The organism is Teichococcus vastitatis (assembly GCF_003604215.1).
Taxonomy (GTDB): Bacteria; Pseudomonadota; Alphaproteobacteria; order Acetobacterales; family Acetobacteraceae; genus Pseudoroseomonas; species Pseudoroseomonas vastitatis.
This window is the reverse complement of record NZ_QXGS01000006.1, coordinates 55,157-111,874: the sequence shown is the minus strand read 5'-3', so window position 1 is coordinate 111,874 and position 56,718 is coordinate 55,157. Positions and strand designations below refer to the sequence as shown.

The 56,718-nt window shown below is 72.2% G+C and carries 47 protein-coding genes (2 of these 47 only partly in view); 26 read left to right on the top strand and 21 right to left on the bottom strand.

The window, feature by feature from the left end; all coding sequences use genetic code 11:
- On the bottom strand, positions 1-496 hold the 5' portion of the coding sequence (locus tag D2K64_RS11150; RefSeq protein WP_120008425.1) for a 4-(cytidine 5'-diphospho)-2-C-methyl-D-erythritol kinase. 401 nt of this gene lie to the left of the window's left edge; the window shows 496 of its 897 coding nt (coding positions 1-496); it begins with the start codon at positions 494-496; the stop codon falls past the left edge of the window.
- Positions 493-2,184 carry a tetratricopeptide repeat protein gene (locus D2K64_RS11145; protein ID WP_120008424.1) on the bottom strand — a complete coding sequence of 564 codons (1,692 nt, stop codon included), beginning with the start codon at positions 2,182-2,184 and terminating at the stop codon, positions 493-495. The genes D2K64_RS11150 and D2K64_RS11145 overlap by 4 nt, the downstream gene beginning before the upstream one ends.
- A 409-nt stretch (positions 2,185-2,593) precedes the next feature.
- Here D2K64_RS11145 and D2K64_RS11140 point away from each other — a divergent pair, with 409 nt between their 5' ends.
- Positions 2,594-3,511 carry a dihydrodipicolinate synthase family protein gene (locus tag D2K64_RS11140; RefSeq protein ID WP_120008423.1) on the top strand — a complete coding sequence of 306 codons (918 nt, stop codon included), beginning with the start codon at positions 2,594-2,596 and terminating at the stop codon, positions 3,509-3,511.
- 489 nt (positions 3,512-4,000) lie between these two features.
- Here D2K64_RS11140 and D2K64_RS11135 read toward each other — a convergent pair whose 3' ends face one another.
- Positions 4,001-5,377, bottom strand: a complete 1,377-nt coding sequence (locus D2K64_RS11135; protein ID WP_157985810.1) for a replication initiation protein — start codon at positions 5,375-5,377, stop codon at positions 4,001-4,003.
- A 299-nt stretch (positions 5,378-5,676) separates the two neighbouring features.
- The gene (locus D2K64_RS11130) at positions 5,677-7,284 is read right to left on the bottom strand and encodes an electron transfer flavoprotein-ubiquinone oxidoreductase (protein WP_120008421.1); all 1,608 of its coding nucleotides are present in this window, start codon (positions 7,282-7,284) and stop codon (positions 5,677-5,679) included.
- Positions 7,285-7,414: 130 nt separating this feature from the next.
- Between D2K64_RS11130 and D2K64_RS11125 the strand changes: the two genes are divergently transcribed.
- The 6 genes from D2K64_RS11125 (at position 7,415) to moaB (ending at position 15,533) form a co-directional block, all read left to right on the top strand.
- Entirely contained in the window at positions 7,415-8,317 is a 903-nt protein-coding gene (locus D2K64_RS11125) for a uracil-DNA glycosylase (RefSeq protein ID WP_202910633.1), read from the top strand.
- A 353-nt stretch (positions 8,318-8,670) separates the two neighbouring features.
- Entirely contained in the window at positions 8,671-10,299 is a 1,629-nt protein-coding gene (locus D2K64_RS11120; protein ID WP_238384140.1) for a lytic transglycosylase domain-containing protein, read from the top strand.
- Positions 10,300-10,468: 169 nt separating this feature from the next.
- Positions 10,469-12,955: an ATP-binding response regulator gene (locus tag D2K64_RS11115; RefSeq protein WP_120008420.1), complete on the top strand. Its 2,487-nt coding sequence runs from the start codon at positions 10,469-10,471 to the stop codon at positions 12,953-12,955.
- A complete protein-coding gene (locus D2K64_RS11110) occupies positions 12,952-13,341 on the top strand; it encodes a response regulator (protein ID WP_120008419.1) in 390 nt (129 codons plus the stop codon). The genes D2K64_RS11115 and D2K64_RS11110 overlap by 4 nt, the downstream gene beginning before the upstream one ends.
- Positions 13,334-14,962 (top strand): diguanylate cyclase, encoded by a 1,629-nt coding sequence (locus tag D2K64_RS11105; RefSeq protein ID WP_120008418.1) that lies wholly within the window; start codon positions 13,334-13,336, stop codon positions 14,960-14,962. The genes D2K64_RS11110 and D2K64_RS11105 overlap by 8 nt, the downstream gene beginning before the upstream one ends.
- A gap of 31 nt (positions 14,963-14,993) precedes the next feature.
- Positions 14,994-15,533 carry a molybdenum cofactor biosynthesis protein B gene (gene moaB, locus D2K64_RS11100; RefSeq protein ID WP_120008417.1) on the top strand — a complete coding sequence of 180 codons (540 nt, stop codon included), beginning with the start codon at positions 14,994-14,996 and terminating at the stop codon, positions 15,531-15,533.
- A gap of 10 nt (positions 15,534-15,543) precedes the next feature.
- On the opposite strand, the gene D2K64_RS11095 is transcribed toward moaB, so the two are convergent.
- From D2K64_RS11095 to D2K64_RS11065, 7 genes are all read right to left on the bottom strand, one after another.
- The gene (locus tag D2K64_RS11095; protein WP_120008416.1) at positions 15,544-17,457 is read right to left on the bottom strand and encodes an AsmA family protein; all 1,914 of its coding nucleotides are present in this window, start codon (positions 17,455-17,457) and stop codon (positions 15,544-15,546) included.
- A gap of 102 nt (positions 17,458-17,559) precedes the next feature.
- The gene (locus D2K64_RS11090) at positions 17,560-18,186 is read right to left on the bottom strand and encodes an ankyrin repeat domain-containing protein (protein WP_120008415.1); all 627 of its coding nucleotides are present in this window, start codon (positions 18,184-18,186) and stop codon (positions 17,560-17,562) included.
- A 53-nt stretch (positions 18,187-18,239) separates the two neighbouring features.
- A complete protein-coding gene (locus D2K64_RS11085; RefSeq protein WP_120008414.1) occupies positions 18,240-18,584 on the bottom strand; it encodes a hypothetical protein in 345 nt (114 codons plus the stop codon).
- Between the two features lie 63 nt (positions 18,585-18,647).
- Positions 18,648-20,744 (bottom strand): hypothetical protein, encoded by a 2,097-nt coding sequence (locus tag D2K64_RS11080; RefSeq protein WP_120008413.1) that lies wholly within the window; start codon positions 20,742-20,744, stop codon positions 18,648-18,650.
- A gap of 41 nt (positions 20,745-20,785) precedes the next feature.
- A complete protein-coding gene (locus tag D2K64_RS11075) occupies positions 20,786-23,536 on the bottom strand; it encodes a DUF4159 domain-containing protein (RefSeq protein WP_202910632.1) in 2,751 nt (916 codons plus the stop codon).
- A 54-nt stretch (positions 23,537-23,590) separates the two neighbouring features.
- Entirely contained in the window at positions 23,591-24,481 is an 891-nt protein-coding gene (locus D2K64_RS11070; RefSeq protein WP_238384139.1) for a DUF58 domain-containing protein, read from the bottom strand.
- The gene (locus D2K64_RS11065) at positions 24,474-25,490 is read right to left on the bottom strand and encodes an AAA family ATPase (RefSeq protein WP_120008412.1); all 1,017 of its coding nucleotides are present in this window, start codon (positions 25,488-25,490) and stop codon (positions 24,474-24,476) included. Before D2K64_RS11065 ends, D2K64_RS11070 begins: the two co-directional genes overlap by 8 nt.
- 98 nt (positions 25,491-25,588) lie before the next feature.
- On the opposite strand from D2K64_RS11065, the gene D2K64_RS11060 reads away from it, so the two are divergent.
- From D2K64_RS11060 to D2K64_RS11050, 3 genes are all read left to right on the top strand, one after another.
- Positions 25,589-26,233 carry a DUF1285 domain-containing protein gene (locus D2K64_RS11060; RefSeq protein WP_238384138.1) on the top strand — a complete coding sequence of 215 codons (645 nt, stop codon included), beginning with the start codon at positions 25,589-25,591 and terminating at the stop codon, positions 26,231-26,233.
- Positions 26,230-26,826, top strand: a complete 597-nt coding sequence (locus D2K64_RS11055; protein ID WP_202910631.1) for an NUDIX hydrolase — start codon at positions 26,230-26,232, stop codon at positions 26,824-26,826. Before D2K64_RS11060 ends, D2K64_RS11055 begins: the two co-directional genes overlap by 4 nt.
- An 87-nt stretch (positions 26,827-26,913) precedes the next feature.
- On the top strand, positions 26,914-27,534 hold the full coding sequence (locus D2K64_RS11050; RefSeq protein ID WP_120008411.1) for a pyridoxamine 5'-phosphate oxidase family protein: 621 nt from the start codon (positions 26,914-26,916) through the stop codon (positions 27,532-27,534).
- 158 nt (positions 27,535-27,692) lie between these two features.
- Here D2K64_RS11050 and D2K64_RS25080 read toward each other — a convergent pair whose 3' ends face one another.
- Positions 27,693-27,842 carry a hypothetical protein gene (locus D2K64_RS25080; protein ID WP_202910630.1) on the bottom strand — a complete coding sequence of 50 codons (150 nt, stop codon included), beginning with the start codon at positions 27,840-27,842 and terminating at the stop codon, positions 27,693-27,695.
- Between the two features lie 88 nt (positions 27,843-27,930).
- Positions 27,931-30,129: a TonB-dependent siderophore receptor gene (locus D2K64_RS11045; RefSeq protein WP_120008410.1), complete on the bottom strand. Its 2,199-nt coding sequence runs from the start codon at positions 30,127-30,129 to the stop codon at positions 27,931-27,933.
- Between the two features lie 102 nt (positions 30,130-30,231).
- Here D2K64_RS11045 and addB point away from each other — a divergent pair, with 102 nt between their 5' ends.
- Together addB and addA are read left to right on the top strand one after the other, a co-directional pair.
- A complete protein-coding gene (gene addB, locus D2K64_RS11040; protein ID WP_238384137.1) occupies positions 30,232-33,309 on the top strand; it encodes a double-strand break repair protein AddB in 3,078 nt (1,025 codons plus the stop codon).
- The gene (gene addA / locus D2K64_RS11035; protein WP_238384136.1) at positions 33,306-36,770 is read left to right on the top strand and encodes a double-strand break repair helicase AddA; all 3,465 of its coding nucleotides are present in this window, start codon (positions 33,306-33,308) and stop codon (positions 36,768-36,770) included. Before addB ends, addA begins: the two co-directional genes overlap by 4 nt.
- A gap of 24 nt (positions 36,771-36,794) precedes the next feature.
- On the opposite strand, the gene D2K64_RS11030 is transcribed toward addA, so the two are convergent.
- Both D2K64_RS11030 and D2K64_RS11025 read right to left on the bottom strand, forming a co-directional pair.
- On the bottom strand, positions 36,795-37,721 hold the full coding sequence (locus D2K64_RS11030) for a class I SAM-dependent methyltransferase (RefSeq protein WP_202910629.1): 927 nt from the start codon (positions 37,719-37,721) through the stop codon (positions 36,795-36,797).
- 241 nt (positions 37,722-37,962) lie between these two features.
- Positions 37,963-38,826, bottom strand: a complete 864-nt coding sequence (locus D2K64_RS11025; protein WP_202910628.1) for a UdgX family uracil-DNA binding protein — start codon at positions 38,824-38,826, stop codon at positions 37,963-37,965.
- Between the two features lie 198 nt (positions 38,827-39,024).
- On the opposite strand from D2K64_RS11025, the gene dnaN reads away from it, so the two are divergent.
- From dnaN to D2K64_RS11005, 4 genes are all read left to right on the top strand, one after another.
- Positions 39,025-40,152, top strand: coding sequence for a DNA polymerase III subunit beta (gene dnaN, locus D2K64_RS11020; protein ID WP_120008408.1), 1,128 nt, complete (start codon positions 39,025-39,027; stop codon positions 40,150-40,152).
- Positions 40,153-40,485, top strand: a complete 333-nt coding sequence (locus D2K64_RS11015; RefSeq protein ID WP_120008407.1) for a hypothetical protein — start codon at positions 40,153-40,155, stop codon at positions 40,483-40,485.
- Entirely contained in the window at positions 40,478-41,095 is a 618-nt protein-coding gene (locus D2K64_RS11010) for a YitT family protein (RefSeq protein WP_120008406.1), read from the top strand. The genes D2K64_RS11015 and D2K64_RS11010 overlap by 8 nt, the downstream gene beginning before the upstream one ends.
- A 75-nt stretch (positions 41,096-41,170) precedes the next feature.
- Entirely contained in the window at positions 41,171-41,653 is a 483-nt protein-coding gene (locus tag D2K64_RS11005) for a DUF1203 domain-containing protein (RefSeq protein ID WP_120008405.1), read from the top strand.
- A gap of 33 nt (positions 41,654-41,686) precedes the next feature.
- Here the strand turns inward: D2K64_RS11005 and D2K64_RS11000 are convergent, their stop codons facing one another.
- From D2K64_RS11000 to D2K64_RS10975, 6 genes are all read right to left on the bottom strand, one after another.
- Positions 41,687-42,223, bottom strand: a complete 537-nt coding sequence (locus D2K64_RS11000) for a dihydrofolate reductase family protein (RefSeq protein ID WP_120008404.1) — start codon at positions 42,221-42,223, stop codon at positions 41,687-41,689.
- A 70-nt stretch (positions 42,224-42,293) separates the two neighbouring features.
- A complete protein-coding gene (mtgA, locus tag D2K64_RS10995) occupies positions 42,294-42,968 on the bottom strand; it encodes a monofunctional biosynthetic peptidoglycan transglycosylase (RefSeq protein ID WP_120008403.1) in 675 nt (224 codons plus the stop codon).
- Complete coding sequence (locus D2K64_RS10990) at positions 42,968-43,579, bottom strand: thermonuclease family protein (protein ID WP_120008402.1); 612 nt, start codon at positions 43,577-43,579, stop codon at positions 42,968-42,970. Before D2K64_RS10990 ends, mtgA begins: the two co-directional genes overlap by 1 nt.
- Entirely contained in the window at positions 43,576-44,499 is a 924-nt protein-coding gene (locus D2K64_RS10985; protein ID WP_120008401.1) for an SAM-dependent methyltransferase, read from the bottom strand. The genes D2K64_RS10990 and D2K64_RS10985 overlap by 4 nt, the downstream gene beginning before the upstream one ends.
- Positions 44,496-44,891 carry a DUF423 domain-containing protein gene (locus D2K64_RS10980; protein WP_238384135.1) on the bottom strand — a complete coding sequence of 132 codons (396 nt, stop codon included), beginning with the start codon at positions 44,889-44,891 and terminating at the stop codon, positions 44,496-44,498. Before D2K64_RS10980 ends, D2K64_RS10985 begins: the two co-directional genes overlap by 4 nt.
- Before the next feature lie 82 nt (positions 44,892-44,973).
- Positions 44,974-45,654 (bottom strand): phosphoribosyltransferase, encoded by a 681-nt coding sequence (locus D2K64_RS10975; protein WP_120008490.1) that lies wholly within the window; start codon positions 45,652-45,654, stop codon positions 44,974-44,976.
- 173 nt (positions 45,655-45,827) lie between these two features.
- On the opposite strand from D2K64_RS10975, the gene D2K64_RS10970 reads away from it, so the two are divergent.
- The 10 genes from D2K64_RS10970 to D2K64_RS10925 all read left to right on the top strand — a co-directional run.
- Positions 45,828-47,435 carry an ABC transporter substrate-binding protein gene (locus D2K64_RS10970; protein WP_120008400.1) on the top strand — a complete coding sequence of 536 codons (1,608 nt, stop codon included), beginning with the start codon at positions 45,828-45,830 and terminating at the stop codon, positions 47,433-47,435.
- A complete protein-coding gene (locus D2K64_RS10965; RefSeq protein ID WP_120008399.1) occupies positions 47,432-48,535 on the top strand; it encodes an ABC transporter permease in 1,104 nt (367 codons plus the stop codon). The genes D2K64_RS10970 and D2K64_RS10965 overlap by 4 nt, the downstream gene beginning before the upstream one ends.
- A 14-nt stretch (positions 48,536-48,549) precedes the next feature.
- Entirely contained in the window at positions 48,550-49,452 is a 903-nt protein-coding gene (locus D2K64_RS10960; RefSeq protein ID WP_120008398.1) for an ABC transporter permease, read from the top strand.
- Entirely contained in the window at positions 49,449-50,321 is an 873-nt protein-coding gene (locus D2K64_RS10955) for an ABC transporter ATP-binding protein (protein ID WP_238384134.1), read from the top strand. The genes D2K64_RS10960 and D2K64_RS10955 overlap by 4 nt, the downstream gene beginning before the upstream one ends.
- Positions 50,318-51,067 carry an ABC transporter ATP-binding protein gene (locus D2K64_RS10950; RefSeq protein ID WP_456316372.1) on the top strand — a complete coding sequence of 250 codons (750 nt, stop codon included), beginning with the start codon at positions 50,318-50,320 and terminating at the stop codon, positions 51,065-51,067. Before D2K64_RS10955 ends, D2K64_RS10950 begins: the two co-directional genes overlap by 4 nt.
- Entirely contained in the window at positions 51,064-51,843 is a 780-nt protein-coding gene (locus tag D2K64_RS10945) for a class I SAM-dependent methyltransferase (protein WP_120008397.1), read from the top strand. The genes D2K64_RS10950 and D2K64_RS10945 overlap by 4 nt, the downstream gene beginning before the upstream one ends.
- A gap of 189 nt (positions 51,844-52,032) precedes the next feature.
- Positions 52,033-53,058, top strand: a complete 1,026-nt coding sequence (locus D2K64_RS10940; protein WP_120008396.1) for a sugar ABC transporter substrate-binding protein — start codon at positions 52,033-52,035, stop codon at positions 53,056-53,058.
- A gap of 17 nt (positions 53,059-53,075) precedes the next feature.
- Positions 53,076-54,581: a sugar ABC transporter ATP-binding protein gene (locus D2K64_RS10935; RefSeq protein ID WP_120008395.1), complete on the top strand. Its 1,506-nt coding sequence runs from the start codon at positions 53,076-53,078 to the stop codon at positions 54,579-54,581.
- Between the two features lie 14 nt (positions 54,582-54,595).
- On the top strand, positions 54,596-55,624 hold the full coding sequence (locus tag D2K64_RS10930) for an ABC transporter permease (RefSeq protein WP_120008394.1): 1,029 nt from the start codon (positions 54,596-54,598) through the stop codon (positions 55,622-55,624).
- A gap of 93 nt (positions 55,625-55,717) precedes the next feature.
- Positions 55,718-56,718: the 5' portion of a DmpA family aminopeptidase gene (locus D2K64_RS10925; RefSeq protein ID WP_202910627.1), read on the top strand. Its footprint extends 70 nt past the window's final position; only the first 1,001 of its 1,071 coding nucleotides appear in the window; the start codon lies at positions 55,718-55,720; the stop codon falls past the right edge of the window.

The following is a 56,718-nucleotide window of genomic DNA, read 5'->3' as shown; positions in this document are numbered from 1 at the left end:
CCGACGGCAGAACCGGCGCCGGCGCCAGCACCTCGCCGATGCCGCTCATGCGGGCCGCGCGGCCGGACAGGCAGACCGGCACGTCCGCGCCCAGTTGTGCCGCCAGCGGCAGCAGCCGCTCCTCCGGCCAGCGGAGGCCCCAGCAGCGGTTCAGCAATCGCAGCGCCGCGGCCGCGTCGGCCGAACCGCCGCCGATGCCCGACGCCACCGGCAGGTGCTTCTCCAGCCGCAGCGCGCCACGCGCCGGCACCCCGGCGGCTCCGGCCAGCAGGCGGGCGGCGCGCAGCACCAGATTGTCGGGCTCCGCCGCCAGGGCCTCCGCTTCCCCGCCGCACAGCGCCAGGCTGAGGTCAGGCGCTGCCGTGTGATGCAGCACGTCGCCCGCGCCGGCGAACACCACCAGGCTGTCCAGCTCGTGATAGCCATCCGGGCGGCGGCCGGTGACGTGCAGGTAGAGGTTGACCTTGGCGGGCGCCCGTTCCGAGGCCGGGCTCATGGCGCGGCGGGGGCGGCCGGGCTGCCGACCTGCCGCTCGCGCAGCTTAGCGGAGATCCGCGGCGCCTCGTCCGGCTCGGGATCCAGCGCCAAGGCCCGGCGCCACTGGAACTCCGCCTCGCGCCGGCGGCCCATCGCCCAATAGGCATCGCCCAGATGGTCGTTGATGACGCTGTTGCGCGATTCCAGTTCCACCGCCTTTTCCAGCCAGCGGATCGCGTCCGGCAGGTCGTTCAGCTTGAACAGCGCCCAGCCCAGGCTGTCGGCGATGTTGCCGTCCTGCGGCCGCAGCTCGGCGGCGCGCTCCAGCATGCGGCGCGCCTCGACGAGGTTGGCGCCGCGCTCCACCCAGCTATAGCCCAGATAGTTCAGCACATAGGGCTGCTCGGGCGAGAGCTGCAGGGCGCGGTTGAAATCGGCCTCGGCGGCCTGCCACTGGCCGCTGCGCTCCAGCGCGATGCCGCGGGCGTAGAACAATGGCCAATATTGCGGCGCCGGCTCGCCGACGCGGCCCAGCGCGTCCGAATAGGCTTGTGCCGCTTCGGGAAACCGTTCCCGCGCCCGCAGCAGGTCGCCCAGCCGGGCGGCGGGCTGGATGGCCTCGGGGCGCTCCCGCGCCAGCGTCCGCAGCGTGGCGATCGCCTCGTCGGGCCGGTCCAGGCGGTCCAGCAGCGCGGCCCGGCGCAGCACCACAATGGGGCCCAGCGGGTCGTCGGCCGGCACCCCCCGCAGCAGCGCCAGCGCGCTGTCCGGGTGTTTCTCGTCGGCCAGCGAATCCGCCGCGATCAACAGGGCCGGGGTGAAGTTCGGCCGCAGCCGCAGCGACAGCCGGGCCAGCAGCAAGGTCAGCTCCGGCGCACCCTGGCCGCGCAGCGCCCCGGCCATGGCCAGCTCCGCCTCCGCCATGCCTTCCACCGCGGAGGCCACCGCGCGGTCGCGCAGCATGCGCTGCCGCGTGCCGGGCGTGTTCAGCAGCGCCATGTCGTCGCCACCCAGCGCGATGGCATCGATCAGCTTGTTGGCGTCCTCCGTCTTGCCGGCCCGGCTCAGGATGCCGGCGATCACCTGCAGCATGCGCAGGTTGCCCTCGGGGCTTTCCGCCAGGGCGAGCCGCGCCAGCCGTTCCGCTTCCTGCGGGCGGCCGCCCAGATCGGCGATCATGGCGGCGTGCAGGGCGGCGAGGCCGCGCAGCCGGCTGCCCTCGATCTGCGGCTTCAGCGTGGCGAGCGCCGCCTCGGTGCGTCCGGCACCGGCCTGGGCCCAGGCCAGCAGCAGCGGCTGCAGCACCTGCGCGGCGCCGGCCCGCGGCAGGGTGCGCAGCCGCGCCTCGGCGCGGTCCCAGCGCCCGGACATCGCCTCGGAGCCGGCCAGCAGCATGTTGGCCAGCTCGCTTTGCGGCAGGCGGCGCGCCAGCCGCACCGCCTCCGCGCGGCCATCCATCACGCTCGCCAGAAAGGCGCGCGTCAGGATCTCGGGCTCGTCGGGGGAGAGCCGCAGCGCTTCCAGCATCTGGTCGGCGGCGGCGGCGGTGTCGGTCTCGGCGGCGGCGAAGCGGCCGGCCAGATAGGCGCCGGAGGCGGTGGCGCGCGGCGCCGGTCCGCTGGTGCCGGGTGCTCCGCCGGCCGCGCAGCCGGCCAGCAGGGCCGCGGCCAGGAGGGCGAGACGACGCGGTTGGGCGAAGGTGACCATGGGGTGGAGCCTAAGCCCATTTCGCCTCTGCGGGAAACGCTTCCGCGCGCCGATTCCGCATCGTTCCGGGAAGCATTCGGAACGGCGGGAAGCCGCGGGCGGAGGCCAGCCACCGATGCCGCCGCCCGGCTCCACCCTTCAGGCCATCCGCCCTCCCCTCGCGACGCCGGCGATCTCCGGGAATCCGCGCTGCCGGGCCGCATCGTCGCGACTTCGGGGCCGGCAACGGCTCCTGCCTGACCAGCGTTTCGCGCGAAGGGGAGCTGAACCGGGAGTTCACCTGCTCCTCCGCGGCGCAGGGGCCGGACCGCCGGCTGCGCATCGCCGACACTGTCCACCGCCGGGTCATCAAACACGTCACCGTTCCCGAGAGCCGGGTTTCCGGCGCCTCGGTCCAGGAGCACGCCGCATGAGCCTCGCCGCCGAACAATCTGCTACGCCGTTCAAGGGCCCAACCGGCGTATTCAGCGCCGCGCTGACGCCGCTCACCTCCGAGCTGCTGCCCGACCATGTCGAATTCGCCGAGCATGCGAGATGGCTGCTGGCGGAAGGTTGCGACGGCATCGCCATGCTCGGCACCACGGGGGAGGCCAATTCCTTCTCGGTCGACGAGCGCAAGCGGCTGCTGGAGGACACCGTGGCCGCCGGCATCCCGCCGGACACGCTGCTGCCCGGCACCGGTGTCGCCGCCTTCAGCGAAACGGTGGCGCTGACGAGGCACGCCCTGTCCTGCGGCGTGTCCACCGTCGTCATGCTGCCGCCCTTCTATTACAAGGGCGTTTCCGATGACGGGGTGTTCGCCGCCTATTCCGAGATCCTGCAGCGCATCGGCGACGCCCGGCTGCGCGTCGTGCTGTACCACATCCCGCAGATGTCGGCGGTGCCGATCTCCCACGCGGTGATCGAACGGCTGATCGTGGCCTTTCCCGAGACGGTGGTCGGCATCAAGGATTCCTCCGGCGACCTCGCCAACATGGAAGCCATGGTGGCGCGGTTCCCGGGCTTCTCCGTGCTGGCCGGTGCCGATCCGGTGCTGCTGCCGCTGCGGCGCAGGGGCGGCGCCGGCTGCATCACCGCCACCGCCAACCTCGTGGCGCGCGACCTCGCCATCGTGTTCCGCCATGCGCTGGACGATGCGATGTCGGCCGAGGTGGATGCGGCGCAGGCGCGCATCGTCGCCGCGCGGGAAACAGCGTCCCGCTTTCCGCAGATCGCGTCGCTGAAGGCGATGACGGCGGCACGCACCGGCAAGCTGGGCTGGATGCGGCTGCGCCCGCCGCTGCTGCCGCTCAGCGAGGAGCAGGCGGCGGCGCTGGACTCGCGCTGAGGCGCTCCGGCGGAAGCAGAAAAGCCTGTTGCCACGCGGTTCTTCCCGCCGGCCGGAACGAAGGCGGATTCTAGGGGCGAACGGGCTCGGAGCCTCCGCGCTTCCCATTCATCCAGTGTGCTGCTGCATTCCGGCGGGATCGGGGAAACCTCGCGCAGCATCCCGTTCCTTGATCATCATCATCCGGGACATCAGCATCGGGGCACATCCCGTTGCGGAACGGTGCAGGATGCGGCGGCGCTCCGACCTGGCGCCGGAGATCCCGACGCTGATCGGGTGCGGTTGCCGAATTCCAGATTCTATTGCTGGCGCGGCGTCCCGGCGCCGAACGGCACGCTGGCCGCCATCTGCAACCAGCCCGACGCGGTGCTGACCGCGTTCCTGCGCGACGCCGGCGCGGTGAAGCGGCTATGCACCCTGTGGGTGAAGCCGGTGGCGCAAACCGCGCCAGGGACGCGCAGCGCCAATGTCCGGCTGGAACAGGCCGCCTCAGGCCATGCGCCAATTGGCGGCCGGAGTTTTGCGAACCCGGCCCGTCACCTCCTCGAAGGTGTCGAACTCGCCGTCCCAGAACTGATCGATCAGATCGCGGTTGGTGGCGACCCAGGCCGAGACCTGATCGAACTCGCGCTGGTTCAGGCCGCCGCTCACCTGCATCATCATCGGCTCCAGCATCAGCACGGTCAGCCGGTCCGTTTCCATGCGCGGGCCGGGCGTCACGCCGATCACCAGCGGCTCCTCTCCCGTGCCGCGTCGCAGCCACACCACCACCGGCAGGCCGGTGAGCGACTGGCGCAGGCTGACGCTGCTGCCCAGCCGGCGCGGACCGGCCGATGCCGCCGGCGCACCGGCCGCCGTTTCGGAGGCCGCCGCAGAAGCCGGCGCCGCCTCCACCGGAGGAGCCGCCGCAGGTGCCGCTGCCGCAGGTGCCGCTGCCGGGGGTGCCTCTGCCGGGGGTGCCTCTGGGGGAGCCACCGCTCGCGCTGCCGCGCGGGGGGTCCTTGCGCGCGGCGCCTCCTCCACCGGAGGCGCCGCCTCGGGCAGGGCCGGCTGGGGCGGGGCGACGTCTGGTGCCGGCGGCGGCGCCTCGGATCCGGCGGCCTCGCCCACCGTCACGCCTTCGTCATCTGCGGCAAGGGAGATCGAGAAATCCAGCGCGAACACCATCCGCAACGCGTCCTCGAAGGCGGCGCGGAAGGCTGGCAGGTCCTGGTTCGGCGCGCCGAAGCGGCGCAGCAGGCTGTTCCAGCCGGTGGTGATGGTGGTGCCGGCCGCCTGACCCTGGCGCAGGCTGCGGATCCAGCCATGCGCGTCGAGCGCCAGCGGTTCAGCCGCAAGCGCGGTGACGACGCGGCGATCCAGCGGCACCGCCTGGCGCAGCAGGCTGGCGAGAAAGCGGGAATTCAGACGAATGCGCGGCCGCCACGCCGCCGCCTTGCCACGGCCGCGCGCATCCAGCACACCGAGCGGCGCCTGTGCGTCCTCCGCCACCGTCAGCCGCGCCTGCAACAGGGCTTCGAGCTGTGTGCGCACCTCGTCGAGCACCGGCGTGGTAGCCGGCACGCCGAGCTGCGTCGCCAGGGCCGTGATATCGGCGCCCAGATCCACCGCGGCATCCTGCGAGCGCACGGCGCTGTCACAGAAATGCATCAACAGCAGGCGGAGACACCAGCCCGACGGCAGCGACTGCCCATCGGCGGCATCCAGGGCCACGCCGGTTCCCTCGGCCTCCCGCTGCCAGGCGCCCTGGGCCGGCAACAAGGGCAGGCCAAGACGACAGAAGGCGGGATGCAGCCACACTATGCCGGGATCGGAATGGGCTTGTTCCTGGTTCAACAGATCGGCGGGCGAAACAGAGATGTTCATGCGAAACAAAGCTCAGACTTCATCGAGGTGAAGATCGGCCCGCCGGATGGCGGCAGACCCGGCCATGGCGTGAGGCACGAGATGCGGCTGCCGCCAGAGTGGCGCCAGAACTCTTAGTTAGTCATGAAAACGCAGATACACAGGCATACGAGGTGGCCCACATGTCAGCGTGCCACATTTTTTCCGCTTTTCTGGCGCCGGAAGCAATGGCGCTGAGGCGGATTTGATGCCGGCACGCCATTTTTGTGCCGGCACCGCTGCTCGGGCCGCCGCTTTTGCGGCCCGCCACCTCGCTTGCGCTACATGCCGCCGATGTAGTTCGGTCCGCCGGCGCCCTCCGGCGTCTGCCAGTCGATGTTCTGCGACGGGTCCTTGATGTCGCAGGTTTTGCAATGAACGCAGTTCTGCGCGTTGATCACCAGGCGCGGCTGACCTTCCTCCACGCCCACGGCCTCGTACACCCCGGCCGGGCAGTAGCGGCTTTCCGGCGCCCGATAGACATCCCAGTTCACCGTCTTCCAGGCGGCGGGGTTCTTCAGCACCAGGTGCGGCGGCTGGTCTTCCTCGTGATTGGTGTTGGACAGAAACACCGAGGACAGCCGGTCGAAGGTCAACTTGCCATCCGGCTTCGGATACGGGATGCGGCGGCTGTTGTTAGCCGACCGGGTGGCGCTGTGGTCGGCGTGGTGCGCCATGGTCCAGGGCGCCTTGCCGCGGAACAGGTAGGTGTCGAGCGCCGCATTCACCATGCCGCCATAGAAGCCCCATTTGGCAAAGCCGGGCCGGATGTTGCGCACCGCGGTCAGCTCCTCCCACACCCAGCTGGCGCGCAGCGCCTCGGGGTAGGCCGAGAGCACGGGCGGCGGCGCGGCCTGCGCCAGGGCGGCGGCGGCAGCCTCGGCGGCCAGCATGCCGGACTTCATGGCGGTGTGGGTGCCCTTGATCTTGGGCACGTTCAGGAACCCCGCCCCGTCGCCGATCAGCACGCCGCCCGGGAAGGCCAGACGGGGGATGGATTGCAGCCCGCCCTCGTTCAGCGCCCGCGCGCCATAGGCGATGCGCTTGCCGCCCTCCAGCATCTTGCGCACTTCCGGATGGGTCTTGAAGCGCTGCATCTCGTCAAATGGCGACAACCAGGTGTTCGGGTAGTCGAGACCCACCACAAAGCCGATCGAGAGCAGGTTCTCGCCCAGCATGTAGACCCAGGCGCCGCCATAGGTGTCGGAGCTCAGCGGCCAGCCCACCGAATGCCACACCTTGCCCGGCGTGTGCCGCTCCTTGGGAATCTCCCACAGCTCCTTGATGCCGAGCGCATAGGTCTGCGGCTGCACCCCCTCCCGCAGGCCGTACAGCGCTTCCAGCTTCTTGGTCAGGGAGCCGCGGCAGCCCTCGCCGAACAGCGTGTAGCGGGCGCGCAGCTCCATGCCGGCCTGGTAGTTCGGCCCCTGCTCGCCTTCCCGGGTGATGCCCATCACCCCGGCGACGATGCCCTTCACCACGCCGTCCTCGATGATCGTCTCGGACGCGGCGAAGCCGGGATAGATCTCGACCCCCAGCGCCTCGGCCCGGGCGCCGAGCCAGCGGCACACATTGCCGAGAGACACCACGTAATTGCCGTGGTTGTTCATCTGCCGCGGCGTCGGCAGCTTGAAGGCCCTGGTCTCGGTCAGGAACATGAAGCTGTCATCGGCGGCCGGCGTGGTCAGCCCGGGCGGATCGTCGCGCCAGTCGGGAATCAGCTCATCCAGCGCGCGCGGCTCGATCACGGCGCCCGACAAAATATGTGCGCCGACCTCGGAGCCCTTCTCCACCACGCACACCGAAGTGTCGGGCGAGAGCTGCTTCAGCCGGATCGCCGCCGCCAGGCCGGCGGGGCCGGCACCGACCACCAGCACATCGAATTCCATGCTCTCGCGTTCACTCACGCCCTGTCCCTCTCCCTTGTTCGTGGCGCATCGCAGCCAACACTCCCTGGCCGGCCTTAGCGTGATCGGCGCTTGCGCGGAACCCTCCGCCCCGTCGATATCTGGGGCCGAGATGAGCCCCGCGCAGCCCCCATCCCCGCACTCCGATCCCGCCTCCGCCGCCCTTCTGGCGGCGCTGCGGCTGCAGCTGGAATGGGGCGCCGACGAGGCGCTGCTGGAGATGCCGGCCGATCGCCTGGCCGCCCGGCCGCAGCCCGCGGCGCCGGCGTCCGGAGCCGCCGCCCCGCCCGCCGACCCCATCCCCACTCTGGCACCGTCCCCGGCCCCGGCCCGAGCCCCGGCCCGTCGTGCCCCGCCCCCGGCGGCCACCCTGATCCCGGCGCTGCGCGACGCCGCCGCCCTGGCCGCGGCCGCCGACAGTCTGGATGCGCTGCGCGAGGCGGTGCGCGGCGTGGACACGCCGCTGCGCGACACCGCCACCAACCTGGTCTTCGCCGATGGCAACCCGCGGGCACCGGTGATGCTGGTGGGCGAGGCCCCCGGCGCGGACGAGGACCGGCTCGGTCGTCCCTTTGTCGGCGTGTCCGGGCAGTTGCTGGATCGCATGCTGGCCAGCATCGGGCTGGACCGCACGCAGGACGACCCGGCACGCGCCGTCTACATCACCAACATCCTGCCCTGGCGGCCACCCGGCAACCGCAACCCCACCGATGCCGAGGTCAACCTGTTCCTGCCGCTGGTGCTGCGCCACATCGCCCTGGTGCGGCCGCGCTTCGTGCTGATGCTGGGCGGCGTCTCGGCCAAGGCGTTGCTGCGGCGGCGGGAGGGCATCACCCGGCTGCGCGGCCGCTGGCACGAGGTCGCCGCCGATCCGGATCAGGGGCTGGAGATGACGCCGGCGCTGCCCAGCTGGCATCCGGCCTATCTGCTGCGCAACCCGGCCGCCAAGCGCGATTCCTGGACCGACCTGCTGCTGCTGCGCCGCAGCCTGGATGGCGAAGCTCTATCAACCTGAAGGTCATGACAACCTCGTGATACAACCTCGTATCGCAACATGTTGAATTAACGATATGCTGTCTTTTCTTCCGTGAATCGTCTCACGCTTTGAACTTGCTCTCTCCGAATGGCGCCGTTAACGCCTGGGTGACCATGAGAGCGATCTGCACCATGGCCCTTCGCACACCCGCCCTGATTCTCGGCCTGGGATGGGCGGCGTCGCTGTGTGTCGGGGCTCAGGTCCCGGCCCTGGCGCAACGGGCCGGAGAGACCGTCATCCCGGACCGAGCCAGCCGCCCCGCGGCCCGATCCGCGTCCCCGGGCGTCGTGAAACAGCGTCCGGCCGAACAGGCCCCTGCGAAACAGGCCTTGGTGGAACAGGCCCTGAGCGTGCCGCGTCCGGGGCTGGGCGACGGCGTTCCCGGCCTGCCGCAACCCCTCGCGCCGTCCGATGCGGCCCGGCTGCGGCAGATCTTCGCCCTGCAGCAGCAGGGCGACTTCGCCGGGGCCGAGGCGGAAACGCGGCGGCTGGAGGACCGGCGGCTGATCGGGCACGTGCTGGCCGATCGCTGGCAGCGCCCGGGCGCGCCGCAACCGGATCTGGATAGCCTGCAGGACTGGCTGCCCCGCCATTCGGATCTGCCCGACGCCGGTGCGGTGCACGCCCTGCTGCGGCGCCGCCTGCCGCAGAACGCGCCGCGGCCGCCCGCCCCCGTGGACGAATCGCTGCCCGCCGAGCTGGAGCTGGCGCCGGAGGACCGCGCCACCGCCCCGGCCAATGCCAGCCGCGATGCCGGCAGCGGCATCGACGCGGCGCTGGCCGCGTTCCAGGCCGGCCGTGACGAGGAGGCCTACCGCCTCGCCGCCGACCTAGCGCGCCGCAACCCGCAACTGGCCCAGCCCGCCTATATCGCCGGCCTCGCCGCCTGGGGCAGCGGTCGCATCGAGCTGGCGCTGGGCCAGTTCGAGGCCGCTGCCCGCGCCACCAGCACCACGCCCGCGCTGCGCGCTGCCGCCGCGTTCTGGACCGCCCGCGCCGCCATCCGCACCCGTCGACCGCAGCTTTATGTGCCGTGGATGCTGCAGGCGGCGCAGGAGCCGCGCAGCTTCTACGGGCTGATCGCCCGCCGCGTGCTGGGCCTCAGCCCCGGCTTCGCCTGGGAGCGGGACACCGCCGGCGCCGCCGAAGGGGCCGCCCTGGCCGAAACCGCCGCCGGCTGGCGCGCGCTCGCCCTGCTGCAGATCGGCCAGCGCGACCGGGCCGAGCGCGAGCTGCGCCGGCTCTGGCCGGTAGCCAAGGGCAATCCTTCGCTGCTGCGCGCCGTGCTGGCGGTGGCCAGCCAGGCCGGGCTGACCGATCTGGCGGCGCAGGTCGCCGGGCTGGTGCAGACCACCGATGGCCGCCCGCGCGACTATGACCGTTTCCCGCTGCCGCCGCTGGAGCCGGCCGGCGGCTTCCGCGTCGACCCGGCGCTGCTGTATGGGCTGGCGCTGCAGGAATCCCGCTTCGATTCCAGGGCCGTCTCCCCCGCCGGTGCGCGCGGGCTGATGCAGATCATGCCGGCCACCGCCGCCTTCATCACCGGCGACAGCAGCCTGAATGGCAGCGGCATGCGCCGGCTGCACGACCCGGCCCTCTCGCTGGAACTGGCGCAGCGCTATCTGCACCACCTGACGGCGCGGGAAGTGGTGGATGGCAATCTGATCCGTCTGCTCGCCGCCTACAACAATGGTCCGGGCAATGTGGGCCGCTGGGCGCCCAATGTGCGGCACCAGGATGATCCATTCCTGTTCATCGAATCGATCCCGGTGGCGGAAACCCGGAACTTCGTGCAGCGCGTGCTGAGCTATTCCTGGATCTATGCCAGCCGGCTCGGCCTCCCTTCCCCCAGCCTGGACGACATGGCGCAGGGCGAGTTCCCGCGCTTCCGGCCGCCGGCCGGGGCGGTGGCGCAGCGGCCTGTTCCGCAGCGCGGCGCCGCGCGCACCGCCGCCCGCTAAACACGGGAAGGCGCCCGGCCTCCTCTCGTCAGGCGCGAAACCACGACACACAATGATCGTGGTTGCATTCATGGTCTCGGAAGTGTGAATTGCGTTCCGGCCCGTTTCCGGCCGGCAGGGCGAGTCGCGCCCTGTAGTCCGTTCCACCTTGCGAAGGTCCAGACGCATCATGGCAACCCCGCTCGGCCGCTCCGGTTATATCACCTTGGGCGCGGCGACCTTGCTGGCGGGGTTGTTCCTGGGTGGCGGCCATCTCGCGTTGAGGGTGATGGATGACGCCAGGGTGCAGCGGCTGGCCGTCACCCGAAGTCAACACGTGGTGGAGATGCTGCTTGACCTCCGGGGCATGCTGTTCGAGGCCGTGGCGGCGCGCAACCAGGTGCTGTTCGGAGATCCCGGGCCGTTCCGCCTGGTGTTCCGCCGCACGCAGGAGCGGCTGGACACCGGGCTGGCCCGCCTGCAGGAGGAAGTGAAGAATGTGCCGGAGCAGGCCGCCACCGCCCAGGCGCTGCGCGAGCGCACCGGCGTGATGATGGCGCGGCTGGAGCAGACCTTGCGCTTCAGCGGCGCCGATCGAGGCGTGGACGTGCTGATGCTGATCCGCGAGATCGGGGCCGAACGGCAGGCGCTGCTGCAACTGGCCGACCGCATCACCGCATGGGAACGCGACCACCTGGCGCAGTTCACCCGGGCTCACTCGAGGCGTGCGGAACAGGCCCGCATGATCATGGCGGGGTTGTTCGGCGTCAGCCTGCTGCTGGGAATCGGCGCGCTGTGGCTGCTGCACCATTACCGCCAGGGCATCAACAACCGCTACGCCGTTCTGGAAGCGTCCCAGCGCGCCACCGTGGCGGCCAATGCCAGCCTGTCAGCGAGCCGCGGCCGGCTGCAATCCATTCTCGACCACGCGCGCGACCCGATCCTGCTGCTGGACGGTGCCGACCGCATCCAGCTGGCCAATGACGCCGCCGCCGAGCAGTTCGGCCAGAACCTGGCGGCGCTGCTGGGCCAGCCGGTGCAGGCGCTGATCCCCACCTTCGGCCGGCGCCAGGGCGAGGTGCAGGCGCGCCGCGCCGACGGCTCCAGCTTTCCCGTTGAGCTGTCGGTCGGCCGCTACGAGCAGGAGGGCGAGGTCGGCAGCGTCTGCGTGCTGCGCGACGTCACCGAGCGGCGGCGGCTGGACGAGATGAAGAACGAGTTCATCTCCACCGTCAGCCATGAGCTGCGCACGCCGCTGACCTCGATCCGCGCCTCGCTTGGCCTGGTCACCGGCGGCGTCGCCGGCGCCGTGCCGGCCCAGGCGCGCGAGTTGCTCGACATCGCGCACAAGAATTCCGAGCGGCTGGTGCTGCTGGTCAACGATATCCTCGACATCGAGAAGATGGAGGCCGGCCGCCTGGAATTCCGCCGCGAGCGCGTCCTGGCGCGGGATCTGCTGGAGCAGGCGGTGGCCACCAACCGGGCCTATGGCGAGCAGTTCGGCGTGCGCTTCGCCTTCACCCCGCCGGCCGAGGACGCCGCCGTGTACGCGGATGTGCAGCGCATCCAGCAGGTGCTGGCCAATTTGCTGTCCAATGCCGCGAAGTTCTCGCCGGCCGGCGGTACGGTGGAGGTCGTCCTCGTGGTGGATGCCGGCAACGCCACCTTCCGCATCCGCGACCACGGCGCCGGCATCCCGCCCGAGTTCCGCCGCCGCATCTTCCAGCGCTTCGCCCAGGCGGATTCCTCCGATGTGCGCCAGAAGGGCGGCACCGGCCTCGGCCTGTCGATCAGCCGCGCCATCGTCGAGCACCATGGCGGCCAGATCGGCTTCGAGGACGCGCCGGGCGGCGGCACCTGCTTCTTCTTCTCGCTGCCCCGGCTGGTGGAGCGTGCCGCCCTGCCCCCCGCCGAGCCGGGCCGCCGCCGCCGCGCCCTGATCATCGAGGACGATGCCGACGTGGCGCAGCTGCTGCACATGCTGCTGGACCAGCATGGCTGGAGCGGCCGCATCGCCCGCAACGCCACCGAGGCCTTCGCTGCGCTGGACGAGGAAGCCTTCGACGCCCTGACCCTGGACCTGATGCTGCCGGACGAGGACGGCATTTCCCTGTTCCGCCGGCTGCGGCAGCGGCCGGATGGCAGCGTCCTGCCGGTGGTGGTGATCTCCGCCACCGCCGATGACGGGCGGCGCACCCTCAATGGCGATGCCGTCGGCGTGGTGGACTGGCTGGACAAGCCGATTGACCAGGGCCGGCTGCGCGCCGCCCTGTTGCAGGCGCTGCGCACCAGCGAGGGGCCGGCCGAGATCCTGCATGTCGAGGATGACGACGATATCCGCCGCGTGCTGGCTGCCGTGATGGGCGACGAGGCCCGCATGGCCCCGGCGCGCAGCCTGGCCGAGGCGCGCGCCGCGCTGGCCGGCGATACCCGCTTCGCCCTGGTGGTGATCGATCTGGGCCTGCCCGACGGCAACGGCCTCGACCTGCTGCCCGACATTCGCGCGCTGCAGCCGCCGCCGCCGGTGCTGATCTTCTCGGCCAGCGACACCGATGCGCAGACCGCCAGCAGCGTGGCCGCCGCGCTGGTCAAGAGCCGGACGGAGAACAACACCCTGCACGACACCATCCGCCACCTGATCGAGGCGCAGCCGGCCACCACGGACGGTGTAGCGTGAGCGCCGTGCTGGAGCGCATTCTCTATGTCGAGGATGACGACGACATCCGCACCCTGGCCGGCTTCGCGCTGAAGGCGGTGGGCGGCTTCACGGTGGAACCCTGCGCCTCCGGGCGGGAAGCGCTGGACAAGGCACTCGGCTTCGCGCCGCAATTGTTTCTGCTGGACGTGATGATGCCCGGCATGGACGGCCCGACCACCCTGGCTCGGCTGCGGGCCCTGCCCGGGCTGGAGGCCGTGCCCGCGATCTTCATGACCGCCAAGGTTCAGCCGCAGGAGGTGCAGCGCTACAAGGCGCTGGGCAGCCTGGACGTGATCTCGAAGCCGTTCGATCCGATGACCCTGTCGAGCGGCGTGCGCGCGATCTGGGAGCGCCGCCATGATTGAATCCGCCGCCATGGAAGCCGAGACGCGCGATGCGCTGCGGCGCATGCGGGCCGACGGCGTGCGCCGCCTGGGCGAGCGCGTGGCCGACCTGACTACGGCCTGGAAGACCCTGACGCTGCGCCCCTGGGACGCCGTCACCCGCACCGGCATCGGCGAGCTGGCCTCGGTGGCGCACCGGCTGGCGGGCGCCGGCGGCACCTTCGGCTTTCCCGCGCTATCGGCGGCGGCGGCACCGCTGGAACTGGTGCTGGCCGGCCTGGCCGACAGCAGCGCGCCGGATGCCGAGCGGGTCAACCAGGCGCACAAGCTGATCGCCAGCCTGGTGGCGGCGCTGGAATGCGGCGCCAGCGTACTGGACGAGCCGCCGGAGCCGCCCTCCGCCACCCCGGGCGAGGCCGCCGACCCCGTGCTGGTCTGCACCGCCGATGCCGCGCAATCGGGCCTGGCTGCGCTGGTCAGCAACCTGGGCTACGCCGTGCTGCGGGGGGCGGCGGCGCCGCCGCCGGCGCAGCGCATGGCCGCCGCCGTGGTCGACGCGGCCCTGCCGCAGGCGCTGGACACCTGCCGGGTGTTGTCGGCGCGCTGCCCGGTGATCCTGCTGGCCGATGACAGCAGCTTCGAGGCCCGGCTGGCGGCTGCCCGCGCCGGGGTCAGCGCCATCGTGCCGAAGCCGCTGGAAACCAACGAGCTGGCCGACTGGCTGGACCAGTTCGCCAGCCATCGCCGCGATGCCACTTTGTGCATCCTGGTGGTGGATGATGATTCGGTGCTGGCCGAGACCTATGCCATGGCGCTGCGCCAGGCCGGCATGGACGCCAGCGCCATCAGCGACCCCTCGCGCGTGCTGGACGCCATTGCCGGTGCCAGTCCCGATCTGGTGCTGATGGATTTGCAGATGCCGGGCATCGACGGCATCGAGCTGGCCCGGGTGATCCGCCAGACGCGGCGGCACATGTCGCTGCCGCTGCTGTTCCTGTCGGCCGAGCAGGACGCGGCGCGGCAGATCCAGGCGCGGCGCCTGGGGGGCGATGATTTCATCGCCAAGCCGGTGGATCTCGGCCGGCTCGCCACCCTGGTGCGGCTGCGCGCCGAGCGGGCGCGGTCACTGCGCGCCGTGATGGAAAGCGACAGCCTGACCGGCCTGCTGAACCATGGCCGCTTCAAGGAAAGGCTGAGCCTGGAGCTGCATCGCTGCCGGCGGGAAGGCGGCGTGGTCAGTCTGGCGCTGCTGGACCTCGACCACTTCAAGCAAGTCAACGACCAGCACGGGCATCTGGTGGGCGACCGGGTGATCCGCTCCCTGGCGCGCAGCCTGCAGAAGCGGCTGCGCCGCACCGACGTGATCGGCCGCTATGGCGGCGAAGAATTCGGCGTGCTGCTGATGGGCACCGAGGCGGAGGCGGCGCGCGCCGCCATCGATCAGGTGCGCCGCCGCTTCACCGCCCTGCCCTTCGAGACGGACCGCTCGCGCTTCACCGTGTCGTTCAGCGCGGGCGTCGCCAGCAATGCCGGCCCGGACGGCCCGGCGGAGGCGGAAGCGCTGATTGAAGCGGCGGACGCGGCGCTCTATGCCGCCAAGCGGGCCGGGCGCGACTGCACCCGGCTGGCCGGGGAGGGCTGAGGGCGCTTCGCCGCAGCGGAAAGGACACGCCATGCCGATCGACGAATCCCTGCCCTTTCTTCCGGTCTCGATCGCGGTGCTCACCGTGTCCGACACGCGCGACCTCGCCAGCGACACATCGGGACAGATCCTGGCCGGGCGGATCGCCGCCGCCGGCCACCGGCTGCACGCCCGGCAGCTGGTGCGCGACGACGCCGATGCCATCGAGGCGGTGCTGCGCGGCTGGATCGCCGACCCGGCGGTGGACGTGGCCATCACCACCGGCGGCACCGGCATCACCGGCCGCGACGTGACGCCGGAAGCCTTCGACCGCGTGCTGGAAAAGCGCATCGAGGGCTTCGGCGAGCTGTTCCGCATGCTGAGCTATGCCAAGATCGGCACCTCGACCATCCAGTCGCGCGCCATCGGCGGCGTGGCCGGCGGCACCTACCTGTTCGCGCTGCCGGGCTCCTCCGGCGCGGTGAAGGATGGCTGGGATGACATCCTGCGCTTCCAGCTCGACGCCCGGCACAAACCCTGCAACCTAGTGGAGCTGATGCCGCGGCTGCAGGAACATCTGCGCGGCGGCTGAGCTTCGTCCCTCAGCGCGCCCGCTTCACCAGCCCCTCGCACCGGTGGTCCTCGCCGATGCCGAACTGGATGGTGGGCAGGATGGCCAGCGGCAGGGCGATGATGCCGAGCCCCACCGCGGCACCGGCGCGGGCGCCCAGTTCCACCATTTCGGGCCGCACCGCGGGATTGCTGAAGGTGCCGCGCAGCAGGATGTCGGTGGGCAGCGAGCCCACGGTGAAGTTCTTGGCCTCGGTGCGCAGGGCGTAATCCAGCTTCTCCGCCTTCAGATCCACCTCGCCGCTGCCGGAGATCAGCGAGTCGTCGGTGTCGATCAGCAGCGTCTTGGTTTGCACCACGCCGCGGCGCAGGCCCATATCGGCCACGAAACACTGCACGCGGGTACGGCTGGGCAGGCCCAGGGCGGACAGAACGGCGTTGCCGATCTGCAGCCCGGACAGGTCCACCAGCAGCGCCGACAGGTCGCCCCCCGCCATGCCGAGCGTCAGCGCACCATTGCCGTTGGCCAGCATCTCCGCCACGCTGCGGCCGCGCGTCTGGATGTTGGCGCGGCCGCCGATGGCGCCCTGCCCCTCGCCCATCGGCGTGACGCCCATCAGGCGGGACAGGTCGACGCGCTGAAATTCCACCCGGCCATTGAGCGACAGCGTCTCGCCATCCGGCGCCAGATCGAAATTGCCGTCGATGCGCCCCTTGCCGACGCCGAAGCGCATCGGCTTCAGGGCGACCGCGCCATCGACGATGTCCAGCTTCACATGCATGTCGTCCAGCGGCATGACCTGACCGCGGATCTGGCCGGCATCATAGGTGAGATGCACGTCGGCGAAGCGCAGCCGCGGCACGCTGATCTTGGTATCGGGCAGCACCCGGCCACGGTTCTGCGCCGGCTTCGCCTTGCCCTCCGGCGTGCCGCCGATGAAGCCGGCGAGGTCGGTCAGGTCGACGCGGCGCGAGCGCAGCGCGGCGGTCACCTCGGGCCGCGGGCTCTTGGGCGCCACGGCGATGCTGCCGGCGATGTCGGTGTTGCCGAGCTTGCCGTCAATGTCGGAGAAGCGGAATGCGCCCTCGCCGTAATCCAGCTTGCCAGCCAGGCGATAGGCCGGGGTCGCCGGGATCGGCACGCCGGTCAGCGGCGTCAGCAGCGCCGCGTCGGGGCCGGAGAAATCGAGGCGGATATTGGCGCCGCCGAAGCGCAGCGGATCGCGCACGGTGCCCTCCAGCGCCACCTTGGTCGGGCCGTTGGCCAGGTTCAGGCGGATCGGCCAGGGGCTGTTCTCGTCCCGCAGCGACAGCACCGCGCCGCCCACCAGCTCACCGGTGATCGGCTGGCCGGCATAGCGGCCATCAGCGGTCACGTGCAGGCTGGACGGCTGGCCTTCCGGCTCGCGCGTCTCGATCTTCAGCTCCATGTCGGAACGCAGCGGGTCGAGCTTGGCATGCACCCGCCCCTCCCGCACCCGTAATGCGCCGATCTCCGGGATCACCGGAGGGGCGCTTTCCTCCGGCGTCTGGTTGTCGATGTCGGTCTGGCCGTTGCCGAAGGTGTAGTTGTTGTCACCCTCGGCACGCGCCAGCAGGCTCACCGCCGGCCGGTCCACCGTGATGTCCGGGATCACGATGCGGCGGCTGCGGATGTATTCCCAGACATCGATGCGCAGGGCGAGGCGCGGAACCGTCGCGAAGGGCGGATCCGTCGGATAGCCCTCCGGGTTATCGATGCGCAGGTCGCCCACCACCACTTCCGATACCCGGCCCAGATCCACGTCGAGGTCGCCGATGCTCACCGGGCGGCCCAGCGCGGCGGAGGCCTGCCGCTCGATCAAGGGAATGAACCAGCTCCAGGACCAGACGGCGACCAGCACCACGACGGCCAGCACCGGAAGGCCGGTCCAGAAAATGACGCGACGCAGCCTGGGCGAGGCCATGGGTGCTCCCTTCCCGCTTCGGCCACCTGCCCGCGCCGGGACGCGTGCGGCCATCAGGAGGAAAGTCGGGCAGCGCCGGAATGGTTGCGGCGGCGGACCGGCTCAGCCGCCGCCGGCGCGCCCCGCATCGAATCCGAGGAAGCCCTTGTCCGGCCGCGGCGCGCCGCCATCGGCGGAGCGGCCGGCGGCGGGCGGCGGGGCCGCCGGGCGCGGCGGCGCGGCGGCGGCGCGGCTGCGCATCAATTGCGGCGACGGGGCCGCCAGGGGTGCGTTGCGGGCGGCCGCGGCGCTGCCGGGCGGCGCCGGCGGCGGCGCGCCCACCACCATCGGGCGGTTGGACAACAGGAAGAAGGTGATCTCGCTGCGGTTCTGGTCCACCGAGGAATCCAGCGGCGTCAGTCCCAGCGCGTTGCGGGCATTCAGGTCGGCGCCGCGCGCCATGGCATCCCGCGCCGCCGCCAGGTCGCCACGGTCAATGGCGTCGAACAGCGCCTCGTTGGGGGCCAGGTTCTGGCCCGGCTCGGCCGGGATCGGCGCCGGGGTGGAGCGGCCGGCCAGGCCCGGCAGCGCCGGGGCGTCGCGCCGCGGCGCGGCCGTGGCGGGCGTGTCCGGCATGATCGGGCCGCGCATCCCGCGGTTCCCTTCCAGCGGCGACTGCGCCAGCGACGGCATGGCCAAGCCCAGGAGGCCGGCGGCGAGAAGAAGCGGTGCAGTGCAGGAACGGCGCATGGCGACCTTCTTAGAGCACAACCCGGCCGAAAGGGAACCGGGCGATGGCGGCGTCAGCGGCAGCCATCGCCGCGCGCGGCGTAGCTTTCCACCCGCCCGGCGCGCAGCGTGAAGGTGATGTCGCAGCGGACCTGGGCATAGGTGGAGGGCGTCGCCCAATGCCGCCGGTACCAGCCGCCGTAGTAGAGCGGGTCGCCGGGCACCATCACCGTGCTGTACTGCTCGAACTGCAGGAAGCGCCGGCCCTCGATCTCGTAGGTGCGCACCGGCACCCCCATGCGGGCCACCACGTCGCCCTCGCTCTGGCCGACAAAGGTGGAAAGCTGCTGGTCCAGGGTCGGGCCGACGGCGCAGGCGGCGAGCAGCACCACAGGCAGGGCGAGAATCAGGCGGCGCATTGCGATATTCCTCCGAGGATCCTCACATAGGCGCCGGACGATGGCGTCCAAGGGGCAGGCATATCAGCGCCCTTCGCGCCGCCAGGCCACCAGCGCCAGCCCCAGCACCAGCGGCAGCGCCAGCCAGGGCGGCAGCAGCGGCAGGGCGGCAATGCCGGTCACCAGATGGTCCTCGTTGCGGCGCAGCCCGATCCAGTTCGCGCCCGCGGCGTCGCGGCCCAGCGCGACGCGCCGCAGCTCCGGCACCGCCGGCCGCCCGACGCCGTCGCCGAAGGGGCCGAGCCAGTGCGCGCTGCCGCCGGTGGCGCGGGTGATCGGGCCGGCGCGCTCCGCATCGGCGCGCAGGTCGGCCATTTCCGGCGGGTTGGCGGCGGCGGCAGCAGCGAAGGCGCTGCGGCGGCCATCGCTGGCCTGCCACACCCCCGGCTGGTCGGCCGGCACGGACAGGGTGGCGCGGCCGCCCAGCCCGGCCTCGGCGCGGGCGCGGCGGGTGGTGCCGTCCGGCGCGGTGATGGTGATCTCAGGCGGCGGCGCCGCCTCCACGGACCGGCGGGTGACCAGCAGCGTGCCGTCCTCGATGCGGGCGGTCAGGTCCTCCTCCTCCAGCTCTGGCTCCTTCATCAGCCAATGGGCGGCGCGGCGCAGCAGCTCGGCCTGCGGCCCGCCGCCGTCATGGCCGCGCGACCACAGCCAGATCTGGTCCGACAGCAACAGGGCGACGCGGCCTTCCCCGACCCGGTCCAGCTGCAGCAGCGGCGTGCCGTCGGGGCTGTTCATCACCGTGGTGCCACTCTGCGGCTCGGCGCGCAGGTGGCGGTACCAATGACCCCAGGAGGCCTGGGCGGCACCCTGGTTGGCGCCGGCGAGCCCCTCCGTCACGGGATGGCGCGCGCCGGCCTCGGTGACGTGCGGGCGGAACGCACCCTCCGCCACCGCCGCCTGGCCGGAGAGCGGCCGCGCCGGCAGGATCTGGCCCAGCGGCGTGGCGGCTAGGCTGCTGGCGCCGATGAACTCCGGCCCCGCCGACATCAGCAGAGCCCCGCCCGAGCGCACGTAGTCCGCGATGTTGCGCAGGTAGAGGGGCGGCAGGATGCCGCGGTTGGAGAAGCGGTCGAACACGATCAGGTCGAATTCGCGCAGCTTCACCTGGAACAGCTCGCGCACCGGGAAGGCGATCAGCGCCAGCTCGTTCAGCGGCGTCAGGTCATCCTTCTCCGGCGGGCGCAGGATGGTGAAGTGAACCAGGTCCACATTCGGGTCGGCCTTCAGCAGCCGGCGCCAAGTGCGCTCGCCCGAATGCGGCTCGCCCGAGACCAGCAGCACCCGCAGCCGGTCGCGCACGCCGTTCACGGTGACCACGGCGCGGTTGTTCAGGGTGGAAACCTCCCCGCCGCGCTCCTCGGCGGTCAGTTCCACCACCGAGGGGCCGCCACGCTCCACCGGCAGGGTGATGCGGTGCTCGCGGCCGACCGGCACGCTTTCCACCCGCGGCGGCACGCCGTCGCGGCGCAGCGTCAGCCGCACCGCGCCGCCGGGCTCGCGGGCACCCAGATCCTCCACCGCGACCCGCAGCTCCACGCTGCGGCCGACGATGCCATAGCCCGGCGCCTCGATCACGCGGATGCGGCGGTCGGTCTCGCCCGGCCGGCCCGGCAGCACCAGGTGCAGCGGCGCCTCGAAGGAGGGCTGCGCCGGCACGTCATGCGCCTGCCCGTCGGTCAGGGCGATCACGCCGGCGAGGCGCGCACGCGGAATGTCGGCCAGGGCGCGATCGATGGCGGAAAACAGCCGGGTGCCCTGCTGGCCGCCTTCCGGCAGGTCCACCACCCGCAATTCCAGGTCGGGGATGCGCGACGCCGCTTCCACGATCGATTGCCGCGCCGCGTCCATCTGCGCCGCCCGCCCGCCGATGCGCGCCGAATCGCTGCGGTCCTGCACCAGCAGGGCGATGTCGGGGCGGGTTTCCCGGGTTTCCTCCACCAGCCGCGGATTGCCCAGGGCCAGCAGCAGCACGGCGAAGGACAGGGCACGCCACCAGACGCCCCGCGCCCGGCGCCACAGGGCGACGCCCAGCGCCAGCAGTGCCACAAGCGCTAGCGCGGCCAGCAGCCAGAGCGGCAGGATGGGGGCGAAATCGAGGCCGGCGATCGCCTGGCGCATGGCTGAGCTCCTTTACCGCCGGCCGGGCACGGCGGGGATGGTCAATTCCCCAGCCTTTCCAGGATGGCCGGCACATGCACCTGATCGCCCTTGTAGTTGCCGGTCAGCGCGTACATCACGAGGTTGACGCCGAAGCGGTAGGCCAGCGTCCGTTGCCGCGCCCCGCCCGGCACGGCGGCAAAGGGGTTGGAGCCGCGCGCATCCACCGCCCAGGCCCCCGCCCAGTCATGCCCGCCGATGATCACGGGGGTGACGCTGTCATTCGCCCGGTCCTCGTTGCGCGACACCCAGACCTGCCCGCCGGCGAAGCGGCCGGGCAGCTCGGGCGGCAGCAGGTAGAAGGAGCGGGTCAGCACATGCTCGGGCGAGACGGGGGTGAGCGGCGGGATGTCGAGGCCGCGCGTCAGGCGCTGCAGCGCGTCGCGCGCGCCGGGCGAATAGCCCTCGCCCGAGCCTTCGTCCCGCGTGTCGAACAGGATGATGCCGCCCTGGCGCATATAGGTGTTCAGCGCCTGCAGCGCGGCCTGCCCCGGCTCGGCGCCCTGCGCGGTCACCGCCCAGTAAAGCAGCGGCAGGAAGGACAGGTCGTCCTCGCCGGGCCGCACCGCCACCGGCTCGGCCAGGGCGGCGGCGGTGCGGCGGTTGACGTAGTCCGACAGGCCGGTGAGCCCCATGCGCACCGCATCATCCACCGATGGGTCACCACTGGCGACGTAGCCGATGCGGGTGGCCAGCGGCATGGCGGCGGGATCGGCGGGCTGCGCCCAGGCCTGCCCCTGCCCCTGCCCCTGGACCGGGACCGCCAGCCACAGCAGCGGCAGCAGCACGGCGAGCCGCGCGCCGCGCCCGAGCAGCCCGCGCTGCACCAGCGACAGCACCAGGTCCACCGCCAGCAGCAGCAGCGCCGCACCGAGCAGCCAGGGGCCGAGGTCGCGCTCCTGCGGCACGCCGCCGATCGCCAGCAGCGCCGCGCCGGCCGGTGGCGCGGCGGCGGCGCGCACTGAAGGCAATCCGGCGGACAGGTTCAGCGCCCGCCGCTCGCCGCCCTCGCCCGGCACACCGTACCAGCCGGGCGGGTGGCGCGGTCCGGGCCGGGTCCCTGCCAGCTGGTTGGCGGCAATGGCGGCGGTGCCGCCGGGGGCCGGGCCGAGCCGCCCGAAGCCGTCCATGGTCTCGATCGGTGCCAGCGGCGCCTCCCCTTCCGCCCCGGCCACGCCGGAGGACAGCGCCACCACGCGACGCAACATGTCGATGAACAGGCCGGACAGCGGAAGGTTCGACCATTCCGCATTCGCCGTGACGTGAAACAGCACGATGCGCCCGGCGCCGCGCGATTCCGCGGTGACCAGCGGCGTGCCGTCGGCCAGCCGCGCCCAGGTGCGATCAGACAGCAGCGGCCCCGGCTCCGCCAGCACCTGGGAGGCGACGGTGACCTCCTCCGGCGGCAGGAGCCCGGCAAAGGGCGAAGTTTCGGCAAAGGGCGCCAGGGTCTGCGGCTGTTCCCAGGACAGCGCGCCGCCCAGCTGCCGCTCCCCGGCGCGCAGGCGCACGGGCAGCAGCGGGTCGGGGTTCTCCGCCAGGCGTGGGCCGGCGAAGCGGATCAGCGTGCCGCCGCCTTCCACCCAGCGCGCCAGGGCGGTGCGCTCGGCGCCTTCCGCCACCGGCCGGTCGGCCAGCACCAGCACCGCCAGCTGGCGGGACAGGAGCTGCTCGATGCTGCCCTGGCGCAGCTCGGCAAAGGGTGACAGCGCCCGGTCCAGGTAGAAGAGCGGACCGATCAGCGGCGTCACCGCCCCCTGCTCGGAGGGGCCGATCAGGCCCACGGGGCGGCGGCGGAAGCGCTCGTCCAGCAGCACCGCGGCGCCGGCGGTGTCCTCGCCCTCGATCTCCAGCCGGATGATCTGATTGCGAATTTCCAGCGGCAGGTCGAGCGAGGCCTCGCCTTCCACCGCCCCGGCCGCCACCGGCACCATGGCGCGGGCAAGCGCCCGGCCATCGCCGGTGCGGGCCAGCACCGCCACCTCCCCCGCCGCGGCGGAAGGGGTCTGGCGCAAGGCGAGGTGCAGCCGGTCCGGCTCGGCGCGCGGCGGCAGCAGCAGGCGGGACGGGCGCCCTTCGGCCCGCGCCATCGTGAGCGGCCCGGCATCAGCCAGCGCCCGGGCCAGCGGCGTGAAGCCGTCGCCCTCGGCCTGGTGCTCCACGCCATCGGCCAGGTACAGCGCCGAGAAGCCGCCGGCATGATCCTGCCGCCAGGCGGCCAGGGCGGCCAGGGCGGCGGCGCGGTCGGGCACCCAGGGCTTGGGGCGCAGCGCGGCCAGGCGCGGGCGCAATTCCTCGGCCGGCATCAGGGCGGTGGCGCGCAGCGGCTCGGCATTCTCGGGCGGGGCGGTGGTCAGCAGGGCGGCGCGGCGGCCTTCGCGCGCCGCCTGGTCGAGGGCGGCCTGGGCGGCGGCGATGCGGGCCGGCCAATCGGCGCCGGCCGGCCAGCCATCATCCACCACCACCAGCAGCGGCCCTTCCCCGGCGGCCCCGGCGCCCGGCGCCCAGACCGGCCGGGCCAGCCCAAGCACGATCAGCGCCGCGGCGGCGAGGCGCAGCAGCAGCAGCCACCAGGGCGTGCGGGCGGGGGTTTCCTCGGGGGCCGGCAGGTCGCGCAGCAGGCGCAGCGCCGGAAAGAACTGGCGCCGGGGGGCAGGCGGCGTCACCCGCAGCAGCCACCAGATCAGCGGCAGCGCCGGCAGCGCCAGCAGCAGCCAGGGAACCACGAAGCCGACCGGACCCAGGTTCATCATGTCGGGACCATCATGCCATCGGGTTCCTCACGCATTCACCATGCCGACATGGGCTCAGTGCCCCTGGGGTGCCAGGGCGGTCCACAACCCGAGCAGCGCCGCCTCGGGCGGCGCGTCGGTGCGGTGGGTGGCGAAGCGCCAGCCGGCGGCAGCGGCGATGGCCTGCAGCCCGGCACGGTGCGCCGCCAGCCGTTCGGCGTAAAGCTCGCGCACCCCCTCGACGCGCGGCAGCAACAGCGGCTGCTCGGCCAGCAATCCCTCGAAGCGGATGCGGCCGGCATAGGGCAGGGTTTCCTCGGCCGGGTCGAGCACCTGCAGCAGATGGCCGCGCACGCCGCGCGCCGCCAGCGCCGCCACCGCCGCGCGGGTCTCCTCCAGCGGCTGCAGGAAATCGCCGAACAGCACGGCGCGGGCATGGCGCGGCAGGCCGTCATCGGCCGGGCCGGGCCGGTGGCGGCCCAGCGCCTCGGCCAGGGAGGCCATGGCGCCGCGCCCGGCATAGGCGCGCCGCTCGCCCAGCAGCCGCACCCGCTCGCCGCCGCGCAGCAGCAGGGAGGCGAGCGCCAGCAGCAGCATCTCCGCCCGCTCGCCCTTCTGCGGGCGGTCGGCGCCGCCGCGCCACGCCATGGTGGGCCCGGCATCGCGCCACAGCGCGACGCTCTGCGCCGCCTCCCACTCGGTTTCGCGCAGAAACAGCCGGTCCGACTTGGCGCTCTGCCGCCAATCGATGCGGTTCACCGAATCGCCGGGGGCATAGGGGCGGAACTGCCAGAAGGCGTCGCCCTGCCCGGCCCGCCGGCGGCCATGCACGCCCTGCATCACGGTGGCCGCGACCCGCTCGGCGGCCACCACCAGCGGCGGCAGGCGGCCGGCCAGCGCCTCGGCGCGCAGCGCGGAGGTGCCAGCAGAGGAGGCCGGGGAGGAGGCGCCGCGGGGCTCAGCCAAGGCTGTTCTTCAGGGCGCCGATCACCTCCTGCAGCTTCACCCCGTCGGCGCGGGCGGAGAAGTTCAGCGCCATGCGGTGGCGCAGCACCGGCTCGGCCAGGGCGATCACATCCTCGATCGAGGGGGCCAGCCGGCCATCCAGCACGGCACGGGCGCGGGCGGCCAGCATCAGCGCCTGGGCGGCGCGCGGCCCGGGGCCCCAGGCCAGGTGCTGGCGGATCATCGGCAGCTCGGCGGTTTCGGGGCGGGCGCCGCGCACCAGCTTCAGGATGGCGTCCAGCACCTGGGCGGATACCGGGATGCGGCGGATCAGCCCCTGCGCCGCCACCAGCTCGGCCGCGCTCATGGCATTCAGCGCCCGCGCCTCGGCCGCGCCGGTGGTGGCCAGCAGCATGGCGCGCTCCGCCGCCTCGTCGGGGTAAGTGACCTCCACCTCCAGCAGAAAGCGGTCGAGCTGCGCCTCGGGCAGCGGATAGGTGCCCTCCTGCTCGATTGGGTTCTGCGTCGCCAGCACATGGAAGGGCGCGGGCAGCGGATGCGCCTGACCGGCGATCGCCACCTTGCGCTCCTGCATGGCCTGCAGCAGCGCCGACTGGGTGCGGGGCGAGGCGCGGTTGATCTCGTCCGCCATCAGCAGCTGGCAGAACACCGGGCCCTTGATGAAGCGGAAGGCGCGGCGGCCGCCCTCGCCTTCCTCCAGCACCTCGGAGCCCAGGATGTCGGCCGGCATCAGGTCGGGGGTGAACTGGACGCGGCTCTCGTCCAGCCCCAGCACCGTGCCCAGCGTTTCCACCAGCTTGGTCTTGCCCAGGCCCGGCACGCCCACCAGCAGCACGTGTCCGCCGGACAGGATGGTGATGAGAACCTGCTCCACCACCTCGGGCTGGCCGAAGATGACGCGGCCCACCGCCTCCCGCACCCGCGCCAGGCGGGTGCCCAGCGCCTCGACCTCGCCCAGCAGCACATTGGGAAGGATATTGGGATCGTTGTGGTCCGCCACTTCAACCATGCCCCATGGCCTCCTTATATACACGCCGATACATTTGGTGGGCCGGTCCGCAATGGCCAGCCCGCTGCGGCCTCGCGTTAGCCTGCAAGGGGAAGCCTATGCCCGTCGGGCGTGTGGACGAAGCACTGAAACAATCCGGCACCAGCCAGGATCACGGCCAGCAGCCTGGCCAGTCCTGCTGCCCCAGCCAGAAGAAGCCGCCACGACCCGCGGCGCCGAACGGCCGCCCGAAGCGCGATTGCGGCGATTTCCAGATGCGTATCGCCCGCGACGGCTCCTGGCACTACAAGGGCAGCCCGATCGGGCGGAAGGAGCTGGTGTGCCTGTTCTCCTCCGTGCTGCGGCGCGAGCCGGACGGCTCCTATTGGCTGGAAACCCCGGTGGAGCGCGGCCGCATTGAGGTGGAGGACGCGCCCTTCGTCGCCGTGGAGGTGTTCTGGCGCCGCTGCGAGGGCCGGCAATGCCTCACCTTCCGCACCAATCTCGATGAAATGGTGACCGCCGACGCCGACCACCCGATCCGCGTCACCATCGACCCGCGCACCCGGCAGCCGCGCCCCTACGTGATGGTGCGGCCAGGACTCGAGGCCCGCATCAACCGCGCCGTGTTCTACGAGCTGGTGGCCCTGGCGGAGCCGGAATCCCTGGCCGGCCGCGAAACCCTCGGCGTCTGGAGCGAGGGGGTGTTCTTTCCGATCGACGAGGTGCCCAGCGACAGCGCGGTGAGCGCCGCGGCGGAGTGAGCGGCGCTTCCGTTTCCGCCGCCGTCACCCTGGACGCGGCGGAAGTGGCGCGGCGGCTCTCCGATCCGTCCCGCTGCTTCCCGCAGGCGGGCCCGGCGGAGGGCAAGGCCAGCGCCGTGCTGGTGCCGGTGGTGCTGCATCCCGAGCCCACCCTGCTGCTGACGCTGCGCGCCGCGGCGCTGTCCAGCCATGCCGGGCAGGTGTCGTTTCCCGGCGGCCGCATCGAGCCCGGCGAAACCCCCGAGCAGGCGGCGCTGCGCGAGGCGGCGGAGGAGGTCGGGCTGGATCCGCGCCTGCCGCGCGTCACCGGGCGCCTGCCGGGGCTGGTCACCGGAACCGGCTACCACATCACGCCGGTCCTGGCGCTGCTGGAGCCGCCGTTGAACCTGACGCCCTCGCCGGATGAGGTGGAGCTGGCCTTCGAATACGAGCTGGCCTCGCTGCTCGACCCCGCGCTGCCGGAAACCCGCACCGCCATCTGGAAGGGGGAGCGCCGCTCCTTCGCCGTGTGGCCGCATGCGCGGCACTACATCTGGGGCGCCACCGCCGCCATCATGCATTCGCTGGCGGAGCTGCTGCGGCGGGAACGCTGACACGCAACGGTCACGTCCGCGCCGGTTCCGGGGTGCGCTGAACTTGTCTATACCTCTTGCTCTCACCCCGGCAGGAGGGAACAGGTCATGGCCGTCATCCGCAGCATCGCGGCGCTGGAGGCGATCTATGGACGCCTCGACGAGATCGGCGAGGCGTCCACCGCCAAGGTGACCGACCGCGTCATCCCCGCCTATCGCCGCATGATCGAGGCGGCGCCCTTCATGGCGCTGGCGACGGTGGGCCCCGAGGGGCTGGATTGCTCGCCGCGCGGCGACCGCGGCCAGGTGGCGGTGGTGCGGGACGACCGCACCCTGCTGCTGCCCGACCGGCGCGGCAACAACCGCATCGACAGCCTGCGCAACGTGGTGCGCGACCCGCGCGTGGCGCTGATGTTCCTGATCCCGGGCAGCGGCAATGCGCTGCGCGTCAATGGGGAAGCGGTGGTCGAGGACGATCCCGCCCTGCTGGACAGCCTGGCGGTGGATGGCAAGCCGCCGCGCACCGTGCTGCTGGTGACGGTGCGGGACATCTATTTCCAATGCGCCCGCGCCATCCTGCGCGCCGGGCTGTGGGATGCGGCGCGGCACGCCGATCCGGCCTCGCTGCCGACGCCGGGGCAGATCCTGGCCGAGCTCAGCGCCGGCCGCGTCGGCGGGGACGAGTATGACCGCGCCTGGCCGGAGCGCGCCCGGCACAGCATGTGGTGAGGCGCCCGGCCGGCTCAGCGCGGGCCGGGTGAGCGCTCGGCGGCGGGCAGGGAACCAGAATCGGCAGGGAATGCCCGGTGCTCATGCGGTGCGGCCCCGGTCGGAACGAGGCGTGGCAGGCCGCGGCGTTGTTGACCCTCTGCCTCGTTCCCGCGCCCTCAGAAGAAGGCGCGGCGCACCACCAGGCCGATCGCGCCCCAGATCGGCAGGCTGAAGCCGATGCCGAACAACAAGCCCTTGGCGAAGGATGGCCGGGGCTCCCGCTCAGACAGGGAATGCGGGAGGGAGGAAAGGGTGGTGTCGCTCATCGGGGGGGCGCCTCTGGCATGCAGAAGCGCCACCCTAGGGGAGAGTCGTTAATGCCGGGTTTAGGGACGGCGAATGCCGCCCCGCTTCTCACCAGCGATAGGCGAGGCTGCCCAGCACGTTCAGCCGGTTGCCGTAGAAGCAGCCGGTATCGCCCGAGCAGCGCGACACGTAGCGGGTGTCGGCCAGGTTGGCGGCGGTGAGGTTGAAGCTCAGCCCCTTCGCCCGCTCGCTGATGGCGCCGAAATCATAGCGCAGCGCCGCGTCGAACAGCGTGGTGGAAGGCACCACATTGCCGCCCGCGACGGAGGTGGTGTTGCCGAGGTAGCGCGTGCCGAGGCCCAGCGTCAGGCCGGACAGCGGGCCGGAAAAGCCGGCGAAGCTGTATTCGCCATACAGCCCGGCATTGGTCTTGGACACGCCGGCCGGCCGCTCGCCCACCTCGGCGGCGGTGTTGCTGCGGGTGATCTCCGGATCGAGCAGCGTCACGCTGCCCACCAGGCTGACGCCGTTGCCGAGTTCCGCCACGCCTTCCAGCTCCACGCCGCGCACGCGGATCTCGCCCACCGCCACCTGGTCGAAGGGGTTGACCGGGTCCGGCGTCAGGGTGTTCTGCTGCGTCAGGTGGAAGGCCGCCAGCTGCACGAAGGAGCGCACGCCATTCGGCTGGAACTTCAGGCCCACCTCGTATTGCTCGCCCTCCAGCGGCTCCCAGCCCCGGGCGACGCCGCTGCCATCCGTGCCGATCTGCGGCTGGAAGGACCGGGCATAGCTGGCATAGGGCGCGAGGCCCACATCGGTCAGGTACAGGATGCCGGCGCGCCAGGTGAAGGCCTGGTCGTTCTGCTGGCTGCGCACGCCGCCCGCGTCGCGATCATCGATGTCGGAATAGGCCCAGTCCTGCCGGATGCCGGCGGTGACCACGAGGCGGTCGAAGCGGATCTGGTCCTGCAGGTACACGCCGTACTGCGTGTTGACCTGGCGCACATTGTCGTAGGGCACGGTCAGCGCCGGAAGCGGGCTGCCATACACCGGCGCGAACAGGTCGAGGCCCGGCGCGAAGGCGAAGGATTGCGCATTGCGGTAGTTCACCTGGCTGTAGTCGAAGCCGCCCAGCAGGGTGTGGCGGATGCCGGCGGTGGTGAACTCGGCCTTCACCTGGTTGTCCACCTGGAAGGTGCCGACATTGATGTTCGCGCGGTAGGCGAAGCGCTCCAGCGTGCGCTGGTCCGCCCGCAGCCCGCCGCCATACACCTGGTCCCAGCGGATCTCGGTTTCGGCGTAGCGCAGGTTCTGCTGCACCGACCAGACATTGTTGAAGCGGTACGACAGCTCATAGCCGATGCCCCACTGGGTGCGATCGAAGCGGTCGAAATCCTCCTCCCCGGTGAAGCGGTCGCGGGAGATGCGGCCGAACGGCGTGCGCGTCACCGTGCCCTCATAAGGCAGGAACTGGTTTCCCGAGGTGCGGTCGCGCTGGTAATAGCCGAGCACGGTGAGCGAGGTGTTGTCGGTCGGGCGCCACGTCACCGTGGGCGCCACGAAGATCCGGTCATCCTCGACATTGTCGACCGCGGTGTCGGAGTCGCGCAGCAGGCCGGTGAAGCCGTAGAGCAGCGAGCCGTCCTCGGTCAGCTTGCCGCTGGCGAAGCCCTGGCCCTGGAGGCGGTTGTTGCTGCCGGCGGTGAGGCGAACCTCGCCCTGCTCGAAATCCGTCGGCCGACGCTGCACCATGTTGACCAGCCCGCCCGGCGCGATCTGGCCGTACAGCACGGAGGTCGGGCCGCGCAGCACCTCGTAGCGCTCCAGCCCGTAGGTCTCGAACATCGAGCCGGCATAGCCGGTGTTGTAGCGCAGGCCGTTCAGGAAAATGCCGTTGTCCTGCGCGTTGAAGCCGCGCAGCTGGAACCAGTCGGTGCGGCTGTCGGTGCCGTAGTTCTCGCCGCGCACGCCAGCGGTGTAGCGCAGCGCCTCGCCCAGCGTCTGCGCCTGGCGCGCATCGATCTGGTCGCGCGGGATCACCGAGATGGATTGCGGGTTCTCGATCAGCGGCGTGTCGGTCTTGGTGCCGGTGATCTCCTGGCTGGCGACGTAGCCGCGGATCGGGTCCAGCGCCCGCTCGCCCTGCGCCTCGACGTCGATCTCCGGCAGCACCAGCGTGCCTTCCGGCATGCTGGCCACGCCCTGGGCCCGCGCCGCGGAGGGCGCCCAGGCCAGGGCGGGCGCGCACAGGGCGGTGGCGCACAGCAGCAAGGTGGCGCGCCGCGAGGCACGGGGGGCATGACGCATGGTTCGGGGATCCTGGGCAGTCAGCGGGCGGTTCGCCGTCCGTAATGCAATTCATTCTTAAAGACAACAAGCCCGATTCCGGAACGAAGCGGAAACGCTGGCATGGGCTGGGCCGCCCCGCTATCCTGCGCGGCCATGCGGCTCTACGAGATTCCGGCGCACCAGCCCTTCCTGCCCTGCCTGGCGCGCGGCGTGCTCGGCATGGTCGACACCGACGACCCGCTGGCTCTGTCCCGCACCACCATTCTGCTGCCGACGCGCCGCGCCGCCCTGGCGCTGCGCGAGGCCTTCCTGGAACAGGCCAACGGCCAGACCCTGCTGCTGCCGCGCATGCGGGCCCTGTCCGGCCTGAGCACCGAGGAAGCGGACGAGCTCTCCCTCCCCACCCTGCTCGACCTGCCGCCGGCGGTGGATGCGGCGCGACGGCAGGCGGCGCTGACCGCCATGGTGCTGCGCCTGCCGGCCCGCTTCGGCGGCCCCAACACGCCGGAACAGGCCTGGGGCCTCGCCGCCGCCCTGGCCGAGCTGATGGATGAGACCGCGCTGGAAGGCTGCGATGACGGCAAGCTGTCGGACCTGGTGCCGGAGGAATTCGCCACCCACTGGCAGGTGACGCTGGCCTTTCTGCGCGGCGTGCTGGATGCGTGGGAAGCCTGGCTCGGGGAACAGGGGCTGATGGATATCGGCCCGCGCCGCGTCGCCGCACTGCGCGCCCAGGCTGCGCTGTGGCGCGAGAACCCGCCGGCGCACCCGGTGATCGCCGCCGGCATCGGCGCCGGCGGCACCATTCCCGCCGCCGCCGAGCTGTTGCGCGTGGTCGCCACCATGCCGAACGGCGCGGTGGTGATGCATGGCGCGGGGGAGGTCACCTCCTCGCAGCTCTGGGAAGCCATCAAGGAAAGCCCGACCCACCCGCTGGCCGGGCAGGTGCGGCTGCTCTCCGCCATGGACGCGACGCCGGACGACCTGATCCTGTGGCCCGGCCTTGGGGAAGACGACCTCGCTCTGCACCGCCGGGCCGAGCTGCTGTGCTGCTCGCTGCGCCCGGCGCATGGCATCGAGGCCTGGCTGAAGCGCCGCCCCGAATTCTGGCAGCCCGCGCTGCAGGGCCTGTCGCTGATCGAGGCGCCGGACGTGCAGGGCGAGGCGGTGGCCATCGCCCTGTTGCTGCGCGAGGCGCTGGAAACCCCGGGCGCCCGCGCCGCGCTGATCACCCCGGACCGCGAGCTGGGCCGCCGCGTCGCCGCGGAGCTGACCCGCCACGGCGTGCTGGCCGACGATTCCGCCGGCCAGCCCCTGGGCGAAACCCCCACCGGCGCCTTTCTGCGCCTGATCGCGGAGGCGGTGTCGCAGGGCTTCGCGCCGGTGCCGCTGCTGGCCCTGCTGAAGCACCCGCTCTGCGCCGGCGGCATGGCGCGGCCGGAATGGATGGAGGCGGTGCGCCTGCTGGAACGCCGCGCCCTGCGCGGGCCGCGCCCCGCCCCCGGCCTGCCCGGCCTGCGCGCCCGCGCGGCCGAGGCCTTTCGCCGCGAGCAGGATGCCGGCCTGCTGGCCCGCGTCACCCGGCTGCTCGACGCGCTGGACACCGCACTGGATGGGTTCGCCGAGCTGCCGGACAGCCCGGCCCGGCCGCCCGCCGACCTGCTGGCCTGCCACCTGGCCGCCGCCGAGCGCCTGGCGTCCACCGACAGCCGTCCCGGCGGCATGCGCCTGTATGCCGGGGAGGAAGGCGAGCCGCTGGCCGTGCATCTCGCCAACCTGCCGCCGGCGCTGCGCGAATTGCCGCCCATGGGCGGCGCCGGCTGGCCCGCCCTGTTCGACGCGCTGCTGGCCGGCCCGGCCGCGCCCAGCGTGCGCATGAGCCGCGGCAAGGAAGGCGGGCGGCACCCGCGCATCGCCATCCTCGGCCTGCTGGAAGCGCGGCTGCAGGATTTCGACCTCGCCGTGCTGGGCAGCCTGGAGGAAGGCGTCTGGCCGCAGGCCACCGATCCCGGCCCCTGGATGAGCCGGCCGATGCGCCAGGATTTCGGCCTGCCGGAGCCCGAGGCGCGCATCGGACGCGTGGCCGCCGATTTCATGCTGGCCGCGTCCTCGGCGCCGCGCGTGGTGCTGTCCCGCGCGCGCAAGCGGGCCGGCGCGCCCACCGTTCCCTCGCGCTGGCTGACGCGGCTCGAAACCTTTCTGGCCGGGCAATGGGACCCGCGCCGCAACGCGCCCGGCAGCGGCCTGTCGCTGCCGCGCAGCCCGGCCGTGCTGTGGGCCGCGCGGCTCGACATGCCGGACGCGGTGCGCCCCTGCCCGCGCCCGGCCCCCGCCCCGCCGCCCGAGGCCCGCCCGCGCGAGATCAGCGTCACCGAGGTGGCCGAGCTGATGGCCGACCCCTACGGCTTCTATGCCCGCCGCGTGCTGAAGCTGAGCCCGTTCGACCCGCTGGATGCCGAGGTCGGCGCCGCCGATTACGGCCAGCTGGTGCATGACGCCATGGCGCGCTGGACCCGGCGGCTGGACGAAACGCCCGGCGGCTGGCCCGGCACCGCCCTGGCCCGCCAATGGTTCGACGAGGCGGCCGAGGAAGCCTTGGCCGAGGCCGCCGCCCGCCCCGGGCTGCTGGCCTTCTGGCGCCCCCGCCTGCGCCGCATCGGCGGCTTCGTGGTGGCGGAGGAGGAGGCCGCGCAATCCGGCGAGCGCATCCGCCGCCGCCATGCCGAGATGCCCGGCCGCCTGCCCATCGCCGGCGGCGCGGTGGACCTCAAGGTGCGCGCCGACCGCATCGACGAGCTGGCCGACGGCACGCTGGCCATCATCGACTATAAGACCGGCACGCCGCCGGGACACAAGGATGTGGAGGAAGGCCGCGCGCCGCAGATGCCGCTGGAAGCCGCCATCGCCGCCGCCGGCGGATTTCTCCGCCCCGGCCGCGCCGTGCCCGCGCGCCCCGTCTCCGCCCTGACCTATTGGCGGCTCACCGGCGGCGCCACGCCGGGCGAGGTGAAGCCGGTGAAGGGCGATCCCGGCGCGCTGGCCGCCGATGCGCTGGACAACACCGAGGCGCTGGTGCGCGGCTTCCTGCTGGAACGCCGGCGCTTCGTGGCCCGGCCGCATCCGCGCCGCACCCCGCAGCGCTCCGACCATGACCACCTGGCGCGCGTCGCCGAATGGGGCACGGCGGGCGAGGAATGAGCACCGCCCTGTCCCCCGCCCTCTCGCCCCGGGCCGCCGCGCAGGATGCGCAGCGCCGCGCCTCCGACCCGGTCTTCTCCGCCTGGGTGGGCGCGTCCGCCGGCTCGGGCAAGACCAAGGTGCTGACCGACCGGGTGCTGCGCCTGCTGCTGCGCCCCGGCGCGCGGCCCAATCGCCTGCTCTGCCTGACCTTCACCAAGGCGGCCGCCGCCGAGATGGCGACACGCCTGGCCCGCCGCCTCGGCGAATGGGCGGTGGCCGAGGAGATGGATCTCGACCGCAGCCTGCTGTCGCTGACCGGCAGCCCGCCGGATGCGGAACTGCGCAGCCGCGCGCGCGGCCTGTTCGCCGCCGTGCTGGACCTGCCGGGCGGCATGCGCATCAACACCATCCACGCCTTCTGCCAGTCGCTGCTGCGCGGCTTTCCGCTGGAAGCCGGGCTGCCGCCGCAATTCCGCCTGGTGGAGGAAAGCGACGCCAACGCCATGCTGGCCGAGGCGCGCGAGGCGGCGCTGTCCTCCGGCCGGCTGCCGCTCGACGCCATCGAGGCCATGGCCGGCCTCGGCTCGGCGGAGGATTTCGCCGACACGCTGCGTACCCTGGTGGCCGAGCGCGAGAAGCTGGCCGAGGCGATCCGCGCCTCAGGTGGCCTCGCCGGCTGCGACGCCGCGCTGCGCCGCCGCCTCGGCCTGCCGCGCGACGGGCAGGAGGAGGAAGCGCTGCATTCCGCCTGCGCGCGCATCGACACCGCCATGGTGCGCGCCGCCGGCATGCTGGCCGGCAGCAGCAACGAGAATGACCAGCGGCGCGGCGCGCAGATCCGCGCCTGGGTCGCGCTGGCGGTGGAATCCCGCGTGGCGCGCTGGGAAGAATGGTCAGCGATCTTCCTGACCACCGAGGGCAGCTGCCGGAAATCGCTCGCCACCAAGGGCGGCCTCGGCAAGAACCATTCCGAATGCCAGTCCCTGCTGGCCGAGGAAGCCGAGCGCGTCCGCGAGGTGGAGGAAACCCGCAAGGCCTGGCGGCTGCACCGCGCGACGCTGGCGCTGCTGGCCCTCGCCCAGCCGGTGCTGGACGGCTATGCGGCGCGCAAGAGCCGCATCGGCGCGGTGGATTTCGACGACCTGATCCAGGCTGCGCGCCGGCTGCTGCAGGATCCGGGCAGCGCCTGGGTGCTGTACAAGCTGGATGGCGGGCTCGACCACCTGCTGCTCGACGAGGCGCAGGACAGCAATTCCGCGCAATGGGACATCGCCGCGCGCTTGGCCGAGGAATTCTTCGCCGGCCAGGGCACGCGCGAGGACGGCACGCAGCGCACCATCTTCGCCGTGGGTGACGAGAAGCAGTCGATCTACAGCTTCCAGGGCGCCGACGCCGCCGGCTTCGCGCGCTGGGAACAACACTTCGCCCAGGCCGTGGCCGAGGCGGAGGCGCAGTTCACCTCGGTGCCGCTGAACGTCTCCTTCCGCTCCACCGCGCCGGTGCTGGCACTGGTGGATGCGGTGTTCTCCGACGGCGCGGCGCGGCGCGGCGTGATCGGCGGGAACGGCATCCTGGCGCACCGCGCCGACCGCGAGGGCGAGGCCGGGCTGGTGGAGATCTGGCCGCCGTTGGCGCCGCCCGACAAGGCGGAGCTGGAACCCTGGCAGGTGCCGGACGAGCCGGTGGCCGAGGCCAACGCCATGGCGCTGCTGGCGGAATCGCTGGCCGCCCGCATCGCCCGCATGATCCGCGAGGAACGCCTGCCGGCGCGCGGCGACCGGCCGATCCGCCCAGGCGACATCCTGGTGCTGCTGCGCCGGCGCACGGCGTTCTCGGCGCTGCTGGTGCGCGCCCTGAAGGCGCGCGGCGTGCCGGTGGGCGGGCTCGACCGGCTGCGGCTGATCGAGCAGATCGCGGTGCAGGACCTGCTGGCGCTGTGCGACGTGCTGCTGCTGCCGGAGGACGACCTGCAGCTCGCCGCCGTGCTCAAGAGCCCGCTCTGCAACGTCGACGAGGCGGAACTGTTCACGCTGTCCACCACGCGCGGCGCCAAGCCGCTGTGGTGGCGGCTGATGGCCCAGCGCGGCAGCGACACCCCGGCCGGCCGCGCCGCCGAATGGCTGGCCGACCTGTCCGACCGCGCCGACCTCGCCACGCCGCACACCATCCTGGCCGAGGTGCTGGGCGAGCATGGCGGGCGCGGGCGCATGCTGGAACGGCTCGGCCCCGATGCCGCCGACCCGCTGGACGAGGTGCTGAACGCCGCCCTGATGTTCGAGGCGCGCTACCCGCCCTCCCTGCAGGGCTTCGTCCACTGGCTGCGGCGCGGCGGCGCCGAAGTGAAGCGCGAGGCGGAATCCGGCGTCGACGCGGTCCGGCTGATGACCGCGCACGGCGCCAAGGGATTGCAGGCGCCCGTCGTGATCCTGCCCGATGTCGGCAGCGGCCGCGGCGAGAAGCCGCTGCGCTGGGACGAGACGGCGTCGCCCGCCATGCCGCTCTGGGCGCCGCGCTCGCGCCGCGATTTCTTCGCCCCGGCGTGGAGCACGCTGATGGAGAGCGACGGCGCGGCGCGCGACGCGGAGGAGAACCGCCTGCTCTACGTGGCGCTGACCCGCGCCGAGGACCGGCTGCTGGTCTGCGCCTGGGGCGATCCGAAGCCGGGCTCCTGGTACGACCTGGTGGCACAGGGCTTCACCCGCCTCCATGGCGCCCGCGAAGCGCCGTTCGAGCCGGCCGCCTTCAACGCCCCGCCGCAGGCCAGCTTCAGCGGTCCCCTGCGCTGGCTGGACAGCCCGCAGACCGCGGCACCGCGCTCCGACGCGCCGCATGTGGCGGGGGATGCCCAGGCCGCGCTGCCGGAATGGGTCGGCCGCCCGGCGCCGCCGGAAAGCGAGGCGCTGACCCTCTCCCCCTCCGCCCTGCCCGGCGAGGAGCAGACGCCCACCGCCGCGCCGCATGGCCGCACCGACCCGACCGGCGACCGGTTCCGCCGCGGCCGGCTGATCCACGCCCTGCTGCAGCACCTGCCCGACACGCCGGATGCCGAGCGCGATGCGGTGGCGATGCGCTTCCTGCGTCGCCCCGGCCACGGCCTGTCGCCGGAGGAACAGGACGCCACGGCGCGGGAGGTGCTGACGCTGATGCGCCACCCGCGCCTGCGCGACGCCTTTGGCCCGGATTCCCTGGCCGAGGCGCCGGTCGCCGGGCGCCTGGCCGGGCATCCCCTGGCCGGCCAGGTGGATCGCATGCTGATCCAGCCAGATCGCGTGGTGGTGCTGGACTACAAGACCAACCGCCCGCCGCCGGAGGAGGTTTCCGCCGTTGATCCGCTCTATCTGCGGCAGATGGCGGCCTATCGCGGCCTGTTGCGGCAGGTGTTTCCCGACCGGCGGGTGGAATGCTGGCTGCTCTGGACCTGGGCCGGGCGGGTCATGGAACTGCCCGACGCGGTGCTGGACCGGCACGCGCCGCGCTGAGGCGGCGCCGGCCGGATCGGCGGATCAGCGCCGCGGATCGGGCTGGTGCAGGGCGGGGTTGCGCCAGCCCTGCACCCCATCCACCACCACCCGCTGACCGTTGTGGTGCATGTCGAGGATCGCCGGCCGCTCGATCTCCAGCAGCCAGCCGGCCTTGTGCAGCGTGTCCATGATCCGCCCCTCGATCGGCCGGGAATGGGTGCCGACGACGATGTAGGCGACCTTTTCCTGTAGCTGCGGCAGGGCTTCCTCGATCAGCGTCGCCTCGCCGCCCTGGATGTCGATGTGCAGCAGATCGATGCGCGCATGCGGCGCCGCCAGGTCGCGCAGGGCCACCATTGGCAACTCCTCATGCGAGCCGGCGGCGGCGGCCTGTTGCCGCTGCTCGGCACTGGCGCCGAACACGGCTTCCAGCCCCCATTGCTCGCCGGCCTGGTGCTGGCGCGGAAACAGCGCCACCCCGCCGCGGGCGGCCGCGATGCCGTGGTGCAGCGTGACCTGGTCGGAACCGAAGCCGTTCTCCGCCGTGCTTTGCCGGGCAAAGGCCAGGTGACCCTTGTCGCCCTCCACGCCGATCAGCTGCGGCCGCTTGCCGAGCCGGCGCGCCGCGACCCCGGTGTTGTTGAGCCAGCACCCCCAGCCGCAGCCCAGCTCGATCACCGTGAAGCTGTCGCCGGCGAGATCGACCGCCCGCAGGGCCGCGCCCCATTCGGCGATGTCGGCGTGCCAGTTGGCCGGGATCGGCACGCCTTCCACCTCGCCCGCGCGATTGTCCAGCAGGGACGGAAAGAACCGGGGGTCGATCAGCACGCCGAGGAAGTTGGTCAGCCGCTGCGGGTTCGGCACCAGGCCGGTGGCGGCGTGGCGCCGCATCACCTCCTGAGGCTCGAACGTCGCGTTGTAGAAGAAGAACGGGCTGAAGGGCGGCGGCGCGGCGGAAGGCTGGATCATTCTCTGGCGCTGCTGTGCCAGCATGTCGCGCTCCCGGAGCAGTTGATTGCGCGATTCGTATAAACGCCTGACCTGTGGCACCAGAAGGCCGGCGCTGCGCAGAAATCCCACCATCCACTTCCCAACCCGTCCGGCGCCAGCATCGGCATCCCGCGGCGTCCCCGTCAACCATTCCGGCGCGAATGGCGGATGGCAGCGGACGCCCTGGCCACGGGCCCAGCATCCGGTGGGCCGCGGACGATCAGCCGGGCCTGGGTTCCGGCACCCAGCGCAGCGCCGCGCCCAAATCCTGCACGAAATGCGCGTATTCGGCGCGCTTCGCCTCCGGGTCCGGCAGGCGCAGCAGGAAGCTCGGATGCACCGTCAGCAGGATCGGCATGCCGCCCGGCCCGGACAGCACCTGCCCCCGCAGCTTCATGATGCCGACCTTGCGCCCGAGCAGCGCCTGCGCCGCCGTGGCTCCCATGGCCACCAGCAGGCCGGGGGCGACATGCACGATCTCGCGCATCAGAAAGGGACGGTAATGCGCGATGTCGCCGGCATCCGGCGTCTGGTGCAGCCGGCGCGGGCCGCGCTGCACGTATTTGAAGTGCTTCACCGCGTTGGTGACGTAGCAGGCGGCGCGGTCGATGCCGGCTTCCACCAGCGCGCGGTCCAGCAGGCGGCCGGCGGGGCCGATAAAGGGGCGGCCGCCACGGTCCTCCTCGTCGCCGGGCTGCTCGCCCACCAGCATCAGCGCGGCGTCGAGCGGCCCCTCGCCCAGCACCGGCGCGCGGCCCTCGGCCCAGGCGGCGGGGATCACCTCGGGCAGCGCGGCATGGTCGGCGGGCCGGCGGGCGCGGCCAGCATCGCCGCGCGCCTCGGCCGGGGTTTCCTCCTCCAGGCGCCCGCGCGCGGCCTCGGCCGGGCTGGGCTCGGCCACCACCTGACCGTCCTGCGGCGCGGCCGGCGGCTGCTCGGACAGTTCGGGCTCGGCCGGCGACGCCGCGTGCGGGGATTGCGCAGCGGCGGCCTTGCGCCGCTTCGGCGCCGCGGCGGCGCCCGGCCGGGGGCGTCGGCCGCCGGTGCTGGGAAGGTCGAGGGGCAGCCGGGGTTGCTCGGGCATGGCACGGGGACAACCCGGCAGGCGCCGCAGAGTTCCGCGAACGCCTTGCGGATGCTGGGCTTTCCGCCGGTCCCGGCGTTTCCCGCCGCTGCCCTTTCCTGCCCCCCCTGGCGCTGGTAGAGAGGGCGACTTGTTTTCCGATTCGGGGCGCCATGCCAGCACGGGCGGCGCCCTCTTCCGCGCGGGGGTGTTCGAGCCATGAAGTTCACGGTGGACCGGGCGGTGCTGCTCAAGGCGCTGGCGCATGTGCAGAGCGTCGTCGAGCGGCGCAACACCATCCCCATCCTGGCCAATGTCATGCTGGCGGCGCAGGAGAACAGCCTGACCATGACCGCCACCGACATGGAGATCGCCATCGTCGAGGCGGTGCCCGAGGTGACGGTGTCCCGCGCCGGCCGCACCACCGCCCCGGCGGCGACGCTGTACGAGATCGTCCGCAAGCTGCCCGACGGCGCCAAGGTCGAGCTGGACCACCCCGGCGGCGACGCCCCGCTGGCGCTGCGGGCCGGCCGCTTCGCCACTTCCCTGATGGTGCTGCCGGTAGAGGATTTCCCCTCCATGACCGAGGGCAAGCTGCCGCACGGCTTCGACATCACGCCGACGCTGCTGCGCGAGCTGGTGGACCGCACCAAATTCGCCATCTCCACGGAAGAAACCCGCTATTACCTGAACGGCATCTACGTCCACGCGACGGAGGCCGAGGGCCAGAAGGTGCTGCGCGCCGTCGCCACCGACGGCCACCGCCTGGCGCGCATCGAGGAGCCGCTGCCGGAAGGCGCCGAGGGGATGCCCGGCGTGATCATCCCGCGCAAAACGGTGAACGAGATCCGCAAGCTGGCCGACGAGACCAGCGAGCCGGTGCAGATCCGTCTGTCCGACACCAAGATCCGCTTCGCCTTCGGCTCGGTGCACCTGACCAGCAAGCTGATCGACGGCACCTTCCCCGAATACGAGCGCGTCATTCCGCGCGGCAACGACAAGATCATGACGGTGGACAAGCGCGCCTTCGCCGAGGCGGTGGCGCGCGTCGCCGCCATCTCGTCGGAGCGCTCGCGCCCGGTGAAGCTGTCGATCAAGCCGGACAGCCTGACGCTGACCGCCTCCTCGCCCGACCAGGGCCAGGCGGAGGAGGAGCTGGATGGCGGCGCCGTGACCTATGGCGCCGGTCCGATCGAGATCGGCTTCCAGGCCCGCTACCTCGCCGACATCACCGACCAGATCGCCGACAAGGTCGAGTTCCGCTTCGCCGACGGCTCCGCCCCCACCGTGGTGGTGGACGCGGCCAAGCCCGAGGCGCTGTACGTGCTGATGCCGATGCGCGTCTGAGTGCGCGGCTTCCGGCTGTTCACCGCCGGCATGGCGGTGCTGCTGGCGGGCGGCGAGATCGCCCGCCGCGCCATGACCGGCGGCGCGGTCCAGGCGCTGGACGAGGTGGCGGTGGCCCTGGTTCTCGGCTTCGCCGCGCTGCGCCCCCGCCCCGCCTTGCTGGCCGCCGCCTGGGGCGGCTTCTCGGCGCTGATGCTGGCGCTGCTCACCACCACCCTGGGTGAGATGCTGCACCCCGCGGGCAAGCCGGGCGGCGACTTCTACGCCGTTGTGCTGGGCCTGCTGCTGCTCGCCGGCCTGCTGGCCACCCGCCGGGCGCTGCGCCATGGCTGAGGCGGCCGGGGCGGTGCCGCGGCACCGCTGGTACGAGGACCTGCTGGCGGTGCTGCTCGGCGCCATGGTGATGGCGCTGGGCGTCAACCTTTACGCCGCCGCCGGCCTGCTGACCGGCAGCCTGATGGGATTGTCGCTGCTGCTGGATTACCTCAGCGGCTGGCCTTTCGCCGGGATCTTCGTGCTGCTGAACCTGCCCTTCTTCGTGCTGGCCCGGCTGCGTCTCGGCTGGGCGATGACGCTGCGCAGCGCGGTCGCGGTGCTGCTGATCTCGGTTCTGTCGCGGCTGACGGCCGGGTGGATCGGCTTCTCGCACCTCGATCCGCTCTACGCCGCCGTCGCCGGCGGCGGGCTGATGGGGTGCGGCATGCTGATCCTGTTCCGCCACCGCACCAGCCTCGGCGGCATCTCCATCCTGGCGCTGTTTCTGCAGGAACGGCACGGGATGCGCGCCGGCTACGTGCAGATGGCGATCGACGCGACCATCCTGCTGGCGGCGTTGCTGAGCCAGCCGCCGCTGGCCGTGCTGCTGTCGCTGCTGGGGGCGCTGGTGCTGAACCTGATCATCGCGCTGAACCACCGGCCCGGGCGGTATGTGGCGGTGAGCTGAGGCGATTGCCGCGCAGGCGGCGGAGTGCGGCGGCCCATGGGCCGGGGCAGGCTGGCGGCCCAGGAGACACCCCGCATGACCGCGTTCCACTGCATCCCGATCACCACCGCCACCGCCGAGCGCTTCCGCCGCACCGGCCTCGACGACCGCGGCAACACGCTGCGCCGCCGAATCGCCGACGGCGCCGGGGCGTTCCCGTGCCGCCACTGCCTGCAGCTGGCCCAGCCGGGGGAGGTTGTGCTGCTCGGCTCCTACGACCTGCCGGCGCCGCTCGGCATCTACTGGACGCCGAGCCCCATCTTCCTGCACGCCGATCCCTGTTCCCGCTTCGCCGAGGCCGGCCGGGTGGCGCCGATCATCCAGGCCAACCCGCTGGTCTCGGTGCGCGCCTACGACGCCGAGGACCAGTGCCTCTACGATCTGGGCCAGGTCTGCGCCGGGCGGGAGGTGGAGGCGCCGCTGCGGCGTGCCCTGGACGATCCGCGCACCCGCTTCGTCAACATCCACACCGCCCGCCCCGGCTGCCTGCTGGCGCGGGTCGAGCGCGCCGGGGCCTGACAGGAAGGCCCGGCCTCCGGGAGCCGGGCCCCCTCAGCCGATGCGCTCATAGACCAGGTGCAAGGCGCCCTTCGCCTTGGCCTCGCACCGCGCCAGCCGCAGCCGCAGCTCGCCGGTTCCCGCCGGGAAAAGCGGAATGCCGTCGCCCAGGATGACGGGGATCACGGCCATCTCCAGCAGGTCGAGCTTGTTGATCGCGATCATGGACCGGATGACCTGGCCGCCGCCCTCGATCCAGACCCGGCGATATCCCCGCGCCTCCAGCTCGGCGGCGACCGCGGCGACATCGCCGGAGCGCGCCTCCACCCCCGGCGGCGGCAGCGCGTCCAGCGGCCGCGCCGTCAGCACGATCGTGGGCTTGCCGGGATAAGGCCAGTCGCCGAAGCACCGGAGCGCGTCATAGGTCCCCCGGCCCATCAGGATCGCGTCCACGCCGGCAAAGAAGGCGCCGAAGCCGAAATCCTCGGCCGGGTAGTCCGCTGCCAGCCAATCGTCGACGGAACCGTCCGGGCGGGCGATCTTGCCGTCGAGGGACACCGCGATGTGGCAGTGCCAAACCGTTGCGCCCATCCGATTCGCCTCCGCTGCGCCATGCCGGGGCCTCGACCCTAGCAAGGATCGCGGCCAGGCGCTTCCCTCGTTAGCCGGCGCAGTCCAGCAGTGGCCCGAGCTGCCCGGTACGGCGGCGGATGGTGCCGGCGCGGTCCCGCACATAGGGGCCCGGCTCGGCGGCGGACCAGTTCAGCGGGCTAGGCAGCACCGCCGCCAGCTGCGCCGATTGCGCCGCGGAAAGCCGCGCCGCCGGGCGGTTGAAGAAGTCGCGCGCGGCCGCCTCGGCGCCATAGGTGCCAGGGCCGAACTCGACGATGTTGAGATACACCTCCAGCACCCGCCGCTTTGGCCAGAGCAGCGCCACCTGCGGCGTCAGCCAGGCTTCCAGCACCTTGCGCAGCGGATCGCGCCCCGGCCAGAGGAACAGGTTCTTCGCCACCTGCATGGTGAGGGTGGAGGCGCCGCGCGGCCGCTCGCCCTCCAGCGCCGCCGCGATCTGCCCCTGCAGCGCCGGCAGGTCGAAGCCGAACATCTGGGTGCAGAAGGTGTTGTCCTCGGCCGCGATCACCGAATGGGCCAGCGCCGGCGTCATCTCCGAATACGCCACCCAGTCCTTGGACAGGCCGTAGCCCTGCGCCGCGCGGATCAGCATCAGCGGCGTCACCGGCACGGGCACGAAGCGGAAGATCAGGATCAGCAGCGGCGGCCCGGCCAGGAACAGCAGCAGGGCGCGCCGCAGCCAGCCGGGCCAGCGCCCGCGCATCAGCGGCCGCAGGCCCCGGCGCGGTCGCGGTGCGACCAGGGGAAGTCGAACCGTCCGGCCCAGGCGCCGGCCTTGTCGCGCCGCGCCGCCGCCTCGGCCGCGGCGTAGCGGCGGTCCGAGAAGCGGGGGCAATCGAAGGCATAGCCCGAGCGCACCATTGCCTCGTTGAGGTCGACCCGGCTGCCGCCGGAGCCCGGCACGAAGCAGATGGCCACCGTGCGCCCATGGGTGAGGGAGCCGTCCGGCTCGCAGGTCACCACCCGGTTGCCGACCAGCTCCGCCAGCGCCTCCCTCGCCGCGGCGCCGCATTCGAAGCGGCCGGCGCCGCGCCGGCAGCTCTGGTCGTGCTCCAGCGCGTCGATGCCCTGCATCCGCACCCGCACGCCGTCCAGGTCGATGGTGTCGCCATCGATGATGCGCGGGCGGCCGGACAGGGTCTCGCCCGGCCGCGCCTCCCGGGCCGCCTGGCGCGGGGCTTCGGATTGCAGGGCGCGGGTCACGGCCCGGAACAGCCGCGTCAGGTCGCCCTGCGTCACCTCCCCGGTGCCGATCAGGCCGATCACGAGGGCCGCCAAGGCCAGCCAGATCTTGAACAGCGGCTTCCGCCTCATGCCGCCGGCCGGTCCAGCAGGCAGAACATCAGCTCGTGCTTGTTGTGCGCGCCATGGAACAGCTGCGCGCCGGGAATGGCGGCGAATTCCGCGGCGGTGTCGTGGTCCGTCTCGCCCTGGAACTTGATGGTGCAGACGAAGTTCCGCGCCCGCCCCGCCGCCATCCAGCGCCGCACCAGCCCGAGCAGCCGCGCCGGGTAGCAGATGATGTCGCTGAACAGCCAGTCCACCGGCGCCTCGCGCTCCGGCTCCAGCCCGAAGGCGCTCTCGGTGCGGATGGACAGGTTGGGCAGCGCCGCAAGGGCGGGGTCCATCGCCGCCTTGTCCACCGCCACCACCGCCCCGCCCAGCTGCGCCAGCGCCCAGCTCCAGCCGCCCGGCGCGGCGCCGAGGTCGAGCGACACCTCGCCCGGCCCGGGCCAGCGATTGATCCGGGTCAGCGCTTCCCACAGCTTGAGATAGGCGCGGGAGGGCGGGCCCTCGCGGTCCTCGGCGAAGCGCACCTGGCCCTGCACGAAGGGGCTGGTCTTGGTGGGGGAAAACAGCATCCGGTCCGGCGCCAGCAGCGACCAGGCGCCGAGATGGCCGCTGGGCGCCGGCTCGGGAAAGCGCAGCGGGCGCGCCTTGACCGGGGGCAGCGCCGCCTCGATCAGCGCGGCGCGCCGGTGGTGCAGCACCGGCTCCAGCGCCCAGTTGCGCTGAATGGCGCGCAAAGCGTTCGCGGCGCCTTTGATCGAGGGCACCTCGGCTTCGCGAACATCGGTCCAGACATCGAGCGCCCAGGCGGCGGGCACCGGCGGCGCCTCGCTCAGCGCCAGCGGGCCGTGCCAGGACGCGACCGCCACGCCGGCGCGGCGCAGCTCCTCCTCCAGCTCGCGCTCGAACCCCTCATGGGCGCGGAAGGCCGAGCGGATCGTCATGCCGGGCGGCGCAGCCCGGCAATGGCCAGCAGCAGCCAGCCCAGCATCAACAGCGTGCCGCCCAGCGGCGCGACGCCGATTGAAGTGCCCGTCAGCACCAGCCACCAGACCGCGCCGCAGAAGCCCAGGCTGCCCAGCAGAAAGCAGCCGCCGGCATAATGCGCGAGCCGCCCGGCGCGGCGCTCGGCCAGCAGGCCGGTCGCCAGCAGCGCCAGGGCATGCCAGCCCTGCAGGGTCAGCGCGCTCTGCACCATGCGGTTCCCGGCCTCGTCCAGGCGCGGCGCCAGCCCGTGCGCGGCCCAGGCCGACAGCGCCACCGCCAGCAGCCCGGACAGCGCGCCGGCGCACAGCCAGGCACGGGACAGTGGGGAGGGCGGGGCGGGTGCGGACATCGCGCCGGATTAATGCGGATCGCCGCGGCGGGAAAGGCCCGGAACGGGCCGGGATGTCCTGAAGGCGGCGGGCCGCGCGCCCTCAGCCGGGCAGCAGCAGGCCCGAGGGCAGCGTGGAGGCATCGGGCACCCAGCGCCGGCCGCCCTCCTCGTCGCGGCGGAACAGCGGCGTGGCGAAGGCGGCGGCGATGGGAATGGAGCGCGGCCAGGCCTCGCACCAGCGGTTGCCCTGCGCCATGGCGACGCACAGCCCGACCGGCTGCACCCCCGCCGAGGCCAGCAGGGCCAGCCCCGCCAGGGCGGAGGAGCCGGTGCTGATCACGTCATCCAGCAGCAGCACCCGCCGCCCCGACAGCCGCGGCAGCAGGTGCGGGTCGAGCCAGACCCGCCGCGCATCCGGCGCGGTGGAGGAGGCGGTGGGCACCGACAAGGCCGGGTCGTACCATTTCTTGCGCGAATAGCCGGGCGCCACCCAGTTGGGATGGCCCAGCGCCTCCGCCACCGGCCCGGCCAGCCCGTGCCCGAGGGTCGGCATGCCGACCACGATCTCGGCGCCCAGCGGGCGCGCCGCCGCCGCCATCCAGGCGGTGATGGCGTGATGCACGCCGAAACTGGCCTGGTTGACGATCAGCCCGGCCACGGCGGTGGCGCCATAGTCGCGCAGCGGCATGCACAGGCTGAGCCCGTTCGGCATCGGCGCCGGGTAGCTGTCGATGAAGGCGTCGCGCTGAGGCTCGGGCCGGAAGGACTGCCAGTGTTCCATGCCCGGCCCCATCGCATGGCGGCGAAAGCCGCGCCAGAGCTCTGCCGAACACAGCCGCGCGCGCGCCGTTCACGGCTTTGCGCGAAGCCCGCCGCGAGCCGGACCCGGCCGGGGGCGTGGCGGAGCCCCCCTGCCCCGCGCTACAGAAGCGGGGTTCAGGAGGTCCAACACCCATGCTTACCCGACGTTCCGTCCTGCTCGCTTCCGCGGCCGTGGCATCCGTGCCGATGCTGGCCCGCCTGGGGGTGCGCCCGGCCGCCGCACAGACGCCCGCCAACGTGCTGGTCTTCGCCAAGCAGATCGACGACATCATCAGCCTCGATCCGCACGAGGCCTTCGAATACACCGCGTCGGAGATCGCCGGCAACGTGTACCAGAAGCTGGTCACCACCCCGAACTCCGACCCGGCGAGCCTGCAGGGCGAGCTGGCGGAGAAGTGGGAGGTCTCGTCCGACAACAAGACCTTCACCTTTACCCTGCGGCAGGGCCCGAAATTCGCCTCCGGCAAGCCGGTGACGGCGGAGGACGTGGCCTTCTCCCTGAGCCGCGCGGTGATCCTCAACAAGTCGCCCGCCTTCATCATCAACCAGTTCGGCTTCACCCGCGACAACGTGGCCGAGCGCATCCGCGCCACCGACCCGCGCACCGTGGTGCTGCGGACGGCCGAGCCGACCGCGGCGTCCTTCCTGCTGTACTGCCTCTCGGCCGCCGTCGGCTCAGTGGTGGAGAAGGCGACCGTGATGTCGCACGTCCAGGGCGATGACCTGGGCAATGCGTGGCTGAAGCAGAATTCCGCCGGCTCTGGCCCCTATGCGGTGCGGCAATGGAAGGCCAGCGAGAGCGTGATGCTCGACGCCAACCCGAATGCCGACCACCAGCCCAAGGTCAAGCGCATCATCATGCGCCACATCGCCGACCCCTCGGCGCAGCTGCTCGGCCTGCAGCGCGGCGACGTGGACATCGCCCGCAACCTGGTGGCCGACCAGGTGAAGCAGGTGGAGAAGGACCCGAAATTCTCGGTGCAGTACGCCCGCAAGGCGAGCCTGATGTATCTGAGCCTGAACCAGAAGCACCCGATCCTGTCGAAGCCCGAGGTGCGGCAGGCGATCAAGCTGGCGCTCGACTACGACGCCATCCAGAAGAACATCGTGCCCACCACCTACGCGGTGCACCAGGCCTTCCTGCCGGCCGGCCTGCCCGGCGCGCTGACCGAGCACCCCTTCTCCAAGAACACCGCCGAGGCGAAGGCCCTGCTGGCCAAGGCCGGCCACGCCGACGGCTTCGAGGTGGCGCTCGACTACTTCTCGGGCGCGCCGACCTCCGACATCGCCCAGGCGATCCAGGCCAACTTGGCCGAGATCGGCATCCGCCTGCAGATGCTGCCCGGCGAGCAGCGCGCGGTGATCACCAAGACCCGCGCCCGCCAGCACGACATCGCCATGGTGCGCTGGGGCTCCGATTACTTCGACCCGCACAGCAACGCCGAGGCCTTCTCGATCAATCTCGACAACAGCGAGAACGCCAAGAACCGCACCATCGCCTGGCGCGCCAGCTGGGAGATCCCCGAGCTGTCGCAGAAGACGCTGGCGGCGCTGAAGGAAACGGATTCGGAGAAGCGCTCGGCGATGTATGTGGACATCCAGAAGGAGCACCAGCAGGTGTCGCCCTTCGTGATCATGCTGCAGGAGATCGAGGTCGCGGTGTCCCGCGCCGCGGTGAAGGGCTTCGACATGGGCCCGATGAACGACCGGCATTCCTACACCAACATCACCAAGGCATGAGCGACACCGCAACATCCCCGGCGGCGGCGCCGCCGCCGGGGGGCCCTTCAGGTCAGCCTGCAGGGGGGCGCAACCGCCCCTCCGCCCTGCGCCTCCGCTTCCAGGCGGTCTCGGGCACGCTGGCCAGCATCCCGATCACCCTGTTCGGCCTCGTTCTCGTCACCTTCTTCATCGGCCGGGTGGTGCCGATCGATCCCGTGCTGGCCATTGTCGGCGACCGCGCCCCGCAGGATGTGGTGGAAGCGGCGCGGCTGCAGCTCGGCCTCGACCAGCCGCTCTACGTGCAGTTCTGGCGCTACCTCGGGCAGATCGTCACGGGCGACCTCGGGCGCTCGGTGATGACCTCGAACCCGGTCACCGACGACATCATCCGCTTCTTTCCGGCGACCTTCGAGCTGGCGACCCTCGCCCTGATCATCGCCATGCTGCTCGGCATCCCGCTCGGCGTGCTGGCGGCGACGCGGCAGGGGTCCTGGGTGGACCAGGCGGTGCGGCTGTTCTGCCTCGCCGGGCATTCCCTGCCGGTGTTCGTGCTCGGCCTGATCTCGCTGCTGCTGTTCTACGCGCATTGGGGCGTGCTGCCGGGCCCCGGGCGGCAGAGCATCTTCTACGAGGGCATGGTGGACACCCGCACCGGCATCCTGACGCTGGACGCGCTGCTGGCCGGCGACTGGGGCGCCTTCCAGGATGCGCTGCTGCACCTGGCGCAGCCGGCCGGCGTCCTGGCGATGTTTTCCCTAGCCTATATCGCCCGCATGACGCGCGCCTTCATGCTGAACGAGCTGAAAAGCGAATACGTCACCACCGCGCGGGCCAAGGGCCTGTCGCGCGGCACCATTGTCTGGGGCCACGCCTTCCGCAACACCGCGGTGCCGCTGGTGACCGTGTTGGCCATGACCTATGCAGGCCTGCTGGAAGGCGCCGTGCTGACCGAGACGATCTTCTCCTGGCCCGGCCTCGGCCAGTACCTCACCGTGTCGCTGCTGAACGCCGACATGAACGCGGTGCTGGGTGCGACGCTGGTGGTCGGGCTGATCTACGTTGTTCTGAACCTGCTGTCGGACCTGCTGTACCGGCTGCTCGATCCCCGCGTGAAGTGAGGGGGTGAGGTAAGATGTCCGCAACAACGCGCCGCGAATGGCTGCTTTCCGACACGCCCGCCTCCCGCGCCCAGGCGCGCTGGGGCCGGCGCTACCAGCTCTGGCTGGCCTTCCGCCGCAACTGGCTGGCGGTCGCCGGGCTGTTGATCGTGGTCGCCATGCTGCTGCTGGCGATCTTCGCGCCGCTGCTGGCGACGCATGATCCCGGCGCCCAGCAGCTGGCCAACCGCCTGCAGCCGCCCTCCGCCGCCCACTGGTTCGGCACCGACGAGCTGGGGCGCGATTCCTGGTCCCGCCTGCTGTATGGCGGCCGCGTCACCCTCGGCATGGTGGTGGCGGTGGTGATCCTGGTGGCGCCGCTCGGCCTCGTGGTCGGCTGCGTCGCGGGCTATGCCGGCGGCCTGCTCGACAAGGTGCTGATGCGCGTCACCGACGTGTTCCTGGCCTTTCCCCGGCTGATCCTGGCGCTGGCCTTCGTGGCCGCCATGAAGCCCGGCGTGGAAAGCGCCGTGGTCGCCATCGCGCTCACCGCCTGGCCGCCCTATGCGCGGCTGGCGCGGGCCGAGACGCTGACCATCCGCAACACCGACTACATCGCCGCCGTGCGGATGACCGGCGCCTCCCACTGGCGCGTCATCTGGAAGCACGTGACGCCGATGTGCATGCCCTCCCTCACCGTGCGCGTCACGCTGGACATGTCCTCGATCATCCTGACCGCGGCCGGCCTCGGCTTCCTCGGCCTCGGCGCGCAGCCGCCGATCCCGGAATGGGGCACCATGATCGCGACGGCGCGGCGCTTCATCCTGGAGCAGTGGTGGGTGCCGGTGATCCCGGGCATCGCCATCTTCACCGCCTCCCTCGCCTTCAACCTGCTGGGCGACGGGCTGCGCGACGTGCTGGACCCGAAGCAGCGATGAGCGGCATGAACAACGGCAATCTGGTCGAGATCCGCGACCTCCGGGTGGACTTCCCCAACCCGTCCGGCTTCACCCAGGCGGTGCGCGGCATCTCCTTTTCCATGGGGCGGGAGAAGCTCGGCATCGTCGGCGAGAGCGGCTCGGGCAAGTCGGTCACGGGGCGGGCGCTGATGCGCCTGCTGCCGCAGGCCGCCCGTGTCCGGGCCGAGGCGCTGCGCTTCGACGGGATCGACGTGCTGGGCGCCTCCGAGCGGCAGATGCGCACGCTGCGCGGCGGCCGCATCGGGCTGATCATGCAGGACCCGAAATACTCGCTGAACCCGGTGATGACGGTGGGCCGGCAGATCTCCGAAGCCTGGCTGGCGCACAACCGTTCCGGCAGCGGCGGGGGCGGCAAGCGGGAGGCGCGCGACGCGGCGCTGACCCTGCTGGAGCAGGTCAGGATCCGCGATCCGAAGCGGGTGCTGGGTTCCTACCCGCACGAGGTGTCGGGCGGCATGGGCCAGCGGGTGATGATTGCCATGATGCTGGCGCCCAACCCCGACCTGCTGATTGCCGACGAGCCGACCAGCGCCCTCGATGCCTCGGTCCAGGCCGAGATCCTGAAGCTGATCGAGGATCTGGTGTCCGCCCGCGGCATGGGGCTGATGCTGATCAGCCACGACCTGCCGCTGGTGGCCCGGTTCTGCGACCGGGTGGTGGTGATGTATGCGGGCCAGGTGATGGAGGAGCTGCCGGCGCGCGACCTGCACCGCGCGCAGCACGCCTACACCCGCGGCCTGCTCGACTGCATGCCCTCGCTGTCGAAGAAGCGGGCCCGCCTGCCCACCCTGACCCGCGACGCCGCCTGGCTGGAGCGCCACGCATGAGCCAGCTCCCGATGATCGCCATCGAGCACCTCGACGTGCATTTCGGCTCCAGCCATGTGGTGCGCGACATCAGCTTCAGCGTCGCGGCCGGCGAAACCTTCGGGCTGGTGGGGGAAAGCGGTTCCGGCAAATCCACCGTGCTGCGCACGATCGCCGGGCTCAACCCGGGCTGGGACGGCCGCATGGCGGTGGCCGGGCAGAACCTCGGCCCGCGGCGCGACCGCGCCTTCTTCCGGCGCGTGCAGATGGTGTTCCAGGACCCCTACGGCTCGCTGCACCCGCGCCAGACGGTGGACCGCATCCTGGCCGAGCCGCTGGAGGTGCACGGCATCGCCGACGCCGAGGCGCGCATCGCCCGCGCGCTGGAGGAAGTGGCCCTGCCCCACACCGCCCGCTTCCGCTATCCGCACCAGCTCTCGGGCGGGCAGCGGCAGCGCGTCGCCATCGCCCGCGCGCTGATCGCCGATCCTTCCGTGCTGCTGCTGGACGAGCCCACCAGCGCGCTCGACGTTTCGGTGCAGGCGGAGGTGCTGAACCTGCTCTCCGACCTACGCGAGGCGCGGCAGCTCACCTGCATCCTGGTGTCGCACAATCTCGCGGTGATCGCGCATCTCTGCGAAAGGCTGGCGGTGATGCAGGGCGGCCGCATCGTTGAGATCCTGTCGGAAGCCGAGCTGCGCGCCGGCCGGGCGAAGCATTCCCACACCCAGGACCTGATCGCCCTGTCGTACGAGCTGGAAGGATGAGCGGCGCCAACTACGCGCTGAAGGAGGAGATCCGCGACTACTGGAGCGAGCGGGCGGCCACCTTCGACCAGGCCTTCGGCCACCGCATCCCGGCAGGGCCGGAGCGCGCCGCCTGGCTCGCCGAGTTCCGCGCCCGGCTGGGCGAGGCGCCGCTCTCGGTGCTGGAGCTGGCCTGCGGCACCGGCGAATTGACGGGGGTGCTGCGCGAGCTCGGCCACCGCGTCACCGCGCTGGACTTCTCCGAGGCGATGCTGGCCCGCGCCCGGGCCAAGCACGCGGGCGACCCCGCCGCCCGCTTCTTTCTGGCCGATGCCGAGCATACGCGCGAAGCCCCGGCGCAGTACGACGCCGTCACCTGCCGCCACCTGGTCTGGACCCTGACCGACCCGGCGGCGGCCCTGGCCGATTGGTTCCGCGTGCTGAAGCCCGGCGGCCAGCTGCTGGTGTTCGACGGGGATTTCAGCGCCCCGCGCGGATGGCGCGGCGACGCGGCGCGGCGACTGATCACCTGGCTGGAACAGCGGCAGGGCGCCGATCCGGTGCGCACGCCGGAGGCCGCGGCGCGCGGCGCCGCCATCCAGCGGCAGCTGCCCTTCGCCGGGGGCCTGACCTTCGAGCGCCTGCGTCCGTTGGCCGAGGCCGCCGGCTTCACCGCGGTCACCGCGCAATCCTACGGCCGCATCCTCGCCGCGCAGCGCCGGCAGGCCGCGCCGCGCGACTGGCTGCGCACCTTCCTGTTCCACCGCTTCATCCTGCACGCGCGCAAGCCGGCCTGAGCTTGCTCGCCGCGGCCCCGCCCGGGCGCGCACCATGGCCAGGCGCGCGCCGTGGCGGCTCGCCGTTCCAAACGGGGCCGCGGCATCCCCGCACCTTGCCAGTGATTGCAATCCGCCGCGGCGCTGTGCAAGCTGGAACGGGCCCGAGCGGCGGCGCGCATGATCGCCCCGGGCAGGGGAGAGGATGTCATGGACCAGCAAGACCCACCGCGTGGTGGCCGTCGTGCCCTGCTGACCGCTGCCGCCACCGCCGCCGCCACGGCACCGCTGCTCGGGGGCATCGGCCTCGATCCCGCCTTCGCCGCCGAGATGGGGCGCTCCGAGAAGCCGCTGCGCGCCGCCTTTTCCAATGCCGGGCTGCAGGCCACCTGGTGCGCCCAGGGCAAGGCCGCCGCGGAATACTGGGGCAAGCTGTTCAACGTCGATGTCACCTGGTTCGACGGCGAGCTGAACGCCACCCGCCAGCGCGGCGCCATCGACAACATGGCGTCGCAGCGCTGGGATTTCGTGGCCATCCAGGCGTTCGGCATCGGCACGCTGACGGCGCCGGTGCGCCGCATGATCGATGCCGGCATCCCGGTGATCGACATGGACACGCTGATCGCGCCGCTCGATCAGGTGAATGTCCACTCCTTCCTGGCGCCCGACAACGAGTTCATGGGCGCTTCCGTCACCGAGGCGCTGATGCAGGCGATCGGCGGTGAGGGCACGGTGATCATGACCCAGGGCGCGCTCGGCCACACCGGGGCGCAGGGCCGCGCGCGCGGCTTCGATTCCGTGGTGAAGCGCTATCCGAAGGTGGAGGTGCTGGACACCACGCCGGGCGACTGGGACGTTACCAAGGTGGCGCGCATCTGGGACACCCACCTGACCAAATATCCCAAGATCAGCGCCGCCTACTTCCACAATGACGACATGGCGCTGGCCGCCTACAACGTGATGCGCGCCAAGGGCCGCACCGACATCAAGATCGGCGGCTGCGATGCCATGCCGCCGGCGCTGGCCGCCGTGGCGGACGGGCGCATGCACGCCACGGTGCGCAACCCGTCCTGCCGCATCCATGGCGGCGCCATCATGGCCGGCGTGGCGGCCGTGGTGGCGGGCGAGAAAACCGGGCCGGAGGGCATCCCGAAGCACGTGATCACCGACGGGCCGGTGGTCACCAAAGGCAATGCGGCCGGCATGGCGTGGATGCAGAAGCACTTCCTGATCTGAGCCGGGGCGCGCACCGCATGCCATCCGAACAGGCGCCGCTGCTGGAACTGCGCGGCGTGTCCAAGCGCTTCGCCGGCGTCACCGCGCTGGATTCCGTGGATTTCACCTTGGGCCGGGGCGAGATCCACGGCCTGGTGGGCGAGAACGGCGCCGGCAAGAGCACGCTGATGAAGATCATCGCCGGCGTGCACGGCGAATATGATGGCGAGATGCGGCTGGACGGGCGTCCCGTCCGGCTGCGCTCGCCGCGCGACGCGCGCGATGCCGGCATCGGCATGGTGCACCAGGAGCTGTCCATCGTGCCGGCGCTGTCGGTGGCCGAGAACGTCCTGCTGGGGCGGCAGCCGCTGAACCGCGCGGGCCTTGTGTCCTGGCGACGCATGCGCGACCAGGCGCGGGCGCAGCTGCGCGAGCTCGGCATCGAGGTCGATCCCGCCGCGCCGGCCGGCGCCCTGCCGCTTGGGCTGCAGCAGATGATCGAGCTGGCCCGCGTGCTGCTCTCCGGCGCCCGCATCCTGATCCTGGACGAGCCGACCTCCGCCCTGTCGCCGCCCGAGGTGGAGACGCTGTTCACCTTGTTGGAACGGCTGCGCGCCTCCGGCCGCAGCGTGGTGTTCATCTCCCACTTCCTCGACGACGTGCTGCGAATCTCGGACAACGTCACCGTGTTCCGCAACGGCCGCCGCGTCGGCGCCTCGCCCGCGCGGGAGGTCGGCAAGTCCTGGCTGATCGAGCGGATGATCGGCGGCGGCCATGAGCGGCTGGAGGAAAGCTACACCGACGCCCGCACCCTGCCGCCGCGCCCTTCCACCCCCGCCGTGCTGGAGGCGGAGGATCTCGGCGTCGCCGGATTGTTCGAGGGGGCCTCGCTCAGCATCCATGCGGGCGAGGTGGTCGGCATCTACGGCTTCATGGGCTCGGGCCAGCTGGAACTGGCCCGCGCCCTGTCGGGCAAGCTCCCGCTGGACCACGGCACGGTGCGGGTGGACGGGCAGGCGGCGAAGCTCGCGGGCGGCACGCCGGCGGCCAAGCGCGCCGGCATCGCCTTTGTGCCGGAAAGCCGCCGCGCCATGCTGTTCGCGCCGGAGCCGGTGTACCGCAACATCAGCATCTCCATCCTGGAGCGCATCAACCATTTCCTGGTGCGCCCGCGCCGGGAGCGCGAGATCGCCGAGGGGCATGTGCGCCGCCTCGGCGTGCGGCCGGCGCGCGTCGACCTGCCGGTGGGCCAGCTCTCGGGCGGCAACCAGCAGAAGGTGGCGCTGGCCCGCTGGCTGACCCACCTGCCGCGCGTGCTGCTGCTGAGCGAGCCGACGCGCGGCATGGATGTCGGCGCCAAGGACGACGTGGTGCGCATCGTGCGCGCGCTGCGCGCCGAAGGCATCGGCATCCTCGTCGTCTCCTCCGAACCGGAAACCGTGCTGTCGCTGGCCGACCGCATCCTGGTGATGCGGCGCGGCGTGCTGGCGCGCGAATTCGCCGGGGAAGCGGTGGGCAAGGACCGCCTGCTGGAAGCAGCGTGAAGGAAGAACACCGGATGTCCGCGCCCCTGACCGATCCCGCCGCGCTGCGCGACCCGCTCTGGCTCCGCCTCGGCGCGCAGCTGCGCAACCTGGCGCCGTTTGTCACGCTGATCGCGCTGGTGCTGCTGTTCAGCCTGCTCAGCCCGTCCTTCGCGACGCTGGGCAATGTCAGCAACATCCTGCAGCAGGTGTCCATCACCGCCATCATCGCGGTGGGGCTGACCTATGTGATCCTGTGCGCCGAGATCGACCTGTCCGTCGCCTCCGTCGCCAACGCCGCCGGCATCCTGCTGGCCTTCTTCACGCTGCAGGACAGCAGCGTCAACATCGCCAACCTGCCCCTGCCCGGGCCGCTCGCCATGGGGCTGGCGCTGGCGGGTGCCCTGGCGCTCGGCGCCGTCACCGCCTTCGGCGTCACCTGGATCGGCATCCCCTCCTTCATCATGACGCTGGCCATGCTGCAGATCGGCAACGGCATCGGCGCGCTGCTGATCCGCGGCCAGATCGCCTACAACGTGCCGGACCTGGTGGTGGCGCTGGGCAGCGGGTCAATCGGCCCGGTGCCGTGGATCGTGCTGGTGGCGGCGCTGGTGCTGCTGGTGGGCCACCTGGTGCTCGCCTATACGCGCTTCGGCCGCTACGTCTACATGGTGGGCGGCAACCGCGAGGCGGCGGAGCATTCCGGCGTCGCGGTGAAGGCGGTGGTGGCGGCGGTGATGATGATCTCGGCGCTGTGCTCCGGCATCGCCGGCATGCTGGGCGTCGCCTATTTCGGCAGCGCGCAGCAGAACCAGTTCGACAACTACCTGCTGGACGCCATCTCGGCCGTGGTGGTGGGCGGCACCAGCCTGTTCGGCGGCCAGGGCGGCATCGGCAACACCATCGTCGGCGTGCTGGTGCTGGGCGTGCTGAACAACGGGCTGGACCACATCCGCATGGACAGCTTCCTGAAGATCCTGATCCGCGGGCTGGTGCTGCTGATGGCGCTGGTGGTCAACGTCTATGCACAGCGGCTGCGGGCGCAGCGCCGCGGCATCGGGTAGCGGCCGGCAGGACGAAGGGGTCGCGCGGAAGGGGGGTTTGCAGCGCGCCCCGCAGCTGGAACAACGGCATCGCCGCAACCCGGGGGGAAGCCCTTGCCCGCCAATGCCACCGCCCGTTCCGCCGAGCCCGGCCCGCGCGCCCGCAGCCTGGGCCTCGGCTGGGGCACGCTGCCGCCCGGGCCGCGCAACGCCATCACCGACGTCCCCGGCGTCCGGGTCGGGCACCGCACGCTGCACCGCGGCGACGCCATCCGCACCGGCGTCACCGCCATCCTGCCGCAGGACGGGAACCTGTTCCACGCGAAGGTGCCGGCGGCCAGCCAGGTGCTGAACGGCTTCGGCAAGAGCATCGGCCTGATGCAGGTGGATGAGCTGGGCCAGCTGGAAACGCCGATCCTGCTGACCAACACCTTCGGCGTTGCCGCCTGCGCCGAGGCGCTGATCCGCGACGCCATCGCCGGCGAGCCGCGCATCGGCCGCGACCTGTCCACGGTCAACCCGGTGGTGCTGGAATGCAATGACGGCTACCTGAACGACATCCAGGCCATGGCGGTGACGCCGGAGGATGCCGCCGCCGCCCTGGCCGCCGCGCGGGCCGCCGCCGATGGCGGCATGGCATCGGGCGCGGTGGGCGCCGGCACCGGCATGAGCTGCTTCGGCCTGAAGGGCGGCATCGGCACCGCGTCCCGGCGGCTCGGGATCGGGCAGGAGGCCTTCTGCCTCGGCGCCCTGGTGCTGGCCAATTTCGGCGCCGCGGGCGACCTCCGCCTGCCGGATGGCCGCCGGGTCGCGGAGCCCGACGTTCCGGTGCCGGAGCGGGGCTCGGTGATCGTGGTTCTCGCCACCGACATCCCGCTGGAACACCGGCAGCTGCGCCGGATCGCGGCCCGCGCCGGCACCGGCATCGCCTGGACGGGCTCGTTCTGGGGGCATGGCAGCGGCGACATCGCCCTCGCCTTCTCCACCGCCGGGCGGCTGCCGCACGAGGGCGACGCCTTTCTGCCGCGCCGCGTGCTGGCGGAAAGCCGGATGGACCAGGTGTTCCGCGCCGCCGCCGAGGCGACGGCGGAAGCGGTGATGGATGCGCTGGCCGC

What these genes read in the sequence shown, in the direction of transcription:
- D2K64_RS10935 (WP_120008395.1), top strand. Translation starts at nt 53,076, where the DNA reads ATGCCATCCGAACAGGCGCCGCTGCTGGAACTGCGCGGCGTGTCCAAG.
- D2K64_RS11025 (WP_202910628.1), bottom strand. Translation starts at nt 38,826, where the DNA reads ATGCCCGAGCAACCCCGGCTGCCCCTCGACCTTCCCAGCACCGGCGGC.
- D2K64_RS11050 (WP_120008411.1), top strand. Translation starts at nt 26,914, where the DNA reads ATGGCCGTCATCCGCAGCATCGCGGCGCTGGAGGCGATCTATGGACGC.
- D2K64_RS11105 (WP_120008418.1), top strand. Translation starts at nt 13,334, where the DNA reads ATGATTGAATCCGCCGCCATGGAAGCCGAGACGCGCGATGCGCTGCGG.
- D2K64_RS10970 (WP_120008400.1), top strand. Translation starts at nt 45,828, where the DNA reads ATGCTTACCCGACGTTCCGTCCTGCTCGCTTCCGCGGCCGTGGCATCC.
- D2K64_RS10980 (WP_238384135.1), bottom strand. Translation starts at nt 44,891, where the DNA reads ATGTCCGCACCCGCCCCGCCCTCCCCACTGTCCCGTGCCTGGCTGTGC.
- D2K64_RS11080 (WP_120008413.1), bottom strand. Translation starts at nt 20,744, where the DNA reads ATGCGCCAGGCGATCGCCGGCCTCGATTTCGCCCCCATCCTGCCGCTC.
- D2K64_RS11005 (WP_120008405.1), top strand. Translation starts at nt 41,171, where the DNA reads ATGACCGCGTTCCACTGCATCCCGATCACCACCGCCACCGCCGAGCGC.
- D2K64_RS10930 (WP_120008394.1), top strand. Translation starts at nt 54,596, where the DNA reads ATGTCCGCGCCCCTGACCGATCCCGCCGCGCTGCGCGACCCGCTCTGG.
- D2K64_RS11135 (WP_157985810.1), bottom strand. Translation starts at nt 5,377, where the DNA reads ATGAACATCTCTGTTTCGCCCGCCGATCTGTTGAACCAGGAACAAGCC.
- D2K64_RS10990 (WP_120008402.1), bottom strand. Translation starts at nt 43,579, where the DNA reads ATGAGGCGGAAGCCGCTGTTCAAGATCTGGCTGGCCTTGGCGGCCCTC.
- D2K64_RS11125 (WP_202910633.1), top strand. Translation starts at nt 7,415, where the DNA reads ATGAGCCCCGCGCAGCCCCCATCCCCGCACTCCGATCCCGCCTCCGCC.
- dnaN (WP_120008408.1), top strand. Translation starts at nt 39,025, where the DNA reads ATGAAGTTCACGGTGGACCGGGCGGTGCTGCTCAAGGCGCTGGCGCAT.
- D2K64_RS11010 (WP_120008406.1), top strand. Translation starts at nt 40,478, where the DNA reads ATGGCTGAGGCGGCCGGGGCGGTGCCGCGGCACCGCTGGTACGAGGAC.
- D2K64_RS11045 (WP_120008410.1), bottom strand. Translation starts at nt 30,129, where the DNA reads ATGCGTCATGCCCCCCGTGCCTCGCGGCGCGCCACCTTGCTGCTGTGC.
- D2K64_RS11085 (WP_120008414.1), bottom strand. Translation starts at nt 18,584, where the DNA reads ATGCGCCGCCTGATTCTCGCCCTGCCTGTGGTGCTGCTCGCCGCCTGC.
- D2K64_RS10940 (WP_120008396.1), top strand. Translation starts at nt 52,033, where the DNA reads ATGGACCAGCAAGACCCACCGCGTGGTGGCCGTCGTGCCCTGCTGACC.
- D2K64_RS11130 (WP_120008421.1), bottom strand. Translation starts at nt 7,284, where the DNA reads ATGGAATTCGATGTGCTGGTGGTCGGTGCCGGCCCCGCCGGCCTGGCG.
- addA (WP_238384136.1), top strand. Translation starts at nt 33,306, where the DNA reads ATGAGCACCGCCCTGTCCCCCGCCCTCTCGCCCCGGGCCGCCGCGCAG.
- D2K64_RS11145 (WP_120008424.1), bottom strand. Translation starts at nt 2,184, where the DNA reads ATGGTCACCTTCGCCCAACCGCGTCGTCTCGCCCTCCTGGCCGCGGCC.
- D2K64_RS10945 (WP_120008397.1), top strand. Translation starts at nt 51,064, where the DNA reads ATGAGCGGCGCCAACTACGCGCTGAAGGAGGAGATCCGCGACTACTGG.
- D2K64_RS10960 (WP_120008398.1), top strand. Translation starts at nt 48,550, where the DNA reads ATGTCCGCAACAACGCGCCGCGAATGGCTGCTTTCCGACACGCCCGCC.
- D2K64_RS11065 (WP_120008412.1), bottom strand. Translation starts at nt 25,490, where the DNA reads ATGGTTGAAGTGGCGGACCACAACGATCCCAATATCCTTCCCAATGTG.
- moaB (WP_120008417.1), top strand. Translation starts at nt 14,994, where the DNA reads ATGCCGATCGACGAATCCCTGCCCTTTCTTCCGGTCTCGATCGCGGTG.
- D2K64_RS25080 (WP_202910630.1), bottom strand. Translation starts at nt 27,842, where the DNA reads ATGAGCGACACCACCCTTTCCTCCCTCCCGCATTCCCTGTCTGAGCGG.
- D2K64_RS11140 (WP_120008423.1), top strand. Translation starts at nt 2,594, where the DNA reads ATGAGCCTCGCCGCCGAACAATCTGCTACGCCGTTCAAGGGCCCAACC.
- D2K64_RS11115 (WP_120008420.1), top strand. Translation starts at nt 10,469, where the DNA reads ATGGCAACCCCGCTCGGCCGCTCCGGTTATATCACCTTGGGCGCGGCG.
- D2K64_RS10985 (WP_120008401.1), bottom strand. Translation starts at nt 44,499, where the DNA reads ATGACGATCCGCTCGGCCTTCCGCGCCCATGAGGGGTTCGAGCGCGAG.
- addB (WP_238384137.1), top strand. Translation starts at nt 30,232, where the DNA reads ATGGGCTGGGCCGCCCCGCTATCCTGCGCGGCCATGCGGCTCTACGAG.
- D2K64_RS11000 (WP_120008404.1), bottom strand. Translation starts at nt 42,223, where the DNA reads ATGGGCGCAACGGTTTGGCACTGCCACATCGCGGTGTCCCTCGACGGC.
- D2K64_RS10965 (WP_120008399.1), top strand. Translation starts at nt 47,432, where the DNA reads ATGAGCGACACCGCAACATCCCCGGCGGCGGCGCCGCCGCCGGGGGGC.
- D2K64_RS11060 (WP_238384138.1), top strand. Translation starts at nt 25,589, where the DNA reads ATGCCCGTCGGGCGTGTGGACGAAGCACTGAAACAATCCGGCACCAGC.
- D2K64_RS11075 (WP_202910632.1), bottom strand. Translation starts at nt 23,536, where the DNA reads ATGATGAACCTGGGTCCGGTCGGCTTCGTGGTTCCCTGGCTGCTGCTG.
- D2K64_RS11090 (WP_120008415.1), bottom strand. Translation starts at nt 18,186, where the DNA reads ATGCGCCGTTCCTGCACTGCACCGCTTCTTCTCGCCGCCGGCCTCCTG.
- D2K64_RS10955 (WP_238384134.1), top strand. Translation starts at nt 49,449, where the DNA reads ATGAGCGGCATGAACAACGGCAATCTGGTCGAGATCCGCGACCTCCGG.
- mtgA (WP_120008403.1), bottom strand. Translation starts at nt 42,968, where the DNA reads ATGCGCGGGCGCTGGCCCGGCTGGCTGCGGCGCGCCCTGCTGCTGTTC.
- D2K64_RS10950 (WP_456316372.1), top strand. Translation starts at nt 50,318, where the DNA reads ATGAGCCAGCTCCCGATGATCGCCATCGAGCACCTCGACGTGCATTTC.
- D2K64_RS11030 (WP_202910629.1), bottom strand. Translation starts at nt 37,721, where the DNA reads ATGATCCAGCCTTCCGCCGCGCCGCCGCCCTTCAGCCCGTTCTTCTTC.
- D2K64_RS11095 (WP_120008416.1), bottom strand. Translation starts at nt 17,457, where the DNA reads ATGGCCTCGCCCAGGCTGCGTCGCGTCATTTTCTGGACCGGCCTTCCG.
- D2K64_RS10975 (WP_120008490.1), bottom strand. Translation starts at nt 45,654, where the DNA reads ATGGAACACTGGCAGTCCTTCCGGCCCGAGCCTCAGCGCGACGCCTTC.